A 54,689-nucleotide genomic window follows, 5' to 3' on the forward strand; every position below is an offset into this window, starting at 1 on the left:
GCCGCCGCATCGACTGGAAGGCCAGCGCCCGCCATACCCGCCTCTATGCCCGCGAGAACGAGGCCGAACGCGACAACCAGATCGTCTTCGCCTTCGATTGCGGCCAGGCCATGTGCGAGCCGGTGGACGGCCTGCCGCGCATCGACCGCGCGGTCACCGCCGCGCTCACCGCCAGCTATGTGGCGCTGAAGGGGGGCGACAAGGTGGCCCTGTTCGGCTTTGCCGACCGGCCCATCGTGCTCACCCCGTTCGTCACCGACACGCGCAGCTTCCACCGGTTGCAGACTGCCGCCGCCGGGCTGGACTATGTGCCACGCGAGCCGAACTTTACCCTGGCGCTGGCCACCCTCACCGCCAGACTGCGCCGCCGCAGCCTGATCGTGCTGTTTTCCGATTTCACCGATCCCACCAGCGCCGAACTGATGGTGGAAAGCGTGGAGCGACTGGTGCGCCACCACGTGGTGATCTTCGTGACCATGCAGGATGCCGAGCTGGAGGGCCTGGCCCGGGTGGAACCGGACAGCCTTCCGCACCTGGCCACGGCCGTCACCGCCGCAGCGCTGGCTCACCAGCGGGCCATCGTGCTGCAACGCCTGCGGCGTCTGGGGGTGGACGTGATCGAGGCCCCGCATGACCAGATCGGCTATAGCCTGATCGACCGCTACCTGGAAACCAAGCGGATGGAGGCCGTGGGCTGATGGCGCTCAACATCTTCACCCGCAAGGCGATGGAGGCCATCCCCGACATCGAGGCGGCGAGCTTGCGCTCCGACCGCTTCCGGCTGGAGCGCGAGGGGGACTGGCGGCGGCTGGAGGCGATCGTCACCGCGCTGGAAAAGGGCCGCGTGCGGCGCATTGCCGATGAGGACCTGATGGAGCTGCCGGTGCTCTATCGCAAGACCGCCAGCAGCCTGGCCGTGGCGCGCGAGACATCGCTCGATGCCGCCACCCTCGCCTATCTGGAAGCGCTGGTGCGGCGGGCCTGGTTCCAGGTCTATGGCCCGCGCGTGGGGCTGGCCGGCTGGGCGCGGCGGTTCTTCACCGGCGGCTGGAGCGCATCGGTCCGCGCGCTGTGGCTGGATATCTGCATTGCCCTGTTCGTGATGGTGGCGGGCACCGTGGTGGGCTGGCTGCTGGTGGCCCAGGATGACAACTGGTACTATGCCCTCGTCGGCGGGATGGACGGCGGGCGCGGCCCCAGCGCCACGCGCGAACAGTTGCTGGAAACGCTGGAGCCGACCGCCAGCGCGCAGGGCCTGGGGGCCTTTGCCGCCTACCTGTTCTCGAACAATGCCGGGGTCTGCATCCTGGCCTTTGCCCTGGGCTTTGCCTTCGGCGTGCCCACCCTGATGCTGCTGGTCCACAACATGGCACTGCTGGGGGCCATGCTCTACGTATTCGACCAGCAGGGGCTGGTCTGGCCCTTTGCCGCCTGGCTTTCGGTCCACGGCACGACCGAGCTGTTCGCCATCCTGCTGTCCGGCGCGGCGGGGCTGCACATCGGGCGCTCCATGGTGTTCCCCGGCACCCGCACGGTGATGGCCAGCGCGGCGGAAGCGGGTCGGCGCGCGGCGCAGGTAATGGCGGGCTGCGTGATCATGCTGGTGATCGCGGGCCTGCTGGAAGGCTTCGTGCGCCAGCTTGTCGGCACGGCAGAAACCCGCGCCACCATCGGCGGGATCATGCTGGGGCTGTGGCTGGCCTATTTCCTGCTGGTGCGTCCGCGCGCCGGGGCCGGTGCGGAAGGCGCGCCATGAACGCTGCCGCCCTGCCTGCCCGCCGCCGCCTGGCCCTGAGCCGCACGTCACGCCAGCGCGAGCTGGTGACGCCCGAGGGCCTGTCCCTGCCGCTGACGCTGGCCAGCCGCGGATCGCGCATCGGCGCGCTGCTGCTGGACATTGCGTTCCTGGTCCTGGCGCTGATCGTGATCGTGGTGGTGCTGGCGCTGATCGGCATCAACCTGGCCTTCGCGGTGGAGGAGCAGGGCACCGGCCCGGCGGTGGAGCTGATGGTGGTGTTCATCATCCTGCTGCTGTTCTTCGCCCGCTATGGCTATTTCCTGGCTTTCGAGCTGGGCCCGCGCGGGGCCACGCCGGGCAAGCGGCTGCTGGGCATCCGCGTGGCCGCCCGCGATGGCGAAAGGCTGACGGCGGAGGCGGTGATCGCGCGCAACCTACTGCGCGATTTCGAGGTGTTCATTCCGCTGGCTTACCTGATGGCCCTGCCATCGGGCGAAGTGGCGGGCAGCGGGGTCAGCGGCTGGGCCACCTTCGGCTGGCTGATGCTGTTCCTGCTGTTCCCGGTGTTCAACAGGGACCGGCTGCGCGCGGGCGACCTGATCGCCGGCACCTGGGTGGTGGAAGCGCCGCGCCTGAAGCTGGCCCAGGCCATGTCCACCGCGCCCGACCACAGCCAGGACTACCGCTTCGGCCCGGCCGAACTGTCGGTCTATGGCGAGCACGAGTTGCAGGTGCTGGAAAGCGTGCTGCGGCAGAACAACCCCGAAGCCATGCGCGAGGTGATGCAGGCGATCTGTCGCAAGATCGGCTGGCAGGGGGGCGCAGGCTACGAGCGGGAATTCCTGGAAGCCTTCTACCAGGCCCTGCGCGGCCACCTGGAAAGCGGGATGCGGTTCGGCAAGCGCAAGGCGGACAAGTTCTCGTGACCGGCCAGACCATCATCCTGCGGCCCGCCGTGCCCGCCGATGCCCCCGCGCTGGCCGCGCTGGCGCGCCAATCGTTCATCGACGCCTTCGCCCATTTCTACCGGCCGGAGGACCTCCAGCAGTTCCTCGACGAGTGGAAGACGCCGGAGGTCTACACGCGGGCTATCGCCGATCCGGACACCGCGATCCGGCTGGCCGAGGTGGACGGGGAACTGGCCGCCTATGCCCTCGTCAAGCGCGGCTATGTGATGGACGATCACCCCCACCCCCGCCCGCAGCGCCCCGTCTTCCTCAGCCAGCTTTACTGCGCCGGGCACCTGACCGGCCACGGCCTGGGGCGGCAGCTGATGGACTGGGTGCTGGAGCAGGCGCGGGACTGGCAGGCGGATTCGCTCAGCCTGTCGGTCTATAGCGAGAACCCCGGCGCGCAGCGGTTTTACCAGCGCTATGGCTTCGAGAAGGTGGCCGATACCGAGTTCTGGGTGGGCAGCCAGCGCGACGAGGAATACCTCTACGAACTGCGCCTGTAGAACGCAGTTAAGCCCGATTTAGCATTTCGCTGGCACATGCTGCCCTCTGGTAAACCAGAGGACCGCCCGCATGCCGCTCGCCCAGATCCAACGCCTTGCCGATCAAGGCCTGCCCAGCGGCCCGCTGGCCGACGAGCTGCTAAAAGATCCGGCGATCGAGCGCGTGCTGGCCGCCGTGCGCGGGCACCTGGGCGTAGAGATCGCCTTTGTCTCGCGCTATGTCGACGGCGGTCTACGCGAGCTGACCCATGTGCATACCGACCTGGACCTGCCGATGGGCGCCGGTTTCCGCGAGCCGGTGGAAGACAGCTATTGCTGGCACATTCTGGAAGGCCGCCTGCCCGAACTGATCCACGATCCGGCGGACTATCCGCTGACGGCGCAACTGGCGATCACCGACTTCCTGCCCGTGGGCTGCCACCTCAACGTGCCGCTGCGGCTGCACGATGGCAGCGTGTGGGGCAGCTTCTGCGCGCTGGGCCGCAAACCCGACCGCACGCTGGGCGAGCGCGACATGAAGGTGGTGCGCGCCTTTGCCGCGCTGGCCGCCGAGCGGATCGAGGAGAGCATGGTGCAGGACGTGGAACTGTCCGCCGCCCGCGCCCGCGTCAGCGAGATGCTGGACGGGCACGCCATCACCATCTTCCACCAGCCGATCCACTGCCTGACCAGCGGCGATCCGGTGGGCGTGGAATGCCTGGCCCGCTTCCCCAACACCCGCCAGCGCGGCCCGGACCAGTGGTTCGAGGATGCCGAGAAGGTGGGCCTGGGTGTGGAGCTGGAAATGGCCGCCGTGCGCAATGCGCTGGAGACGCTGGGGCACGTCCCAGAAGGCAAGTATGCCGCGGTCAACGTATCGCCCGCCACCATCCTGTCCGGCCTGGTCGAGCGCGAGCTTGAGGGCGTGAACACCGCCAAGCTGGTGCTGGAAGTGACCGAACACCAGAAGGTGGTGGACTTTGCCGTGCTGGCCGCGGCACTGGGCCGCCTGAAGGGCAAGGTGCGCGTGGCCATCGACGATGTCGGCACCGGCTATTCGGGCCTGCGCCATATCGTGGACCTGAAGCCCGATATCCTGAAGATGGACATGGCGCTGACCCGCGACATCCACAAGGATCCCGCCCGCCGCGCCCTCACCGGCGCACTGGTGCAACTGTCGCGCGATATCGGCTGCAAGCTGATCGCGGAAGGCATCGAGACGGTGGAGGAGCGCGCCGCCATGGCCGCGCTGGGGGTGGACTATGGCCAGGGCTACTTGTTCGCGCGGCCCTTGCCCGTGGTGGCTGCCCAGCAGCACCTGCTGGGCCTGCGCGACGAGGATGCCGAGCCCGACGTGGCTCCGCACGAACTGCGCCCCATGCCAAGCGAAGGCGACCAGCCGGCGCTGATCCGCAACGCCTGACGCGGGCTCCTGCTGTCAGGCTCCCAGACACTTACGCGACAGGCGTGCGCCCGCTCCCGTCCGGGTCCGCCATGCGGAAATGCGCGGCGCGCAGTTCGCCGGTGTCGATCTGGCGGCGCAGGCGGGTGCGGTCCTCGCGGCGATAGGATTCCTCCGCCCGGTCGATATCGGCTTCGGACAGGCCCAGCGCATCCAGCCCCAGCAGAGCCATGCGGATGGCCGATTCGTGGACCTCGCGGATCACGTAGCGCTGCGGCGCGCGGCCCAGCTTCATCACGCTGCGCCGGTCATAGCCGCGCACATAGATCGCCGCCTGCGGGAAGGCTTCCTGCACCGCCGCCATGTAGTCCGGCTCGATCTGGTCGCCATCGATGCAGAACATGATCAGTTGCGCGTCCGCCGCGCCCGCCTGGCGCAGCAGGTCCAGCCGCACGCCATCTCCGAAATAGACCTTGGTGCCGAACTCGCCCGAGATGTCGATCCGCTCCACGTCGCGGTCTACCAGCGTGACCGTAAGGCCCGCCATTCCCAGCGTCCGCGCCACGGTCTGCCCGAAGCGGCCATGGCCGATCACCAGCGCGCTGGCGGAAAGGTCGCGCGGGGCGGGCCGCTCGCCGACGCCGGCGGGCTTGTCATCCCCTTCGGGATCGCTGCGCAGGCCACGCGTCAGCTTCATCAGGAACGGGGTGGTGGCCATCGATACGGTGACCACGGCACCGAACACGCTGGCCGCCTCGTCGGTGATCAGCAGCGCGTTCTGCGCCGCGGTATAGAGCACGAAGGCGAATTCGCCGCCCTGGCTCAGCAGCAGGCCCAGCGCCACGGCCCCGCGCCAGGTCATCTTCATGGCCCGGCCCAGCAGGGTGATCAGCGCGGTCTTGGTGGCGATCAGCAGCACGGCAAAACCGGCCACTTCGAGCGGTCGCTGGGCAATGGCGGACAGGTCCAGCATCATGCCCACAGCCAGGAAGAACAGGCCCAGCAGGATCGAGCGGAACGGCTCCACCGCGGCCTCCAGCTCGTGCCGGTAAGGCGTATCGGCCAGCATCACGCCGGCGATGAAGGCCCCCAGCGCCAGCGACAGGCCCAGCATCTGCATGATCGCGGCGCTGGCCACCACGGTGAACAGGGCCGAGACGACGAACATCTCGCGCTCGCCCAGCCGGGCGATCAGGCGGAACAGCGGGCGGATCAGGAAGCGGCCCGCCGCGATCAGCCCGGCGATGGCGGCCAGCGTCATCAGCGCCATCATCCAGCCGGTGGGACCGCCGGCATCATCGGGGTTGCGGCTCATCGCGGAAACGATGGTGATCAGCGGGATGATCGACAGGTCCTGGAACAGCAGGATGGCAAAGGCGCGCTCACCAAAGGGGGTTTTCAGGCGGCCGGCCGATTGCAGCATCGGCAGCACCTGCGCGGTGGAACTGAGCGCCAGCGGCAGGCCGATGGCCAGCGCCGCCTCGGTGGTGAACCCGCTCAGCGCCAGGATCGTGGCGGAAATGGCCAGGCCGCAGGCCACCACCTGCGCCCCGCCCAGCACGAAGATTTCCTTGCGCATCGACCACAGCCGCGCCGGGTTCAGTTCCAGCCCGACGATGAACAGCAGCATCACGATGCCCAGTTCGGCAAAGGCCACTTTCTGCTCGGCCCCGCCCACCAGGCCCAGCACCTCGGGGCCGATGGTCACGCCCGCCAGCAGGTAGCCCAGCGTGGCACCCAGCCCCAGGCGCCGGAACAGCAACACGAAGCCCAGGGCAAAACCCAGCATCAGCAAGCCGTCGCGCAACATCAGCGCGCCGCCGTGTTCTTCCATGGTGGTGATCCTTTCCGCCAACCCATGCCCCAAAGACCGTGCTTTGTCATGCGGTCGCTGTCATTGCTCCTTCGCGCGCGGCGGCCTATATCGCGCACCATGTCCTCATCAGTCAGACCGTGGCGCGACATCATGCGCCGTCAGAGCCGCCAGATCATGGTGGGCAAGGTGCCCGTTGGCGGCGATGCGCCGATCACCGTGCAGACCATGACCAACACGCCGACCGAGGACGTGGCCGCCACCATCGACCAGATCCGCCGGTGCGAGGATGCGGGGGCGGATATCATCCGCGTATCCTGCCCCACCGAGGAGTCGACGCGGCACTTCGACCAGATCACGCGGGCATCGAACATCCCGATCGTGGCCGACATCCACTTCCACTACAAACGCGCGCTGGAAGCGGCAGACAAGGGCGCGGCCTGCCTGCGCATCAACCCCGGCAACATCGGTTCGGCCGACCGCGTGGCCGAAGTGGTCCGCGCCGCAAAGGCCAACGGCTGTGCCATCCGCATCGGGGTGAACGCCGGCAGCCTGGAAAAGGACCTGCTGGAAAAGTACGGCGAGCCGTGCCCCGAAGCGCTGGTGGAAAGCGCGCTGGACCACATCAAGCTGCTGCAGGACCACGATTTCCACGAATACAAGGTGGCGGTGAAGGCCAGTGACGTGTTCCTGGCCGTATCCGCCTACATGGGCCTGGCCGATGCGGTGGACTGCCCGCTGCACCTGGGCATCACCGAAGCCGGCGGCATGATCGGCGGAACGGTCAAGTCCAGCATCGGCATCGGCAACCTGCTGTGGGCGGGCATCGGCGATACCATCCGCGTCTCGCTTTCCGCCGAGCCGGAGCAGGAAGTGCGCGTGGGGTTCGAGATCCTGAAGGCGCTGGGCCTGCGCACCCGCGGCGTGCGGGTCGTCTCGTGCCCCAGCTGCGCGCGGCAGGGTTTTGACGTGATCCGCACCGTGCAGACGCTGGAAGAGCGCCTGCAGCACATCAAGACGCCGATCAGCCTCTCAGTCTTGGGCTGCGTGGTCAACGGCCCGGGCGAAGCGCGCGAAACCGACATCGGCCTGACCGGCGGCGGCGCGGGCAAGCACATGGTCTACCTGTCCGGCGTGACCGACCACCATGTGCAGGATGCCGACATGGTCGAACACATCGTGCGCCTGGTGGAAGCCAAGGCGGCCGAGATGGAGGCCGAGATGAGCGACGCTGGGAACGCCGAAGCGGCGGAATGACCCTCTCGATCCGCCCCGCCACCCGCGCCGACCTGCCGCTGATCGCCAGCCTGATCCGCGAACTGGCGGACTACGAGAAGCTGGCCCACGAGGTGCGGTTTGACGAGGCCGCGCTGGGCGAGCGGCTGTTTGGCGCGCGCCCCTATGCCGAGGTGCTGATCGGCGAAGTGGACGGCGTGGCGGAAGGGTTTGCCCTGTTCTTCCACAATTTCAGCACGTTCGAGGGCAAGCCCGGGGTCTACCTGGAAGACCTCTACGTGCGGCCGCAGGCACGCGGTGCCGGGCTTGGCAAGCTGATGCTGAAGGAACTCGCCCGGCTCGCGCTGGAGCGGGACTGCGCCCGGCTGGAATGGTGGGTGCTGGACTGGAACGCGCCGGCCATCGGCTTCTACCGGAAGCTGGGAGCCCGGCCGATGGACGAATGGACCACCATGCGCGTGGACGGTGCGGCGCTGGCGGAGCTGGCGGCGTGAGGCGGCTGGCGCTGGCGCTGGCACTGGCCTCACCGCTGGCGGGCCAGCCCGCCGCCGCGCAGGACGCGCAGCAGGCCGTGGCAGGCCCCTTCGACGAGACTGCAGATGCCGGAGCCGCCCTGCTAGCAGCGCTGGAAAGGGTCCGGGGCCAATACATCATCGACAGCGAATTTGACGGCGAGCAGCGTGTCCTCGCCATCTTCGGGGCCAACTGGTGCCACGACAGCCGCGATCTTGTGACCATGCTGCAGCGGCCGAGCATCGCCGCATTGCTGGCGCAGCAATACCAGGTGGTGCTGATCGATGCCGGCATGCCGCAGACCGGCAATGGCCGCAATATGGACCTCGCGTCGCGCCATGGCGTGGCCGATATCACCGGCACGCCGACCGTGCTGGTCCTCGACGGTCGCGGGCACCTGCTCAACAGCCCGGACAATGCACGCGCCTGGCGCAACGCCTCCAGCCGCAGCGAGCGCGAGGTCTATCGCTTCCTGCGCCAGTACGCCAAGCGCCAGCGCTGACGCCGCTTTACCCCGCGGTAACGCGCCCTGCCCTATGGTGGGCGCACAATGGACCTGAAACTGCCCCTTGCCGCGGTGCTGATCACCGGCGCGGCCGCCGGCCTGCTGCTGCCGGAGCTGGGCAGCATGGCCCCGCAGGATGAGCCGCGCCTGCTCGATGCGCGGCAGGCCAGCCCCGCCTCCGCAAACGGCACGGACAGCGCCTGGGCCCAGGACGTGGTCCTTGCCCGCGAGGCCGACGGCCATTTCTACGCCGATGTTACTGTGGACGGGCAGAGCCTGCGGATGCTGGTGGATACCGGCGCCAGCGTCGTCGCGCTCACCGGCTCCGATGCCGAGGCGCTGGGCCTGACCTGGGACGAGGCCGACGTGACCCCGGTGGCGCAGGGTGCCTCAGGCCCGGTGCTGGGGGTCAACGTGACCATTCCCGAACTGGCGCTGGGCGACCATGTGGCCGAAAACGTGCAGGCGCTGATCATCCCCGAAGGGCTGGTGGTCTCGCTGCTGGGCCAGTCGTTCCTGTCCACCCTGGGCCAGGTGCGGATGGACGGTGACCAGATGATCGTGGGCAATGGGGATGGCTGACATGGTGGAGAGCGCCCGATGAACATGAGCAACCTGCTGCCCTATCGCTGGCGCGTGAAGCACCAGGCGGGCCGCCATAACGAGGCGATTGCCGGCGTGCTCGACACGCCGCCGCTGGTGCCGCGGCGCGACGGGCTGGTGCTGTTCTCGATGATCGGCACGGCGGTGGTCCTGCCCTATCTGGTGGCGGTGAAAAGCCTGTGGCAGCATCTCGGGCGCGGACGGGTGGCGATCCTCGACGATGGCACGCTGACCGCGCAGGACCGGGCGATCCTGGCCGCGCACCTGGGCGATCCGCAGATCCTGCGGATCGACGAGGTGCCGCAGGGCCCATTCCCCAAAGGCGGCTGCTGGGAACGGCTGCTGACCATCCTTGACCACCGCGCCGGGGAATACTGGCTGCAGCTTGACAGCGACACTGTGACGCTGGGCCCGGTGCCCGAACTGGAGCGCGCCGTGGCCAGCAACCGCAGCTTCACCATGCTGGGCGGCGACGACGTACCGACAGAGGCGCTGGACCTCAGCGAGTTCGTCCGCCGCTATTACCCCGATGGCCCGATGGACGGCCACGTGCAGAGCCGGGTGGAAAGCCGCCTGGCCACCCTGGCCCCGGACGCAGGCTGGAAATACATCCGCGGCTGTGCGGGCTTTGCCGGGTTTGCTGCGGGCAATGCCGGGCGCGACCTGGCGGCAGCCTTCCTGCGCCGCATGGCCACCGCCATCGGCAATGATGACACCGCCATCTGGGGCACCGAGCAAGTTGCCAGCAACTTCCTGGTGGCCAACGAGCCGGGGGCCGTGTGCCTGCCGCACGCCCGCTACCTCAACTACTGGGGCGAGCCCTGGGGGGAAGATGCTGCCTTCGTCCACTTCGTGGGCGCGCACCGGTATGACAACGGGGCCTACCTGGCCGCCAGCCGGCAGGCGATTGCCCAACTCAAGAGATAATGGGCTTCAGAAATAGATGTCGACGTAGTCGGTCAGCCCGTCGCACCATTCGAATTCGCGTAAGCGCCAGTAGGGGCGGTTCTGCGTAATGGCGAAGCGCCACACCTTGTCCGCGCTGCACTGGCGGCCCGGATCGGGGGCGTCGGTGATCTTTATCGTCCCGTCGAACAGGAAATAGTCCGCGCCCACCTCGGTCACCGTGCCGTCCAGCGCCAGCCGGCCAGCGCCGGTGCGCGCCTGCTGGCTGCCGGTCAGCCGCCAGGCACCATCGGGCTGTACCGCAATCCGGGCCGCGCCGCGCCGGTCCCAGTCGATCCATTGCAGCGTCAGCCCCCTGTTGGCCCGCAGCCGCTGGGCCATCGCCGGATCATGGATCGTGGGCGCGGCGGGCAAGGGTGTTGCCGTGGGGGCCGGTGACGGGCTGGCCGGAGACGAGGGCGAAGATGGGCTTGGCAATGCGCTTACAGCCGGGGTTGGCGAGGCTGACGGCTCGGACGCGGGCTGTGCGTCATCCGGGACATTGCAGGCGGCCAGCGCCAGCGGGGCGAGCAGGAGCAGGGCAAGACGCATGGCCTGATAACCTTCGGCAATTGAGCGCGGTTCCATCGCGGACTGGACAGGTTCAGCCGGCCGGGCGCAATAGGGCATGATGGACCGCCGCCGTTTCCTTGCCTGTGCCCTTGCCGCCGCGCCGCTGGGGGCAACACCGCTGCGCGTGGCCGCGCAGCCCGCGCCCTCCCCTCGCCACCGGGCGCTGCTGGACCTGGCGCGCGAGCAAGTGGCGCGGGCCGATGCCCACCTGTGGCGGCGTGACATGGCGGCGATTGCCGATTTCGGCCTGCATTCGGCGGAGAGCCGGTTCCACATCGTCAACCTGGAAAGCGGCACCGTGCGCAGCCTGCTGGTGGCCCACGGCAGCGGCTCCGATCCGGAGCACGATGGCTGGCTGAACGCCTATTCCAACCTGGTCGATAGCTGGGCCACCAGCCGCGGGGCCTACCTCACCTGGGAGTGGTACGAGGGGATCTACGGCACCTCGATGCGGCTGACCGGGCTGGAGGCGGACAATTCCAACGTGTTCGACCGGGCGATCGTGATGCACGCCGCCACCTATGCCACCCCGGCCCACGTGGCACGCTGGGGCAAGGCGGGCCGGTCCAACGGGTGCTTTGCGCTCGATCCGGCGGAGCTTCCCGCTGCGCTCTACCAGCTTGGCGGCGGGCGCCTGATCTATGCCGATACCCTGGGCATCGGTGCCGATGGCACGCGCGGCGCGGTGCCGCCGCAACCGCCGGTGGATTTCGAGAGCGCGATTGCCCTGCGTCGGGCGCAGGCGGCGGAACGGGCGGCCGAGCACGGCGGGGAAGTTCCCGACAGCAGTTCCGATCCGGCAATTTTCAATTGACATTTTGAACCATATCGGTTATATGCTTGCCGCCTTCCCCGGAAGGCCGGACCTACCGCCACCAGTCGACGGGTAGCGGGTGGGTTCGCCAAACCCAGCAACCGGTGCGCCGTGGCCGGCGGGTGCGACAAGCCCCAAGCCCTTCAAGGCAAACCAGTAATGCAGCGGGTGGATGGGTCTGCCGCTATCGCACCTGCAACCTGCCAGCGTGACAGGCAGGCTCTCCGGGAGGCGAACCGAGCAGCCGTTGGTGCGGGGGATCACCCGCAGGACCGGCAGGGATGCCCCGTGCGAATCCCCCCTGCCGCCAGCCGCCGCCCGGTGGAACAGGGATGGAGCCGAACAGCCAGCGCGGGCGCAGCGCTGGCCCGGCCGCTCGCCTGACCAAGCTGCCCCTCGCCCCGCACGCCGTTACTGGCGGCGCACCGGTTGCCTGGGCCTTCCTTCGCGCGAAGCTGCGCCTTCCCCCGTCCAGCGATGTTGGATTACAGCGCTGCTAGAGCTGGCGCGTATCGGCCCGCGCCAGGCTGGCCAGCACCGGTGCATCGCGGTTGTAGATGTCGCCAAACTCCACCAGCTCGCCCGCATCGTTCACCCCCAGGGTGAAATAGGCGATGTAGACCGGGATCTGCCGTGGCAGCGGCACGCGGGTGTAATCGCCGCTGCGCGAAATCGCCATCGCCTCCTCCACCCCCGGCCCGCCGCCCAGGATCGACAGCGTCATGGCGAATTCCAGCGCCCGTTCCACCCGCACGCAGCCGTGGCTGAGCGCGCGGTTGGCCTGGTTGAACAGCCCCCGGCTGGGGGTGTCGTGCAGGAAGATCGCGTGACTGTTGGGCATGTCCAGCTTCATTAGGCCCAGCGAATTCCGCGGCCCCGGCTGCTGCACCACGCTGATCGCGCCCCCGCTGCGGGTGGCGGTATAGCCCATGGAGCGCGCCCAGGCGGGATTGGCCAGCACGCGGCGGCCCAGCCCTTCGCCCACCACGATCGATTGCGGCACGGTCCAGGTGGGGTTGAGGATCACCCCCTCCACCATCTCTGACAGTTGCGGGGTGGCGTTGCGCCCTGGCGTGCCCACGATGGCGCGATAGGAATTGGCCGTCTGCCCGTTGATCGACAGGCGCACCATGTATTCCGGCACGTTGACCAGCACGTTGATGCCGCCCAGCTCGCGCGGGAGCCAGCGCCAGCGGTCCATGTTGGCGCGGATCAGCGCGCGGCGCCGGGTATCGGCGGCAGGCGTGGCGGCCAGTTCGGCACGCAGCGTGGCATAGTCCGGGTGCGCCGGGTTGAGGCCGCGCAGAACCCCCGCCACGTCGCCGCTGGCCAGCGCCCGTTCCAGCAGTTCAGGGGTTGGCAGCAGGCCCGCGTCGGGGTCTTCCATCAGGTAGGCGCGCCGGTCGGCCAGCGGGGTGTGGCCATCGCGCAGGTCTGCCGCCAGCCAGCCGAACACGGTGCCCGCCACGGCATCGAGGCGCGGCCCTTCCCCGGCGGCCAGGGCGGCGCGCAGTTCGTCCGGGCGATAGTCCGCCGGGTCCAGCCCTTCGGCGGCGATCCCCGCGATCACCTCCAGCAACTGCTGCGCGTGCTCCACCGGCCACGACAGGTCCCCCGCCACGCGCGGCGGGATCACCCGGCGGGCGGTGCCGGCGGGCAGTTGCGCGGCCATCACCATCACCGCATCGCTTTCCAGCACCGGCTGGTAGGCGATCGACTGGGCCGTGGCCAGCGCCGGCGCGGCGATGATCGCGGCGCCAAGGGCCAGGGCCAAGTGTCGGAGGTAAGCCATAAATCCCTTCCTGCGCCCGCACGGCGATTCGTGCAATGACAGCGGTCAAACGAAGCACGGCGTGACCGCGCGGGCCTACCCGGCTAGGGGCAGCAGATGGACCGCCGCGCCACCCTCTATCCCATCCTGATGACCCTGCTGGGCGTGGGCTTCTTCTCGGTGATGGACGCGATGATGAAGGGCGCATCGCTGGCGATGGGGGCCTACAGCGCGCTGCTGTGGCGCTGCCTGATCGCGGTGGCCGGCACCCTGCCCGCCTGGCGGCTGGCGGGCGGCAAGTGGCCGGACCGGCCGACCATGCGCCTGCACATGCTGCGCGGCGCGGTGGGGGCGGGCATGGCGGTCACCTTCTTCTGGGGGCTGACCCGCCTGCCGATTGCCGAGGCCATTGCCATCAGCTTCATTGCCCCGCTGATCGCACTGTTCCTGGCCGCCGTGATGCTGGGCGAGACGATTGCCAGGGGCGCCATCGTCGCCTCGATCATGGGCCTGGCGGGCGTGGTGGTGATCGGGACGGCGCGGATGGGGGCCAGCCAGCCGGCCGACGGGGTGGGCTGGGGCATCGTGGCCGTGCTCGTCTCTGCCGTGCTCTATGCCTGGAACCTGATCCTGCAACGCCAGCAGAGCCTGGTGGCGGAGCCGCTGGAAGTGACCAGCTTCATGAGCCTGGGCATGACCCTGTGCCTGCTGCCCTTCGCCCCCTTCCTGGCCGTGCTGCCGCCCGATGGCTGGGCGCTGGCGACCGTGGCCGGGGCCGCCGCGCTGACCGTGCTGGCGGGCCTGTGCCTGGCCTGGGCCTACCGCCGCGCGGAAGCGCAGGTGCTGGTGCCGCTGGAATACAGCGCCTTCGTGTGGGCCGCGCTGATGGGCTGGCTGTTCTACCGCGAGGAACTGACCCTCCCCACGCTGGCGGGCACGGCCCTGGTAGTGCTGGCCTGCTGGATCGCCGTACCCCGCCGCCACGTGGAGCAGACGGCGCTGTAAGCCTCAGTCCGCCGGGGAAGCCGCCTCCGTCGCGCTGTCCGCCGGCACCTCGTCCCCCAGCCCGCTGCCGTGCCATACCAGCCCCAGCGCGCCGCCAAGGAAGGCGGCCAGCACCAGCGCCAGCAGCATGGCGCGCACGCCCAGCCGGGGCTTGCGGGGATTGCTGCCGCTCCATTCCATAGTCCGAAAAAGTCCCTGTCTGCGGCCCGCACGGCACCCTTTTGCCGAGTCTGCCCCTTGACCTGCGCTTCGCAAACGCGCAACCGGCCCGCAAGGGGGCAGGCGGTGATTAATTCCGCCCGTGACCCGTCTTGACCATCGGCTTCAGCGGCAAAGGACCCATCCATCCATGACCATCGTCGGCGCGAACTCGCTCGGAACCCGCAGCACCATGGCGGTAGGCGGCAAGACCTACGCCTATTACTCGCTGAAGAAAGCGGCAGAGCAGATCGGCGATGTCAGCCGCCTGCCCTTCAGCATGAAGGTGCTGCTGGAAAACCTGCTCCGGTTCGAGGATGAAGGCTTCACCGTGGACCGCAGCCACATCCAGGCGATTGCCGACTGGCAGAAGAACCCGGTGACGGGTGACGAGATCCAGTACCGCCCCGCCCGCGTGCTGCTGCAGGATTTCACCGGCGTGCCCTGCGTGGTGGACCTGGCCGCGATGCGCGATGCCATTGCCACGCTGGGCGGCGATACCAGCAAGATCAACCCGCTGGTCCCGGTTAACCTGGTCATCGACCACTCGGTGATGGTGGACGAGTTCGGCCATCCCAAGGCGGCCGAGCAGAACGTGGAGATCGAATACCAGCGCAACATGGAGCGCTATGACTTCCTCAAGTGGGGCTCCAAGTCGCTCAACAACTTCTACGCCGTGCCGCCGGGCACCGGCATCTGCCACCAGGTGAACCTGGAAAACATCGCCCAGGCCGTGTGGACCAGCACCGACCAGAACGGCGAACTGGTGGCCTATCCCGATACCTGCGTGGGCACCGACAGCCACACCACCATGATCAACGGCCTGGGCGTGCTGGGCTGGGGCGTGGGCGGCATCGAGGCGGAAGCCGCCATGCTGGGCCAGCCGGTCTCCATGCTGATCCCCGAAGTGGTCGGCTTCAAGCTGACCGGCACCCTGAAGGAAGGCGTGACCGCCACCGACCTGGTGCTGACCTGCACCAACATGCTGCGCAAGCATGGCGTGGTCGGCCGCTTCGTGGAATACTATGGCCCCGGCCTTGCCCACCTGTCGCTGGCCGACCGCGCTACCCTGGCCAACATGGCCCCGGAATACGGCGCCACCTGCGGCTTCTTCGGCATTGACGACAAGACGCTGGACTACCTGCGCCTGACCGGCCGCGAGGAAGACCAGATCGCGCTGGTGGAAGCCTATGCCAAGGAGCAGGGCTTCTGGATCGATCCGGCGATCGAGCCGGTGTTCTCCTCCACGCTGGAGCTGGACCTTGGCACCGTGGTTCCCTCCCTCGCCGGCCCCAAGCGCCCGCAGGACCGCGTCTCGCTGCCCGAGGTGGACGACGTGTTCATGGCCGACATGGCCAACACCTACAACAAGGCGCTGGCCCGCGTGCCGGTGCAGGGCAAGGACTTCGACATCGGCGATGGTGACGTGACCATTGCGGCCATCACCAGCTGCACCAACACATCGAACCCCGGCGTGCTGGTAGCCGCCGGTCTGGTGGCCAAGAAGGCCAACGAACTGGGCCTGAAGCCCAAGCCCTGGGTGAAGACCAGCCTCGCCCCCGGCAGCCAGGTAGTCACCGACTACCTGAACAAGGCCGGCCTGCAGGAGCACCTGGACGCCATCGGCTTCAACCTGGTGGGCTATGGCTGCACCACCTGCATCGGCAACTCCGGCCCGCTGGCCGAGCCGATCAGCAAGGCGATCAACGACAACGGCCTGGTCGCCGCGGCGGTCATCTCCGGCAACCGCAACTTCGAAGGCCGCGTATCGCCCGATGTGCGCGCCAACTTCCTCGCCAGCCCGCCGCTGGTGGTGGCCTATGCCCTGAAGGGCACCGTGGTGGAGGACTTCGTCACCACCCCGATCGGCCAGTCGACCGACGGGAAGGACGTGTTCCTGAAGGACATCTGGCCGTCGAACAGCGAAGTGGCCGAAACCATGGCCGGCTGCATGGACCGGGCGATGTTCCAGGCCCGCTATGCCGACGTCTACAAGGGCGATGCCCACTGGCAGGCGATCAACGTGACGGGTTCGGAAACCTACTCGTGGCGTGCCGGATCGACCTATGTGGCCAATCCGCCGTACTTCGAAGGCATGAGCATGACCCCGGCCCCGGTGGCCGACATCGTGGAAGCCAAGCCGCTGCTGATCCTGGGCGATTCGATCACCACCGACCACATCAGCCCGGCAGGGTCGATCAAGGCTGACAGCCCGGCCGGCAAGTGGCTGATGGACCACAAGGTGGCCAAGGCGGACTTCAACTCCTACGGCGCGCGCCGCGGCCATCACGAGGTGATGATGCGCGGCACCTTCGCCAATATCCGCATCCGCAACGAGATGGTGCCGGGCGTGGAAGGCGGCGTCTCGCGCTATGGCGACGAGGTCGGCAGCGTGTTCGACGTGGCCATGAAGCACAAGGCTGACGGCACCCCGATGGTGGTGATCGCCGGCAAGGAATACGGCACCGGCTCCAGCCGCGACTGGGCGGCCAAGGGCACCAACCTGCTGGGCGTGCGTGCGGTGATCGTGGAGAGCTTCGAACGCATCCACCGCTCCAACCTGGTGGGCATGGGCGTGCTGCCGCTGCAGTTCAAGGACGGGCAGAGCCGCACCTCGCTGGGCCTCACCGGCGATGACAGCTATACCATCAGGGGCGTGGCCAGCCTGAAGCCGCAGCAGGACGTGGAAGTGGAAGTGACCCGCAAGGACGGGACGAAGCTGACCTTCACCGCCACCTGCCGCATCGATACCGCCAACGAGCTGGAATACTACCTCAACGGCGGCATCCTGCACTACGTGCTGCGCAAGCTGGCTTCGTAAGCGGGCAACACGCATGATGACGGGGCGGGAGGCTGGCGCTTCCCGCCCCGTTGCGCTTTTTGGGAGAGAAGGCTGCCATGCCGGAATTGCTGATCGAGGCTTGCGGCTGGCTGGGCGCGCTGCTGATCCTGGGGTCCTACATCCTCGTCTCGCTGGGCCGGCTTTCGGGCCGGTCGGCCGCGTTCCAGTGGCTCAACGTGGCGGGCGCGGCAGGCTTTGTGGTCAATTCGGGCTGGCACGGGGCAATCCCCTCCACCGCGCTAAACGTGGTGTGGATGGGCGTGGGCCTCGCCACCCTGTGGCGAATCGGGCGCGGGGCATCACCCGCCGCATAGGCGCTTGACCTCGCCCGCCCGCCCCATCACCTAGGCGGCCATGGCCAGCACCCCGCCCCCCTTCATCATCGGCCGCCCCGGCGTCGACCCGATGGCCGATCCTGTGAAACTGGCCCGCGCCGGGCGCGTCGTGGCCGAAAGGCTGCGCGCCACGCCGGGCGTACTTGCGCCAGGTGGCAGCAAGGCGGACCTGTTCGTGCTGCCCGGCTTTCTCGATCCCGCCGAATGCGCCCGGCTGGTGCAGGTGGTGGACAGCCGCATCGGCCCTTCCGAACTGTTCAAGGGCACCGAGATCGACGGCTTCCGCACCAGCTCCACCCACTATTTCGACAATGGCGATCCTGAGATCGACGCGCTGCAGAAGCGCATCTGCGCCGCGCTGGGCCTGAGCCAGGCCCACGCCGAAGTGATGCAGGGCCAGCGCTACCTGCCCGGCCAGCAGTACAAACATCACTACGACTATTTCACCGCAAGCCAGGCCTACTGGCAGCAGGAACGGCGGCGCGGCGGGCAGCGGACCTGGACGGCAATGGTGATCCTGGGCGTGCCCGATGGCGGTGGCGAGACCGACTTTGCCAGCATTCCCGCCTGCATCGCGCCGCAGCCGGGCGCGCTGGTGACGTGGAACAACATGGACCCGGCGGGCCACCCCAACCCGCTGACGCTGCACGCCGGCATGCCGGTGCTGGCCGGGCGCAAGCACGTGATCACCCAGTGGTTCCGGCAGGAGGAATGGTCGCTCCACCTGCGCTGAGCGGAACGGCCCAGACAGAAAAGGCGGCCCGCGATGGACCGCCTTTCCTCACCAAATATCGGTTCTGACGCGGCTCAGGCCGCCTTCTTCGCATCCTTGCGGCGGCGGCGGCGCAGGGCCAGCGCGCCCAAGCCCAGGCCGAACAGGCCCAGCATCCCCGGCTCCGGCACGTCCACGCCCGAGGTGGTGCCCGAAGACCCGCTGGTCGACGAGCTGGAGCTGGACGAGGAGGAGCTGGACGAGGACGACGAGCTGGAGCTGCTCGACGAACCCGACGAGGAGCCGCTGGACGAGGAGGAGCCGGACGAGGAGGACGAAGACGAGCTGCTGCCGGTCGACGAGCTGCCGGTGGACGAGGTGACGTTGCCCGAGGAACAGCACCCGCCCGACGACGAGCTGGAGCTCGACGAGGAGGAGCTGGACGACGAGCTCGACGAACTGGACGACGAGCTGCTGGCGTTGTTGCCCGAGCTGGAGGTCACATTGCCCGAGCTGGTCGAGACATTGCCCGACGAACTGGACACGTTGCCGGTGCTCGACGTGACATTGCCCGAGGTGCTGGTGCTGGTGATGCCGCCGGTGCTGGTCGACACACCGCCCGTGGTGGTGCTGGTGGACGAGCCGCCGCTGCCGCCTGAGCTGGTCGAGGTGGACGAGCCGGTGGTGGAGTTGTCGATATCGATATCGATGTTGATGCCCGACGTAGTGCCGCTGGTGGTGCCACTGGTGCCCGAGGTGCTCGACGAGCCCGAGGTCGTGGTGGTGGTCGACAGGTCGATGTTGGCCGAACCGCCGCCGCCGCTGCCGCCGAAGAAGCCGCCGAAGAAGCCCCCGCCGAAACCGCCGCCGAAACCGCCCGAACCGCCGATCACGATCGGCTGGCCGCCGCCGCCACCGCTGATGCGCGAGCCCTGTTCCGGCAGCGGAAGGGCTGGCAGCGGCAGGGCCATCACTTCGGGTTCCGGCTCCACCTCGATCACGCGGCGGATGCGGCGCGTTTCGCGGCGCGGCTCGCGCTCGATGACGCGGCGTGCCACGCGGCGCTCCTTCACGTCGACCAGTTGCGGGCGGTTCTTGTAGTCCACGGTTGCCGCCTGCGGCTCGGCCACGTGCACCGCACCACCGGCCAGCAGCGCCGTACCAGCGGCGGCTGCCGACAACTTTGCGAGGGCCAATCTAATCGACATGCGCTGTCTCTCTTCCGCAATTCCCTGCAAACCCGTGGGGTCCAATGCCGACCGTGGGGTTCTTCCAAGCCTGCAAAAAGCGCGTCACATGCCGCAACGGCAATGGTGAACGGGCCTGCAGAGCCACGGAATCGGCGATATTATGCGGGCAATCCGGCACTTGGCGCCGCATTGTCCCACAATGGAACCGAACGGCGGCTTTTGCCTGACAAAGGTTAAGGCCCGATTGGCCTGCTACCGGTCACTTGCCGGAGTCGAACAGGCCCTTTTGCGCCGGAAAGGGCGATTCGCCCGGCAGGGTAGCGGGCGGATTCAGGCCCAGATGCGCCCAGCCGCGATCGTTCAGGCAGCGCCCGCGGGCGGTGCGGGCGATCAGGCCAAGCTGGATCAGGTAGGGCTCGATCACCTCTTCCACCGTGTCGCGCGGTTCGGACAGGCCGGCGGCCAGTGTTTCCACCCCCACCGGGCCGCCCTTGTAGATATCGGCGATCATGTGGAGGTAGCGCCGGTCCATCGCATCAAGGCCCAGCGCGTCGATCTCCAGCCGGGTCAGCGCGGCATCGGCCACGCGTGCATCCACTTCGCCCGCGCCCGCCACATGGGCAAAGTCGCGCACGCGGCGCAGCAGGCGGCCGGCCACGCGCGGCGTGCCCCGGCTGCGGCGGGCCACCTCGCGCGCGCCCGCGGGATTCATCTCAAGGCCCAGCAGCCGCGCGGCGCGGGTGACCACCTGCAGCAGCTCGTCCTCGGTATAGAATTGCAGCCGCACGGGGATGCCGAAGCGGTCACGCAGCGGCGTGGTCAGCAGCCCCTGCCGCGTGGTTGCGCCCACCAGCGTGAAGGGCGGCAGGTCGATGCGGACCGAGCGGGCCGACGGCCCCTCGCCGATGATCAGGTCCAGCGCACGGTCTTCCATCGCCGGGTAGAGCACTTCCTCGACCACGGGGTTGAGGCGGTGGATTTCGTCAATGAACAGCACGTCATGCGGTTCAAGGTTGGTCAGCAGCGCCGCCAGGTCGCCCGCCTTGGCGATGACGGGGCCGCTGGTGGCGCGGAAGCCCACGCCCAGTTCCCTGGCCACGATCTGCGCCAGCGTGGTCTTGCCCAGCCCCGGCGGGCCGAAGAACAGCACATGATCCATCGCCTCGCCCCGGCCCTTCGCCGCCTCGATAAACACCCGCAGGTTCTCGCGCGCCGAGGCCTGGCCGACGAATTCGGCGAGGCTTTTCGGGCGCAAGGCCGCGTCAGGGTCCTCGGGGAGGCGCTGGGGGGTGAGGTCAGGGTTGGTGGTCATCCGACCGAATACCCCACATCCTTCAACCGGGATGATGCAGCCGCCAATACTGGCGCATCAAACTTTTCGGGAAACTGCAATGCAATCGCTTCGAAAGACAAGTGGAGCATTTCCCGCTCTTGCAGCATCCTGAAGCCTTCAGAAGCCGGCCCCTGCACAAGATCAGCAACGCACTGTGTTACGCCCTGTCGTCCGATCTTCTGACGCGTTCTCGACAGGAGGATGGTCTTTCCCCGCTCCTGCTTGAGCACGTCTTCGAGAGCAAATATTGATTGCCAGACGGCGTATTCGATGGTCCCCGGCTGTTCTCCAGGGAGAATGCTGTAGAGCTTCAATCGTGCAGCCTGCGCTAGCTCGGGGACGTTCCTTTCGTCAGCATTCTTCGCAATCTGCCGAAGCTTCTTGGGGTCGCCGCAAGTAGAGACGAATTGCAGCATCTTCTGAACTTGGTCCATCACCCCGCCGCCCTCTTCAACGCCACCCGGATCACGTCGCCCTCGGCTGCACCCTCGCCCAGTTCCTCCACCGCGCGGGCCACGGCTTGCGCCGCCACGGCAGGCTTGAAGCCAAGGTTCTGCAGGGCGGAAACGGCATCGGCGTTCGCCCCGCCCCTCGGCACGGGCACCGCGCCCGGCAGTGAACTGCCACCCGGCAACGCCCCGGCCTTGTCCTTCAACTCGTTGACGATCCGCCCGGCCAGCTTCGGGCCCACGCCGTTGGCCCGCGCCACGGTGGCGGCATCGCCGCGGGCGCAGGCATCGCGCAGGTCATCGGTGGACAGGGCCGAGAGGATCGCCAGCCCCACCTTGGACCCCACGCCCTGCACCTGCGTCAGCAGGCGAAACCAGTCCCGCTCCCCCGCCGTGGCAAAGCCCAGCAGGCGCATGTCGTTCTCGCTCACCTGCAGGTCGGTGTAGAGGCGGCAGGCTTCCCCACGCTCGCCCAGGCTGGCCAGCGTGCGCGCGGAACAGTGGACGAGGTAGCCGACGCCGCCCACGTCGATCACCGCCCAATCCTCGCCCGTTTCGTCGAGCAGCCCCGTCAGCTTCGCGATCATGCTTTGTTCCTGCCTGATTGCGCCCGCGTTGGCTAGAGCAATATGGACACTTGCCCACTCTTGCGCCAAGCAGCGGGCCCATGAGCATGAACACCTTTGGCCGCGTTTTCCGCTTCACCACCTGGGGGGAGAGCCACGGCCCTGCCCTGGGCGCGGTGGTGGATGGCTGCCCGCCGCGGCTGGCGCTCAGCGAAACCGGCATCCAGCCGTGGCTGGACAAGCGCCGCCCCGGCACCAGCAAGTTCACCACCCAGCGCAACGAGCCGGACCAGGTGCGCATCCTTTCCGGTGTATTCGAGGGCCAGACCACCGGCACGCCGATCAGCCTGATGATCGAGAATACCGACCAGCGCAGCAAGGACTATGGCGAGATTGCCAAGGCCTATCGCCCCGGCCATGCCGACTACGCCTATGACGCGAAGTACGGCCATCGCGACTATCGCGGCGGCGGGCGCTCATCGGCGCGCGAAACGGCGGCGCGGGTGGCGGCAGGCGCAGTGGCGCGGCTGGTGATCCCGGAAGTGACCATAACCGGCTATGTCAGCCAGATCGGCGATGACCGGATCGACATGGCCAATTTCGATGCCGCCGAAATCGGCAACAACCCGTTCTTCTGCCCTGATGCCGCCGCAGCCGAACGCTGGGCCAAGCTGGTGGACGAGGTGCGGCTGGCCGGATCATCGGTGGGCGCGGTGGTGGAATGCGTGGCCAGTGGTGTTCCCGCCGGCTGGGGCGCGCCGCTCTATGCCAAGCTGGATGCCGACCTGGCCAGTGCCATGATGGGCATCAACGCGGTGAAGGGCGTTGAGATCGGCGAAGGCTTTGCCGCCGCCACCTTGCGCGGGGAAGACAATGCCGACGAGATGCGACCCGGTGCCGAAGGGCCGCAGTTCCTGGCCAACCATGCGGGCGGCATCGCCGGGGGCATCTCCACCGGCCAGCCGGTGGTGTGCCGGGTGGCCTTCAAGCCCACCAGTTCCATCCTGATCGAACGGCAGACGATCAACTCTGCCGGCGAGGCGGTGGACCTGCGCACCAAGGGCCGCCATGACCCCTGCGTGGGCATCCGCGGCGTGCCGGTGGTGGAAGCGATGATGGCGCTGGTGCTGGCCGATCACAAGCTGCTGCACCGCGCGCAGGTGGGCTAAATCAGCGGTAATGCACCAGGCCCAGGATCGCGCCTGACAGGCTCTCGAACCAGGCGCTGCCGACCACGGTTTCCTGCACCGCGCCCTGCACGAAAATCCACGCCGCGCCAGCGATTGACCAGCGGTTGATCGCGCCCGTCGCCCGCTTCTCCTGCCACAGCAGCGCCGCGGCCATGGTCCACAGCGTCAGGTACAGCCAGAAGGCGGGCACCGGATCGTCCAGCCCCAGCGCATTGGCCCAGAAGCGGTTCACACCCGGGGGGATCACCGGCAGCATGGCATACATCACCATGCGCTTGTGAACCTGCGGGGCACGTGCCCGGTGGCGGATCGCCACGGTGAACATCCAGGTGAAGCCCGCGAAGGCCAGCAGGCCCAGGTAAAGCCCATCCGTCCCGCCCGGCCTTCCCGCCGCCCAGCCCTTGTTGCTGGCGATAAGCTGCATCGACAAGCCCATCAGCATGATCGCGGCGGCATGGGCCACGCCCCACATGCCGAGGGAGCGGTGCAGCTTCACGTTCCCCGCGCTGACCAGCCCGGTCTGGACCAGCAACAGCAGCATCCACGAAATAAACACCAGCCCGTGCAGGTGGACGATCGGCGGCGCGGGCGGGAAGTCGCCCCGCAGCGCCGGGATGGCCGAATGGATGCCGAACCCGGCAAAGACGAAGAAGCACATCGCCAGCACCAGCCAGAAGAAGAACGTTGGCCGGAAGCGGCGCGGCGTATCGGTCATGGCTCGCCCCCTCCCCCAAGGGCTCCGCGGCAGATTAGCGGGCGCCTTGCGGCTGTCCACCACGCTTCGCCGCATAATCGCCCCAGTCGATCAAACCAATCGCAACTTGTCGCTTTATCGCAGCAAAAAGGCCTCTATCTGGGCAGCACCGAACATCCGGGGCAACCACACAAGGAGACGCATTTCATGGGTATCATCGGCAGCAAGCTGCAGCCGTTCTCGGCCACCTCGTTCAAGGATGGCAAGTTCGTCGACATCACCGAGGCCGACGCACTGGGCAAGTGGGCCGTGTGGTTCTTCTATCCGGCGGACTTCACCTTCGTCTGCCCGACCGAGCTGGAAGACCTGGCCGACAGCTATGCCGACCTGCAGGCAATGGGCGTGGAAGTGTTCGCCGTGTCGACCGACACCCACTTCAGCCACAAGGCCTGGCACGATACCTCGCCGGCCATCGGCAAGATCAAGTACCACATGGTGGGCGACCAGAACCACACCCTGTCCCTGGCGTTCAACAACCTGCGCGATGGCGTGGGCCTGGCCGACCGCGGCACCTTCGTGACCGATCCCGAAGGCGTGCTGCAGCTGGTGGAAGTGACCCCCGAAGGCGTGGGCCGCAACGCTGCCGAACTGGTGCGCAAGATCAAGGCCGCCAAGTACTGGCAGGAGCACCCCGGCCAGGTGTGCCCGGCCAAGTGGGAAGAGGGCAGCGAAACCCTTGCCCCGTCGATTGACCTCGTCGGCAAGATCTAAGCCCGACGCGACAGACTAACCGAGAAACCCGTCCCCCCAGACGGGTCGCACGAACGGTCCGGGGTTCTTCCATCCCCCACCCCCCCGGAAGGCCCCGGGCCGTTTTTGCCTTTTTCCGAAGGAATCCGCCATGCTCGATGCCACGATGACCCAGCAACTGAAGCAATACCTGGAGCTGCTGCGCGAGCCGATCGAGCTGGTGGCGAGCCTGGACGACTCCAAGCGCTCGGCCGAAACCCGCGAGCTGCTGGGCGAGATTGCCGCGCTGAGCGACAAGGTTTCCGCCAGCTTCGATGGCGCCGACGCCCGCAAGCCCAGCTTCGTGATCCGCCGCGCCAGCGATGCGGCCAAGTGGGTGCGCTTTGCCGGCCTGCCGATGGGGCACGAATTCACCAGCCTGGTGCTGGCCCTGCTGTGGGCCGGCGGCCACCCGCCCAAGGTGGAGCAGGCCGTGCTGGACCAGATCGCCGCGCTGGAAGGCGCCTACCAGTTCGAGATGTACTTCAGCCTGTCGTGCCACAACTGCCCGGACGTGGTGCAGGCGCTGACGCTGATGGCGCTCAACAACCCGCGCATCGAGGCAACGCTGATCGAGGGCGGCACCTTCCAGGCGGAGGTGGATGCCCGCAACGTGATGGCCGTGCCCGCCACCTTCCTCAATGGCGAGATGTTCGCCAGCGGCAAGATGAGCGTGGAGGAAGTCCTCGCCAAGCTGGATGGCAATGCCAGCGCCCGCGCGGCGGCCAAGCTGGCGGAGAAGGAACCGTTCGAAGTGCTGGTGGTGGGCGGCGGCCCGGCCGGCGCGGCGGCGGCAATCTATACCGCGCGCAAGGGTTTCAGCACCGGCATCGCGGCCGAGCGGCTGGGCGGCCAGGTGCTCGATACCATGGGTATCGAGAACTTCATCTCCGTACCCTATACCGAAGGCCCCAAGCTGGCGGCGCAACTGGAAGCCCACGTTGGCGAATACGACATCGACGTGATGAAGCTGGCCACCGCCACCCGGTTGATCCCGGCCACCGAGGCCGGCGGCTATCACACGGTGGAGTTCGACAACGGCGCCACCCTGAAAGGCCGCAGCGTGGTCATCTCCACCGGCGCGCGCTGGCGCAACCTGGGCGTGCCGGGCGAGTTCGAATACCGCAACCGGGGCGTGGCCTATTGCCCGCACTGCGATGGCCCGCTGTTCAAGGGCAAGCGCGTGGCGGTGATCGGCGGCGGCAACTCCGGCGTGGAAGCGGCGATCGACCTGGCGGGCATCGTGGGCCACGTGACGCTGATCGAGTTCGACCACCAGTTGCGGGCGGACGAGGTGCTGCAGAGGAAGCTGCGCTCGATGCCCAATGTCACGATCATCGTCTCGGCCCAGACCACCGAGGTAACCGGAGATGGCGAGCGGGTTTCGGGGCTGGTCTACAAGGACCGCACCAACGACAGCGTCCACACGGTGGAGCTGGAGGGCGTGTTCGTGCAGATCGGGCTGGTACCCAACACCGAGTGGCTGAAGGACAGCGGCATCGCCCTGTCGAAGCACGGCGAGGTGGAGATCGACCACAAGGCCGCCACGTCGCTCCCCGGCGTGTTCGCGGCGGGGGACTGTACCACGGTGCCCTACAAGCAGATCATCGTGGCGATGGGCGAAGGCAGCAAAGCGGCCCTCAGCGCTTTCGACTACCTGATCCGCACCCCCGCGCCCGTGGTGGCGGAGGCGGCGCAGGCTGCCTGAGCCTGTCCGTTTCCCGGAGCGACTGCGGCCCCGCATCCAGCCCGGAAGCGGGGCCGTTGTGCGTTTGCGGACAGTCATCGGAATAAGCGCGAAATCCGATCAATGATTGCCATTTAATCGGTTGGACCCATCACTCCGCAAGGCGCATTCTCTCCTCAGACAGCGCGATTCCTCCCTTCAGGTCGCGCGCAAAGCAGAGAGGAGATTTTCCCATGGATGCCAAGACCGGTTCGATTTCGGGCGGCTGCCCCGTTCCCCACGATGGGGCGTCACGCGCCCTGCTGGGCCGCACCAACCGCGACTGGTGGCCGGAGATGCTGGCGGTGGACATCCTCCAGCCAAATGGCCCCGCCAACCCGCTGGGTGCGGACTTCGACTATGCCGAGGCGTTCAACGCGCTCGATTACAACGCCCTGAAGGCTGACCTCCACGCGCTGATGACCGACAGCCAGCCCTGGTGGCCGGCAGACTATGGCCACTATGGCCCGTTCTTCATCCGCATGGCCTGGCACGCCGCCGGCACCTATCGCACCGGTGACGGGCGCGGCGGCGCGAACAGCGGCCAGCAGCGCTTTGCCCCGCTCGATTCCTGGCCGGATAACGGCAACCTCGACAAGGCCCGCCGCCTGCTCTGGCCGATCAAGCAGAAGTACGGGGCCAACATCTCGTGGGCCGACCTGTTCATCCTGGCGGGCAACGTGGCCATCGAGAGCATGGGCGGCCCGGTGTTCGGCTTCGGCGGTGGCCGCGCCGACGTGTTCGAGCCGGAGAAGGACATCTACTGGGGCACCGAGGACCAGTGGGTCAACGAAGGCGTGCAGACGCGCCTCGATCCCACCAAGGAAATGAACGACATCGACGGGCCGCTGGCGGCGATCCAGATGGGGCTGATCTACGTCAACCCCGAAGGCCCCGGCGGCAACCCGCACGACGATGCCGGCATGGCGCGCGACCTGCGCGAGACCTTCCGCCGCATGGCGATGGATGACGAGGAGATCGTGGCGCTGACCGCCGGCGGCCACACCTTCGGCAAAGCCCACGGCAACGGCGATGCCAGCCTGCTGGGCGCGGCCCCCGCGGGCGGCGACCTGGCGGCGCAAGGGTTCGGCTGGGTCTCCAGCCACGAAAGTGGCGGCATCGGCGAGCACACGGTGACCAGCGGCATCGAGGGTTCGTGGACCAACGTGCCCAACAAGTGGACGCACAACTACTTCCGCCTGCTGCTCGACTATGACTACGAGCTGGTGAAGAGCCCCGCCGGCGCACACCAGTGGCAGCCGATCAACCAGAAGCCGGAAGACATGGCCCCCGCCGCGTGGGACGCCAGCATCAAGGTGCCCACCATGATGACCACGGCCGACATGGCGATGAAGCGCGATCCCGGCTTCCGCGCCATCAGCGAACGGTTCCGCAATGACCATGCCGCGTTCGAGGACGCCTTCGCCCGCGCCTGGTTCAAGCTGACCCACCGCGACATGGGGCCCAAGATCCGCTACCTCGGCCCGGAAGTCCCGGCTGAAGACCTGATCTGGCAGGACCCGGTGCCTGCCGGGACCATGCCGTCGGACGCGCTGGTTACGCAAGTGAAGGCGAAGATCCGCGCCAGCGGCCTCACCGTCAGCCAGTTGGTCAAGGTGGCCTGGGCGTCGGCCAGCACCTATCGCAAGAGCGACCACCGCGGCGGTGCCAACGGCGCGCGCATTGCCCTGGCTCCGCAGAAGGACTGGGACGTGAACGAGCCCGCCCTGCTGGCCAAGGTGATCGGCACGCTCGATGCCCTGCGCGGCGAGATGTCGCTGGCCGATGCCATCGTGCTGGGCGGCGTGGTGGGGCTGGAAATGGCCGGGGCCGGCGATGTCCCCTTCACCGGCGGGCGCGGCGATGCCACGCAGGAGCAGACCGACGTGGAAAGCTTCGACTGGCTGGAACCGGAGGCCGATGCCTTCCGCAACTACATGCCGAAGAAGCTGCGCATCAAGACCGAGGAAGCCATGCTCGACCGGGCAGCCCTGCTGGGGCTGAGCGTGCCCGAGATGACCGTGCTGGTGGGCGGCCTGCGGGTGCTGGGTGCCAACCACGGCGAGCGGGGCCATGGCCACTTCACCCACCGGTCGGGCCAGCTCACCAACGACTACTTCGTCAACCTGCTGGCCATGACCAACGTGTGGAAGGCCGTGGATGGCAGCGATGACGAGGAATACGTCGCCACCGACCGCAAGAGCGGCGGCGAGGTATGGCGCGCCACCCGGGCCGACCTGGTCTTCGGCTCCAATGCGGAACTGCGCGCCGTGGCCGAGGTCTATGCCCAGAAGGGCGGCGAGGAAAAGTTCAAGGCCGACTTCGTGAAGGCCTGGACCAAGGTGATGAACGCCGACCGGTTCGACCTGACCTACGCGAAATACCACGCGTGAGTCCGGCCAGCCAGTAAGGCGCAGCGGGCCCCTACCTGCCCTGCAGCGCCCCAGGGAGCCCCCGGCAGCGATGCCGGGGGCTTACCCTTTGGATCAGGCCCTGCGGCGGCGCAGGATCAGGTAGAGCGCGCCTTCCCCGCCGTGGCGGCGCTGCGCGGCACGCACGGCGGCGATGTCCGATCCGTGCGGGCCGGCGGCCAGCCAGTCGAGCACCTTGGCGCGGATTGCCCCGCGCTGCTCGCCCCGGTCGGCAGCGGCCACCGGGCGCGGCTTCCCGGTGATCAGCAGCACCACCCGGGCGCCCATGGCCTTGGCCTGGGTGAGTCCGTGATCCAGCCGGATATGTGCCTGCTCCAGGTTGCAGCCGTGCAGGTCCAGCGTGAAATCGGGGCTGGTTGATTGCCGCGCCAGGCGGCGTTCCCAGTGGCTGTCCAGCCCGGGCCCGGATGGCGGTGGGGCCGGAGCAGGGGGTGGCGGAGGCGGCGGAGGCACGCGGCCCTTGATCTTCTTGGGTAACGGCGGCGGGGCGGCCCCCTCGCTGGAAACCGCAGCCAGCGGGTCAGCGGCCCTTTTGGCCACGCGGGTCGGATCCAGCGGCTTCACCGTTGCCGCCACGCGTGACCACAGCGCGGCCTCTTCGGCACTGAGGCCCCGCGGCGGCTTGCTCACCGCACGCCCAGCCGGTCCAGCGTGCCGCGTGGCAGCAGCAGGGTGGCCTGGCCGCGCGCGCTCATGCCGCCCGCCACGGTCCGCGCCCGCTCGCCTGCGCCCCAGAAGGTATCGAACCGGTTGGGCCCGCGGATCGCCCCGCCGGTATCCTGCGCCACCCACAGGCCGCGCGCCTCGGGCCGGTCGGTGGAGAGGAACACCGGCGCGCCATAGGGCACGAATTTCGGGTCCACCGCCACGCTGCTTTCGGCGCGCACCGGCACGCCGATGGAGCCGATCGGGCCGATCTGCGCCTCGGGCCCGTCCAGCACGCGGAAGAACACCCAGCTGGCATTCTCGCGCATCAGCGCCGCGCCTTCGGCGGGATGCTCGCGGATGTATTGCAGGATACCCTGCATCGATCCCGAATACTGCCCCGGCCCGCTGCCAATCAGCCCGCGCTCGCGCATCAGGCCGCCGATGCCGGTATAGGAATGGCCGTTCTGCCCGGCATAGCCGATGCGGATCACCTCGCCCTCCGGCGTCAGCAGCCGGCCCGATCCCTGCACCTGCAGGAAGAAGAATTCCGCCGCGTCCGCCGCCCAGCCAATCTCCAGCCCGCGCCCCGCCAGCGCCCCGTCGGCGATCTGGGCGTGGGTATAATAATCGACGCAGCGGCCCTGCTCGTCGAACCGGCCCAGCGGGGCGCGTCCGGTGCGCTCGCGCTCAGGGATATCGTCGCGCCAGCAGCGCACCAGGTCGGGCGGCAGGGCATAGACCGGCACGGCGAAGCCCGGGCGGCGGGTGCGCGATCCGGCAATCTCGGGTTCGAAATAGCCGGTGGCATAGGCCGCCCCGTCACCCACGCGCACCGCCTCGAAATAGGTCTGGAAGAAAGCGGACGCCCGGTCGCGCGGCCAGCCCGGCGCATTGGCACAGGCAAAATTCCAGTCTGCCGGGCGGGTGAGGCCGCTTTCGTCCGGGCGGCTGGTGAGGACCGAGCAGCTCGTCTGGAAGGCGTCCAGCGCGGCGGCACTGTCACGCGGCAGCAGGCCCATGCTTTCCACCGTTGGCCCGCGCGCCACGCCCAGCAGCGCGGCGGTGGTGGCGGTGGCGGGTGACGGCGTGGGCGTGGGTCGCGGGCCGGGAATGCTGACGCAGGCGGCAAGCAGGCCCAGGCCAGCCGCCAAGGCCAGCGTCCGTGGCTGCCGAAATGCCTTGCCGATCATGTCGTTACGCTCCCCTGCCGAATAGCGGGGAGAGAACTATCAGCCTTCGTCGGTCTCGTCGACCAGCCAGGCGGGATCGTTGCTGGTAACCCGGCGGCTGAAAGTCCACACGTCGCGGCTTTCCACCGCATCGTCCAGCGAGCCGGCGACCATGTTGCCATCGGCGTCGCGGGTGAGCGCGGCGATATCGGACACGAAGCTGACCGCAATGCGCGCGGTCTGGCCGTTCAGTTCGGCAGCGTGGATCGACACGTCCTCGATCCGGATCAGGCGGTTTTCCAGCACGTGGCCGGCAGCCTCACGCTCGGCAATCGCGGCGTCGAAGCCCTGGTACACGTCATCGTCGCACAGCTCGCGCAGCGTCTCGCGGTCGCCACGCCAGAAGGCTTCCAGCACCATGCCATAGGCGCCACGCGCGCCTTCCATGAAGCCGATCAGGTCAAACCGCCGGTCAGCCCCGGCGATATCGCGCAGGCCGCGCTCGATCGCGGGCGAGAAACCGCTGATCGCTCGCTCGTTGCGCGGCGCTTCCTGCAGGCCGGCTGCGGCGGGCTGGGCTACCGGCTGCTTGTCATCCCCGCGCTCGTAACCGCCGGGGACGATCTCCTCCTCATGCTCGGCGCGGCGGCCCAGCACGGAATAGAGCCGCATGCCTAGGAAGGCGGCGACCATGGCGAGGATGACGATTTCATAAATCACAGGCAATTCCCGATTCGCCTGGCCGGACAGGAAGCTGGCCGGTTTCGGCTTCAGACATGAATGTGGCCCAGATAGGCCCGAATTACAAATGGACAACGGTCCATGGGGCAAACTGGGTCCGCGACCGTCCCGAAAGTGCAACATATCGCGCTAACAGGGGCTGAACGCCACCCTCGCGTCGGGCCCCGTTGCTACGCCCGCGCCCCGGTGCTAGGCGCACCGGCCTGATTACCCAGCCAACCGGCGCAAGGCGGACCCGGTCCGCCCACGCCCCCAGTGACACGAAGAGAGCGATCCATGGCCGAAGAAGGCACCACCCCCGAAGCGACTCCTGCCCAGGCCGTGAACGGCGCCGACAACCTGCCGGTTGCCGGCCTGCTGAGCCAGTACGTGAAGGACCTCTCGGTCGAAAACCCCCACGCACCTGACAGCTTCGGCTGGAATTCGCAGCCGCAGATGGACGTGCAGTTCAACATCGGGGCGAAGAAGATCAGCGACGAGGTGAGCGAGGTCGAGCTGAAGGTGACCTGCACCGCCAAGGCCGAACAGGGCGTGGCCTATATCGTGGACCTGGCCTTCTGCGGCCTGGTGGGTATGCGCAACATGCCGGAAGACCAGATGCACGCCTTCACCTATGCCGAAGCGCCGCGCATCCTGTTCCCCTTCGCCCGCCGCATCGTGGCCGATGCCGTGCGCGATGCCGGCTTTGCCCCGCTGCTGCTTGATCCGATCGACTTCAACGGCCTCTACGTGCAGCAGCTGGCCGCCAAGCGGTCGGCCGACGGCACGACCGACCCGATCCAGGTCAACCCCGGCAACTGATCCTGCCGGGGCCAGAGGGCAAACCGGCATGGGTCTCGTGCGGCCATGAGTCTGGTCAAACACGTCGGCACCATCGGCGGGCTGACCATGGTCAGCCGCGTGGCCGGCATGGCGCGCGAGATGATCTTTGCCCGCGTGCTGGGCGCCAACGAGGTGACGGATGCCTGGTTCCAGGCCTTCATCATCCCCAACGTGTTCCGCCGCCTGTTTGCCGAAGGGGCCTTTTCCGCCGCCTTCGTGCCGATGTTCTCGAAGAAGCTGCACGGCGAAGGCGGGCTGGAAGCGGCCCGCAGCTTCAGCGATGACGTGCTCTCGGTGTTCCTGCCGGTGCTGCTGGCGCTGACAGCGTTGTTCGAGCTCGCCATGCCGGGGGTGATCTGGCTGCTGGCCGACAAGCCGGTGAATCCGGCGGAGTTCGACTATTCGGTCGCCTTCGCGCGGATCATGTTCCCCTATATCCTCCTGATCAGCGTGGTCACGCTGCTGACCGGGATGCTCAACTCCGTCTCGCGGTTTGCGCCGGGGGCGAGCTTTCCGATTATCCTCAACCTGGTGCTGATCGCCGCCCTGCTGGGGGCCGAGGCGCTGTTCACCAGCCAGGCGGCCGTGGAGGAGGTTGGCCTGGCCATTGCCCTGGCCGTGCCCGTGGCCGGGCTGGCCCAGCTGGCCTGGCTCTATTTCTGGGCGCGCCGCGCCGGGTTCCGCCCGCACATCCGCCGCCCCCGCCTGACGCCGGAGGTCAAGCGGCTGGGCATCATTGCCCTGCCTGCCGCCATCGGCGGCGGGGCCTACCAGATCAACACGCTGCTGCAGGTCTATTTCCTCAACCAGCTCGAAGGCAGCGCGGTGAGCTGGATGAACTATGCCGACCGGCTGAACCAGCTGCCGCTGGGGATCATCGGCATAGCGCTCTCCACGGCGATCCTGCCCACGCTGTCGCGCTTCATCGGCGGGGACAACCACGAAGGCGCGGTGCGCGTGCAGAGCGACGCGATCGAGCTGGGAATGCTGCTGACCCTGCCAGCCACCGTGGCGCTGGCGGTGTGCGGGATTCCCTTCGTCACCATGATCTTCCAGGGCGGCCGGTTCGATCTGGCCGATGCCGCCGCCACCGGACAGGTGCTGGCGGCGCTGGTGCTGGGCCTGCCGGCCTATGTGCTGGTGAAAGTGCTGGTGCCCAATTTCTACGCCCGCTCGGACACGCGCACCCCGGTCTATGCCGCGCTGGTGGCGCTGCTGCTGTTCGTGGGTTTCAACGTGGTCATGCTGGATACCATGGGCGCGGTGGGCGTGGCCCTGGCCAGCGCGCTGGGAGCCTGGCTCAACGCCGCCTACCTCTATGTCGTAATGGTGCACCGCGGCTACTACCGCGGAAGCTGGGCCCTGCTGGGCAGGCTTGCCCGCCAGTTGCTGGCGGCCCTGGCCATGGGCTTGGCCTTGTGGCAGGCCAATGGCCTGCTGGCCGGGTACTACTCCGCCGGCCTGTTCGAACGCCTGTTTGCCCTGCTGGTGCTGGTTATCGCATCGGTGGTGGTCTATTTCGGCGTCGCCTACCTGATTGGCGCGGTCGACCGGCAGCGCCTTGCCACCCTGACAACCAAGAAAGCCTGACAACCATGCGCGTCGTTTCCGGAATCCAGCCCACGGGCTCGCTTCACCTGGGCAATTACCTGGGCGCGATCCGCAACTGGGTGCGGATGCAGGATGGCATGGAGCCGGGTTCCCAGTGCCTGTTCTTCCTGGCTGACCTGCACGCCATCTCGATGCCGCACAACCCGGCGGAACTGCGCGCTGCCACGCTGGAGATGACCGCAGCGCTGGTGGCCTGCGGGATCGATCCCGCCCGCTCGATCCTGTTCAACCAGGCGCAGGTACCGCAGCATTCCGAACTGCAGTGGCTGCTGAACGGCACGGCCCGGATGGGCTGGCTGAACCGCATGACCCAGTGGAAGGACAAGGCCGGCAAGAACCGCGAGGGGCAGTCGGTCGCCCTGTTCACCTATCCCGTGCTGCAGGCGGCCGACGTGCTGCTGTACCAGGCCACCCACGTCCCGGTGGGCGAGGACCAGAAGCAGCACCTGGAGCTGGCGCGCGACATCGCGCAGAAGTTCAATGTGGACTATTGCGGTCTGGGCAGCGGGCTGGAGGATACCCCCGTGTTCACCCTGCCCGAGCCGATCGTGCCGCCTGAAGCGGCCCGCATCATGTCTTTGCGTGACGGCACGGCCAAGATGAGCAAGTCCGACCCCAGTGACATGAGCCGCATCAACCTGGCCGACGATGCCGATGCGATGGCGGCCAAGATCAAGAAGGCCAAGACCGATCCCGGACTGCTGCCGTCCGAATTGGCCGGACTGGCGGGGCGGCCGGAGGCGCTGAACCTGGTCTCGATCTTCGCCGCGCTGGAAGGCTCCACCCCCGATGCCGTGCTGGCCCGCTTTGCCGGCCAGGGCTTCGGCGCGTTCAAGCCGGCCATGGCGGAACTGGTGGTGGAGACGCTGGGCCCGATCCGCCAGCGCTTCGTGGAACTGAAGGAAGACCGCGAATCGCTCGATGCCATCCTGGCGCGCGGCGCAGCCCAGGCCCGCGCCATCGGTGGACCTACGCTGACCGCGGCCTACAACGCGCTGGGGCTGGTGCGCGGCGGCTGATCCGGCTGCCGTTTTCCGGGGCACTTCCCTGACAAAGAACGGTTTTCTTCCGGTCGCCATTCAAACACGGTTCAGCCCGCGCTTGCTATTGCGGCCAACATACGAAAACCTGCGCGCACGCTGGGTGCTGCCAGGCGGGGCCAGACCCCACTCGTGATTGGGAAGAAAAGACGATGTCGCATGTATCCAAGATGAGCAGGGGCGCGAAGATCCTCGCCGGCGTGGTGGCGCTGGCCGGTCTTGCTGCCTGCGCCACGCCGTTCCGCGCCGATGTGTCGCGGTTCGAAAGCCAACTCCCCGCACCCCAGGGGCAGACCTTTGCCGTGGTGGCCGACGATCCGGAACTGGCCGGTGGCCTCGAATTCGCCCAGTATGCCGACCGGGTGGAGGAACGCCTGTCCGCGCTCGGTTATCGCGAGGCCAGCTCGCCCGAGAACGCCACCCTCCTCGTCCGCTTCGATTATGGCGTGGACAACGGGCGCGAGCGGGTGCGCAGCACGGGCTATCGCGATCCGTTCTACGATCCGTGGTTCAGCTACCAGCCTGTGCTCTATCGTGACCGGCGCGGCAACGCCCGCATCGCCTATGTGCCCGGCAGCCGCTGGGGCTATGGCTTCTACGATCCGTTCTTCGACCGGGGCGGGGTGGAAAGCTACACCGTCTACACCAGTGGCGTATCGATGAAGATCGATGATCGCGCCACCGGCCAGCGCCTGTTCGAAGGCCAGGCCGAGGCGGTCAGCCGCTCGAACCGCCTGCAGTACCTGGTGCCCAACCTGGTTGAGGCGCTGTTCACCGATTTCCCGGGCAACTCGGGCGAGACGGTGCGCATCTCGATCGCCGAGGAAGACCAGCCGGTGCGGCGCAACCAGCGCTGATCCGCTTGCCGCAAGCATGATCGGGCGGGCCAGCCGAAGGGTTGGCCCGCCTTTTCTTTTGCGCACGGCTGGGGCACTCTGTGGCCACAACCAGGGAGAGACATATGCGGCATAAGGTATTGGGCGCGGCGCTGGCGCTGGTTCTGGCAGGGTGCGCGGCGACCGGGGATGGCGTCCGGACCGCCTGGCCGGGCGTTCCCGCCGACCGGGTCGAACGCATCCGTGCGCTGGGCCCCGTGATCGACGCCGCCAGCTTCGCGATCTATGCCGACATGGTCGATGCCCCGCCCTATGACGACGTCACCGTTACCGCCAACGTAGCCTTCGGGCCGGACCCCTTGCAGAAGCTGGATGTCTACACCCTCAACGCCGCGCCGGCGGGCGAGCGGCGCCCCGTGCTGCTGTTCGTCCACGGCGGCGGCTTCGTTGGCGGCAGCAAGGCGGGCAACGGCTATTACCCGCAGAACGTCACCGCCTGGGCAGCGCGCAACGGCTATGTGGGCGTGAACATGGATTACCGGCTGGCCCCTGCCGCCAAGTGGCCCGCCGGGCGCGATGACATTGCCGCCGCCATCGCCTGGGTGCGCGCCAACATCGCGCAGCATGGCGGCGATCCGGACACCGTGGTGCTGTGGGGCCATTCGGCGGGTGCCAGCCACGTGGCGGACTATGTCTCGCACACCGGCCTCCAGAGGGCGGAGGCGGCTTCGGTCAAGGGCGCGATCCTGCTCTCGCCTGCCTACCCGCCGCCGCCGGGCAACGTTACCCATCCCTATTATGGCGACGACCGGAGCCTGCAGGAGCAGAGCCTGGCGATCGACCGGCTGGGGGCCACCCGCGTGCCGCTGCTGCTGGCCTATGCCCAGCACGATCCCCAGCCCTATGTGGATTTTGCCCGCGCGGTGGAAAGCGAACTGTGCACCGCCTGGAGCCGCCGCAATTGCCCGCGCATGGTCTACCTGCCCGATCATAACCACCTGAGCGAGGGGGCCAGTGTGGGATCGGTGGACGAAAGCCTGAGCGGCCCGGTGCTGCAATGGCTGCGGGGGCTGTAAGCTTCAGCCCGCGGCCGCAGCACGGCGGGCGCGCCAGCCCTCCGCCAGCACGATTCCGCTGACGAACAGCGCGGCCTCGGCAGCGGTGGCAGCCGTGGCGGCCGGTCCGCTGGCCAGCGCGCCCACGGCCAGCCCGGATTCCGGAAAGCGGCCCTGAAGCTGGGCCAGGCTGCCACCGAGCATCCGGCCGCCGGCCAGCGCGATCAGCAGGCCGGCCAGGCCGCCTGCCAGGCTGGCCGCCAAGGCAGCGGCAACAGGTCGCAGGCGCGCGGCCAGCAGCACGGCCAACGCCACCGCCGCGCCCAGCACCAGCCCTTCGAGCAAGCCGGTAACCGGGCCGATCCTCGCCCCGGTAAGCACTGCGATCCCGTCTGTCCCCAGCAGGCGGCCCACCGCGCCTGCCACCATGCCGCCGCCAGTTCCCCCGGCAACCAGGGCAGCGGCTGACCGGGGCACCAGCATCCGCGCCAGCGCCATGCCCAGGCCCACGCCAGCACCGCCCATCACCCCCAGCGTCAGGCCGAGGCCGGCCAGCACCGGCAGCACGTTCGCCGTGCCCGAACCGGCCAGCAGGCCGTAAGCCAGCCCGCCCAGCGCGCCTGCCGCACCCCCGCCCGCAGCAGCGGCAGCGGCCAGTCCGCCTTGACGCTCCGGCTTCTGGGTGACGGCGAGCGGCGCGGCGGCGCCTGCGAAGGAAACCTCGGCCACGAAGCGATAGCCATGCTTGGGCACGGTCTCGATGAACTGCGCGGCCCCCGCTCGCTCGCCCAGGGCACGGCGCAGGGTGCGGATGCACTGGGTCAGCGCCTCGTCGGTCACCGGAATGCCACGCCAGACCTCGTCCATGAAGCGCTGCTTCGTCACCAGTTCGCCCGGATGGGCCAGCAGCAGGCCAAGGGCATCGAAATAGCGGCTGCCCAGGTCCACCGGCTGGCCCGCCCGCGTCAGGCGACGGTTCGCCGGATCGAAGGCAAAATCGCCGAAATGCAGCATGGGGGGGTTAGCCATGCCGGCAGCTATGCCACGCTGCGCGCGGTTGGGAAGCTTTTCGCCGATTGCTCAGGAATTGCTCATGCCGCTCACCACGCAAAGCGGCACACGCCGGGCCTTGCTGAACGGAGACCCGACCATGACCGACCGACCGAACAAGATGCTGACCGGCTGGCGCATCGCCGGCTGGGGCGCGCTGGCCGCGCTGCTGGCCCTGCCCGCCATCGCCATGCGGATGACACCCGAAGTGTATTGGACCGGATCGGACTTCCTGTTTGCCGGTGTCCTGCTGGGCGTGCTGGGTGCAGGCACCGAACTGGCGATCGTCGTGGGCCGGTCCGCTCCGCACAAGGTGGGCATCGCCATCGCGGTGCTGGCCCTGTTCCTGACCGTGTGGATCAACGGCGCGGTGGGGATGCTGGGCAGCGAGGACGAGCCGACCAACCTGGCCTTCATCGGCATGGCCCTGGCGGGCGTCACCGTGGGGCTGGCGTTGCGATTCCGCCCCGCCGCCATGCGCTGGGTGATGGGCGGCATCTCTGTCGGCCAGTTCGCCGTGGGCCTGGTGGCCATGCTGTGGACCATGCCGGGCCATGCGGTGGAATGGGGGGTGCTGGCCTTCTTCGCGCTTATCTGGGGTGCCTCGGCCTGGTGCTTCCGGCTGGCCGCAGCGCGCGGGCGGCTAGAGCCCCGCGTGACCGCCGGTTGAGCCAAAGCCGCCGGCCCCGCGCATCGTTTCGTCCAGTTCCTCCACCTCGTCCCACCGGGCGAGGGTGACGGGGGAGACAACCAACTGGGCGATCCGGTCACCGCGCTGGATCGGGAAGTTGTCCGGCGAATGGTTGATCAGGATCACCTTCACCTCGCCGCGATAGTCGCTGTCGACCGTGCCCGGCGTGTTGGGCACGGTAATGCCGTGCTTCAGCGCCAGGCCGGAACGGGGGCGCACCTGGATCTCGTAGCCGGGCGGAATGGCCACGGCAAAGCCGGTGGCCACCGCATGGCGGGCACCGGGCCGCAGGATCAGCTCCTCGGCGGACACCACGTCCATCCCCGCCGCGCCGGGCGTGGCATAGGCGGGCAGCGGCAGGCCGTGGCCGTGCGGCAGGCGCTTGAGGCGCACCGGCACGTGGGACAGCAGCGGATCAGCCATGCACCTTCTCCAGTTGCTCGGCGATTTCCTGCACCAGGCGCGCGGCCACCTGGTCCTTGGTCAGGTCTTCCCAGTCATCCGCCTTGCGTTCGCGGATCACGTGCACCTTGTTGCGATCGCCGCCCATCACGTCACCCGAAACATCGTTGGCCACGATCCAGTCGACGCCCTTGCTCTTGCGCTTCTTGCGGGCATTTTCGACCACGTTCTCGGTCTCGGCGGCAAAGCCGATGAGGAGATCGGGCCGCTTGGAATTGGCCGCCACCATGGCCAGGATATCGGGATTCTCGGTGAGCATGAGGGCCGGCGGGGCAGACCCGCGCTTCTTGATCTTTTCCTGCTGGTAATCGCGCGGGCGCCAGTCGGCCACGGCGGCCACCATCACCGCGCAATCGGCGGGCAGCGCTTCCTTGACCGCCCTGGCCATTTCCTCGGCGCTTTCCACGTCGATCCGGTCAACCCCCGGCGGGGTGGGCAGGTTAACGGGGCCGGAAACGAGCGTGACCCGCGCGCCCGCAGCCGCAGCTGCGGCAGCGATGGCGAAGCCCTGCTTGCCGCTGGAACGGTTGGCCAGGTAGCGCACCGGATCGATCGCCTCGTGCGTAGGGCCGGCGGTGATCAGCAGGTGCTTGCCATGCAGCGGACGATGGTCGGTGGCGGCGAATTCGGGCTGGCCCGACAGCGGATCGGCGGCAACGGCCTTGGCCATGGCGGGGGGAGGTGTGGGGGCAAGCGAGGGGGCCAGCGGAGCAACCGGCGCGGCGGCTTCCTCGCCCTCGAACGGCTGCGGCGCCGCCTGGCGGGCGTTGACCTCGTGGTTGATCGCCTCGCGGTCGGTGGGCGGGGCGGCCACGGCCTTGCCCTTGGTCGCCAGGACCGGGCCGCCCAGCGCGGGATCGGGCTCGGGCAGATCTGGTCCGCCGTCGGACAGTTCTGCCGCCTCGGGCAGGTCGTCCATGTCGATGCCCGCCTCGTCCATGTCGATGCGGTGCGGGGTGGTGCGCTGGATCAGTGAGCCGAGCAGGCTGGAAAGCGCGCCGCCTTCCGCCGCCACGCTTTCTCCGTCCTCGCCCTCGGGCACTTCGTCCTCGGCCATGCGGCGCAAGTAGGCAGCCACCTGGTCGTGCCCCGCATCGCCGGGATCGAGGCCGAGCATGTCGGCAATTTCCAGCCAGACCATCTCAGGTTCGGGCAGGCGGCCGGGGCCGAATTCGCCGCAGGCCATCTCGCCCTCGTCGGGCAGCATCACCCGCATGCCGCTGTCGGCCAGCCACTGGACGTTGCGCTGGGTCGCCTCGTGCAACCACATGCGCACGTTCATGGCCGGCACGCAGAGCACCGGCTTGTCGGTCGCCAGCAGCAGCGTGGTGGCAAGATCGTCGGCGATGCCTGCGGCCATCCTGGCCATCAGGTCCGCAGTCGCCGGGCACACCACCACCAGGTCGGCCTGGCGGGATAACTGGATATGGCCGATCTCGGCTTCGTTCTTCAGGTCCCACAGGCTGGTGTGGACCTGGTTGCCGGAGAGTGCAGCCAGCGCCATCGGGGTGACGAACTGCGCGCCCCCGTTGGTCAGCACGCAGGTGACATCGGCCCCGCCCTTGCGGATCAGGCGCACCAGTTCGCACGCCTTGTAGGCCGCGATGCCGCCCCCCACCACCAGCAGGACACGCGGGTTCGTCATCGGTTCTGCGCGGCCCTCTCGCTGGATCAGTTGCTGCAACATGGCCCTTCCCGGCACTTTACCGGAGCCTGCCATGACGCATCTTGGTTAAGATAGGCTTTTAGGCCCTTTGACTGCAACCCTCGCCAGTTCCCACAACGCACGGGGCAACAGGGCGAAGCCGATGGCATAGGCCGGCAGCACCAGCAGCACCCAGTAGTTGTTGTTGGTGCGGGCAAACAACGCCAGCATCAGGAAATAGCCTAGGAACCACAGGCTGGCGAACAGACCCAGCCTTCCCCCCAGCGCCGCCCAGCCCACCAGCGGCAGCATGGCCAGCGGCGCGGCAATCCACGGCTTGATCATCACCAGCGCGGTCAGCTTGGCCATGGCGTAGAACGGCAGGCGCGGACCGTTGAGCGCATCCCAGCCGGGGGAATCGAGATCGCCCGGCTGCACGTTGGCCGCCACCGCCTGGGCATGCAGCATCATGCCCACGGCAAACAGCGCCACCACGCCCAGCGCCGCCGCTACGCCCTTCCAGTTGCGATCGAAGGCGACAAACACCGCCCACAGCAGGATGAAGGGCAGCACCAGTTCGCGCACGGCCAGCGCCAGTGCCCCCAGCAGCAGCACCGGCCACATCTTGCCGTCTTGTCGCACCAGCGCCAGGGCGATGGCCAGCAGCAAGCCGGCAAACACCTCGTGAAACAGCATGGCGCTTTCGCGGAACAGGGTGATGCCGAAGATCGCCATCGCCACCACGGCCAGCCCCCGCTCCGCTATGGACACGCCAGCCTTGTCCAGCCGCCACAGCCACAGCGCCAGGCACACCACGAACAGCCCGCCGCTGACGATCTTGCCGCCCTGCTTGCCAAGCATGGCGGTGAGCGTGGCCAGCGTGGGCGGGCGCACGGTGACGAAGGGCTTGGTGGGATAGCGGTGCTGGCGCTGTTCATCCAGCGAGGCGACGTAGAAGCTCTCCCCTTCCGCCACCCGGCGGGTGACACGGCGATAGAGCTCCACGTCGCCGATCGAGTCCTTGGGCCGGGCCGCCACCCGCGCTTTCTCGGCCACGTCGAGCTGGCTGGTGGCGTGGACCATCCAGCCCAGCGACATCACGATCACCAGCAGGGCGGCAATCGCCCCCCAGCGCGGCAAGCGCAGGAACGGGCGGCCAAGGGCGGTCCACCAGCCCACGGGATCCTTGAGAAGGGTCGGGTTCATGAACGAGCTGACTGGACCGGCGGCGGTAACGTTTCAATGGCGCGCGCGGGCGATTTGCACAGCTGCGCTATTGCAGCCAGCCCAGCGTGCCAGCGCCCCATGCGGCCAGGCCACCCGCCAGCGCGGCTGCCAGGTAGCCGGCCCACCTGCTGCGGCGGCTGGAGCGGCGCTGCCACACCAGTTCCACGTCCGGCAGCGGCGGCGGCTCGGGCGCGCCGCCCTTGGGCGGATACATCTCTTCCAGCCGGCGGATCAGCGCGGGCACGCGCAGCAACGTTTCGGTATCCTGCTTGATCCGGTCGGCAATCGCCGCCTCCGGCCCCAGTTCGTCGCGGATCCAGCTATGCACGAAGGGGGCGGACACGTCCCACATGTTGATCTGCGGATCGAGCTGGGTGGCGATCCCCTCGACCATCACCATGGTCTTCTGCAGCAGCAGCAGGTGCGGCTGGGTCTGCATGTCGAAATCGCGGGTGATGGCGAACAGGCCGTCGAGCATCTGGCCGACGCTCAGCTCGCTCACCGGCTTGCCGCGCATCGGCTCGCCCACGGCGCGCAGCGCGGTCGCGAACTCGTCGACCGAGTGATAGCTGGGCACGTACTGCGCCTCGAAATGGATCTCGGCCACGCGGCGATAGTTGCCCGTGGTCAGGCCATAGAGGATTTCCGCCAGCCACTGGCGGGCGCGCCGGTCGATCCGGCCCATGATGCCGAAATCGATCGCCACGATGGTGCCGTCATCCGCCACGAACAGGTTGCCCTGGTGCATGTCGGCATGGAAGAACCCGGCGCTGATCGCCTGGTTGAGGAACGCCAGCACCAGCCGCCGCGCCAGGTCGGGCAGGTCATGCCCGGCAGCCCTCAGCGCCTCTACATTGCTGATCTTGATGCCGTCGACCCACTCGATGGTCATCACGCGGCCGTTGGTGCGGTCCCAGTCGATGGCGGGGATGCGGTACTGCGGAATGGCCCGCATGAACTCGGCCAGCTCGGAAGCGGAGGCGGCTTCGCGGCGCAGGTCCAGTTCGCGGTTGGTCCAGCGCTTGAAATTGGCAATGGTCAGCCGTGGGCGCAGCCGCTGGGCTTCGCCACCCATGGCTTCCAGGTGCGCGGCGGCCCATTCGTAGGTTACGATATCGCGGGCGAACTTCTCGCGGATGCCGGGGCGCAGCACCTTGATCGCCACCTTGCGGCCATCGGTGGTTACGCCCTGGTGGACCTGCGCGATGCTTGCCGCGCCCACCGGATCGGGGTCGACATGGGTGAACAGGGCTTCCAGCGGGGCTTCGAAGCTGGCTTCGATCTGCGCGCGGATCGCCTCGAACGGCACCGGCGGCAGGTTGTCCTGCAGGGTCAGCAGGTTGCGCGCGGCTTCCTCGCCCACCAGGTCGGGGCGGGTGGCCAGCGTCTGCCCCAGCTTGATTGCCGCGGGCCCGATTTGCTGGAAGGCAGTGGCATAGTCCGGCACGCGCGGCTGGCGGGTGCCGAAGCGGGCCAGCCGCACCAGCCGCCGCACCGGCGCAGGGGTGTTGGGATCGCCCTCGATCCCACGCAGCGCGCCGTGTTTGGCCAGCGTCCGGCCCCAGCCGAGCAGCCGCAGGATATGCGTGGAAGGACGGGTCAACTCAGACCTTCCACCCCGAATGGATGTTGACCGCGCCGCCCAGGATCTTCTCGACCCGCGTGTTCACGAAACCCGCCGCGCGGATCATCGCCTCGAATTCCAGCGGCTTGGGAAAGCGGCGGATCGACTCGGCGAGGTAGCGATAGCTGTCCTCGTCGTCCGCGATCAGCTTGCCGATCTTGGGCATCAGCTTGTGCGAATAGAGGTCGTAGACCTCCCTGAAACCCGGCCAGTCGGTGCTGGAAAACTCCAGGCAGAAGAACCGCCCGCCGAACTTCAGTACCCGGTGCGCTTCCTTCAGCGCGGCGGGGATGTTGGTCACGTTGCGGATGCCGAAAGCGATGGTGTAGGCATCGAACACCCGGTCCTCGAAGGTCAGGGCCTCGGCGTTCTGGCGGCTCCACACCAGGCCATCGATGCCGCGCTGCATCGCGCGTTCGATACCCACATCCAGCATGTCCTGGTTGATGTCCGACACGGTGACGCTGGCCCCGCGTTCTTCCATGCGGAAGGCGATGTCGCCCGTGCCGCCAGCCATGTCAAGGATCGCCTCGCCCGGCTGCGGTTTCACCCGCCGCACGAAGCGGTCCTTCCACAGGCGATGCATGCCGGCGGACATGGCATCGTTCATCACATCGTACTTGGCCGCCACGCTGGAGAAGACCGCGCCCACGCGCTGCGTCTTCTCGGCGGGCGAAACCTCTTCGTAGCCGAAGGAAACCGTGTCGTTGCTCATGCGCTGCGCCTTAGCGACTGCCTTGAGGCCGCGCCAGCGAAAGCCGCCTCAGGCTGCCGGCGGGGCGAACATGTGGCCCGCCAGATGGGCCAGGTAGTCCTGCTTGCCGACGTTCACCCCGTTTGCCCGCAGGATGGCATAGGCCATGCTGGCGTGGAAATAGACGTTGGGCAGCACGAACCCGTTCAGGTAGGTCGCGCCATCGAAGCGGATGCCGCCGCCGTTGGGGAACCTGATCTCGATCTCGCGCCCGATCCCGGCGTCCACTGCCGCCGGGTCCAGTCCTTGCAGAAAGGCGATGGTCTTGTCGCAGCGCTCCTTCAGTTCGGCAAAGCTGGCCTCGGTATCGGGCATCGAGGGGGCCTCGGCCCCGGCCAGCCGCGCGCCGCAACCCTTGGCGCTGTCGGAAACGAGCTGGATCTGCTTGGGCAGCGGGTACATGTCGGGCGCCAGCCGCGCTTCCAGCAGCGTGGCCTCGTCGCCCTGCTCGGCCGCCTTGTCCAGCCAGGCCTTGATGTTGGTGAGCATGGCGATGAGCACGGGCACGCTGGACTGGTAGGCTGACATGGCTTGGATCCCTCTCGTCTTGGTGGCGGATAGCTAGGGGCCTGCAGCGGCATGGACAAGACCGGTCTTGGGTCTTACCTCCCGCCCCGTCATGCCCGAACTGCCCGAAGTCGAAACCACCGTGCGCGGCCTTGCCCGCTTCCTCGATGGCGAGCGGCTGGAAGCGGTGCGACAGAACCGGCCGGACATGCGCTTTCCCTTCCCCGCGGGCCTGGTCCAGAGCCTCACCGGCGCGCGGGTGACGGGGCTTGGCCGCCGCGCGAAATATGGCCTGATCCACACCGATCGCGAGACCACGCTGGTGTTCCACCTGGGCATGAGCGGATCGTGGCGGATCAACCCCGCCGCACCGGACAAGCACGACCACCTGGTGCTGGAAACCCCCGACCACCGCTTTCATCTGAACGACCCGCGCCGGTTCGGCTTTGTCGACCTGGTCGATACCCGCCTGCTGGACGCATGGCCCGCCTTCGCCGTGATGGGGCCGGAGCCGTTGGGCGATGGGCTGACAGCCGCTCACCTGAAGGCCGCCTTCACCGGTCGCAAGCAGGCGGTGAAGCTGCTGCTGCTTGACCAGCGGATCGTGGCTGGCCTGGGCAATATCTACGTGTGCGAGGCGCTGCACATGGCCGGCATCGATCCGCGCAAGGCGGCCGGCCGCGTCTCGCTGGCGGCGCTCACCCGGCTGGTGCCCGCGATCCGCGCGGTGCTGGAACAGTCGATCCGCGATGGTGGCTCCACCTTGCGCGATTATGTCCAGCCCGATGGCGAACTGGGCTATTTCGCCACCCGCTTCGCCGTCTACGGGCGCGAGGGGCAGGCCTGCCAGAAGGACGATGGCGGGGTGATCCGGCGGATCGTGCAGGGCGGGCGCAGCACCTGGTTCTGCCCCCGGTGCCAGAAGTAGCCGCCCGGGGGTGGTTCGGCGTTGACGATTCGCCCCGTCGCCGCTAAGGGCCGCGCTTTCCGGCGGGCAACCGCCTTCTGCGATTTGTGAAACAAAGACCGGCCGCGCCAGCGGCGCGACAGTTTAAGGACGACCATGGCCAATACGCCGCAAGCCAAGAAGCGCATCCGCCGCAACGAGAAGCGCGCCGAGATCAACGGTGCCCGCATGAGCCGCATCCGCACCTTCGTGAAGAAGGTGGAACTGGCCTGCGCCGATGGCGACAAGACCGCCGCTGCCGAAGCCCTGAAGGCTGCCCAGCCGGAACTGGCGCGCGGCGTGGCCCGCGGCGTGCTGCACAAGAACACCGCCTCGCGCAAGCTCAGCCGCCTGACCAAGCGAGTCGCCGGCCTCTGAGCTTCGCCGGGCTGATTCGGGGCCGCTGATTCGGCCCCGGATGGCAGCCCCGGCAGAACACAATCGGAACAAACCGCATCAAGGTCGCCGGCAAAACCGGCGGCCTTTTTCGCATCCGCGGTGCAGGCCGGTTGTGCAATGCGGAAAGTGTCGGATTTTCCACGATTCGCGGCTTTGTCACATAAGTTTGTCATAGGAATCATGGGGTTGAACGCACGCCTGCGGGGTTGCGGGGTGTCAACACCCATTATTTATTTAAATTTTGTGGCAGCCCTCTTCCCCCGCTCGCAGCGATCTGCATAACTGCTTTTGCCAGCCGGGCCGACCGGTCACAGGCAGGCAGTACTGACATTCGCACGAACAGGCTCTGCAGGCGCTTCAACAGGAAGCTTCTGCGGTGGGGAAACTGTTTTGCAGCGGCGGATGGCAGCTTTTTTGATGGCGTTAAGGCTCATGCAGGGGGGGCCGAGCGGCAATTCGGACGGGGATAGTCGAGGCAATGATCAGAGTGGGACCGCAATCGGGGCGTGGCCAGGACAAACGCGAAGGGGCAGCCGACAAAATGGAAGACCAGGAAGCCCTCGCCCTGCAGGCGGATTGGGCCGATATCAGCCAGGGCCTGCGCAAGGACCTCGGCAACCAGCTCTACACCCAGTGGATCCGCCCGATCCAGCTGGGCAGCTTCAACGCGCAGACCGGCACGCTGGAGCTGTTCCTGCCCACCGAATTCGCCGCCAACTGGGTCAACGACCGGTTCCATGACCGGCTGAGCCTGGCCTGGAAGATCGCCCGCAGCGAAGTGCGCCAGCTGTCCATCAAGGTGCAGCCGGGCCGCCGCAAGCTGGCCGACATCGACCTGCGCGGCGAGGACGGCTTCGGCCACCGCGCCGCCAACGATGCCACGCTGGCGATGGAATCGATCGGCGAGGACGGCTTCACCTCGTCCGTTGGCCTGGACCCCACGCAGACCTTTGCCGCCTTCGTCACCGGCACCACCAACGTGCTGGCCAAGAACGCCGCCGAGCGCATGGCGCGGACCGAGAAGCCGCAGTTCTCGCCGCTCTACCTGAAGGCCGCCACCGGCCAGGGCAAGACGCACCTGCTTCACGCCATCGGCCACTCCTACCTGCAGGCCCACCCCCGCGCGCGCATCTTCTACTGCAGCGCCGAGCGCTTCATGGTCGAATTCGTCCAGGCGCTGAAGAGCGGCGAGATGATGGAGTTCAAGTCGCGCCTGCGGGGTTTCGACCTGCTGCTGGTGGACGATATCCAGTTCATCATCGGCAAGGCCAGCGCGCAGGAAGAACTGCTCTACACGATTGATGCCCTGCTGGCCGAAGGCAAGCGGCTGGTCTTCGCCGCCGACCGCGCGCCGCAGGCGCTGGACGGGGTGGAACCGCGCCTCCTCTCGCGCCTGTCGATGGGCCTGGTGGCCGACATCCAGCCCGCCGATATCGAGCTGCGCCGCCAGATCCTCGAATCGAAGCTGACTCGCTTTGCCCCGCTGGATGTGCCGGCCGACGTGATCGAGTTCCTGGCCCGCACGATCAACCGCAACGTGCGCGAGCTGGTGGGCGGCCTCAACAAGCTGGTCGCCTATGCCCAGCTGACCGGGCAGGACGTGTCGCTCCAGTTGGCCGAAGAGCAACTGACCGACATCCTTTCCGCCAACCGCCGCCGGATCACCATCGACGAGATCCAGCGTACCGTGTGCCAGTTCTACCGCATCGACCGTGCGGAGATGAGCAGCAAGCGCCGCGCCCGCGCCGTGGTCCGCCCGCGGCAGGTGGCGATGTATCTCGCCAAGGTGCTGACACCCCGCTCCTATCCGGAGATCGGCCGCAAGTTCGGCGGGCGCGACCACTCCACCGTGATCCATGCGGTGCGGCTGATCGAAGACCTGAGGAAGCGCGATGCGGACATGGACGGCGACGTGCGCAGCCTGCTGCGGCAACTGGAGAGCTGAGGTTTTCGCCCACCCCCAACCCCTCCCGCTTGCGGGAGGGGAGCGAGACTTGGCAGCTTGCTGCCTGGTCGCAGCGGGGTGGGCTTCCACACACAGCCAATATCCCATCCCCAGCCATGTCCACATGGCTGTCGACAGCCTGCGCACAGCCTGCCAACAGGCTGTCCATGACCTTGTCCCCGGATCGTCTGGACCGCTTCGCCCGCCACATCGTGCTGCCGGAGATCGGCGGCGCGGGGCAGGTGAAGCTGGCGGGCAGCCATGTGCTGCTGGCGGGCCTTGGCGGCATCGGTGCGCCGGCCCTGCAGTTCCTCGCCGCCGCCGGGGTGGGCAAGCTGACGCTGGTGGATAACGACAGCGTCGACACCACCAACCTGCAACGCCAGACGATCTATACCGAGCGCGACGTGGGCCACGGCAAGGCGGTGGCCGCGCGGCAGTGGGTGGCCAACTTCGACCGCGCGCTGGACGTGACCATCTCCGATGCCCGCATCACGGCGGACAGCGCCCCCGGCATGATCGAGGGGGTGGACCTGGTGCTGGACGGCACCGACAACTTCGCCACCCGCCTGGCCATGGCCGATGCCTGCGTGGCCGAGCGGGTGCCGCTGCTGTCGGCTGCCGTGGGCCGCTTCCAGGGGCAGGTCGGCGCCTTTGCCGGGCACCTCGTGTCTTCGCCCTGCTACCGCTGCTACGTCGGCGACGCCTTCGATGCCGAGGACTGCGATACCTGCGCGGCAGACGGGATGCTGGGTGCCATGTCCGGCTGGACCGCCAGCTTTGCCGCCATGCAGGCCATCCGCGTCCTCATCGCCCCGCAGATGGGTGAACCGCAGTGGGGCCAGCTCCACATCCTCGACGGCCTGAAGCCGGGGATGCGCACGCTGAAGATCGCCAAGGACCCGGCGTGCAAGGCCTGTGGTCACGCGGCCTGAACCGTTGCGGCAGAAACCGCTTCGCACCCTGACCGGTTTGTGACACCTTCCCCATCGGGGAGGGTCATGGATGACCGATACGATCGAGCGGCCCTTCGGCCTGTGGACCGCCACCGCGCTGGTGGTGGGCGGGATGATCGGCGGGGGCATCTTTGCCCTGCCCGCCAGCCTCGCCCCCTATGGCTGGACCGGCCTCATCGCCTGGCTGGCGGCGGGCGCGGGGGCATTGCTGATTGCCTGGCTGATTGTTGCCCTCACCGCCCGGCGGCCGACCGAACCCAGCATCGTCACCAACTGCGGCGATATCCTGGGCCTGCTGCCAGGGCGACTGCTGGCATGGATCTACTGGCTGACCATCGTCACCACCCTGCCGGTGCTGGGAATGACGGCAACGGCCTATCTCCTGCACCTGTTTCCTGCCGCGCCGCAGGGGGTATGGGTAGAGGTGATCGGCGGCACGCTGATCCTGCTGGCGCTGACGGCCCTGAACCTGCGCGGCGTGCGCGAAGCCGGGGTGTTCCAGGTAGTGACCACCGTGCTGAAACTGCTGCCGCTGGTGCTGGTGGTGGCAATCACCGCATGGCTGGCGGCTGCCGAGCCCACGGCCTTCACCCGCAGCGAGGCTGCCCCCGTCAGTCCCGCGCTGCTGACCCCGGCGCTGGGGCTGGTGTTCTTCGCCATGCTGAACCTGGAGAACGCCGGCATGCTGGCCGAGCGGGTGCGCGATCCGGCGCGCAACGTGGCCCGCGCCACGGTGTTGGGCATCGTGGGCGTGCTGCTGGTCTATGCCACGGTCAGCACGGGGATCGTCGCCACCACGCCGCAGGCCGAGCTGGCCGCCAGTTCCGCGCCGGTTGCCCTGTTCGTCAGCCGCAACCTGGGGCCCTGGGCGGGTGACGCGGTAGCCTTGTTCGCCGCGATCAGCGCCATCGGCTGCCTCAACGTGCTGGTGCTGATGCTGGGCGAGGTACCGCTGGGCATGGTGCGTGACGGGCAGTTGCCCGACTGGGTGGCTCCGCTGAACCCGCGCGGCGTGGCTGCCCGCCCGCTGCTGGCGGGCCTGGCGCTGGGGCTGGCGCTGATGTGGGGCAGCGTCACCGGCATGGGTAGCCGGGTGCTGGAATTCATGCTGCTGCTGACCACGGCCTCCGCCATCTGGTTCTACATCGGCATTGCCGCCGCCGCGATTCTGGTCAGGCTGCTGCGCCCTGTAGCCGTGCTGGCGATCGGCTTCTGCTTGTGGGTGCTCTATGGCACCGGGATCGAGGCGGGGGGGCTGGGCCTGGCGCTGATGCTGGCGGGCATACCGCTGCACTACGCCATCGGCGGGCGCACCCGGCAGCGGAACACCGCGCCCGCCGGTTGACCCGGCCTTTTGTCAGAGTAGTGTTGCAGCAAACAGACCCGAGGGGATTTGCCGCCATGTTCTCGCTTCACCGTTTCGCCGCCATGCTGTTGCCGTTGGCCACTGTGTCCCTGCCTGGCGTAGCCTTGGCGCAGGAGGCAATGACGGCGATTGCCGAACCGGCCCAGCCGACCGCGATTTCCCTGGGTACCGGCCGGTTGCCCGATGCGCAGAACGGCGAAAGCTGGCACATGCAATACGGCAGCCATTTCGCTCGCAACGTGGTGGAAGCGACGCTGACGCCGTTCCTGCCAGAAGACGGACGCGGCAGCGGCGCGGCCGTGATCGTGGCTCCCGGCGGGGGTTTCATCACCCTGTCGATGGAAAACGAAGGCTGGGACGTGGCCCGTGCGCTGGCGGCCCGCGGCGTGGCGGCTTTCGTACTGAAATACCGGCTGCGCCAGTCGCCGGGCGAACTGGCCGCTTTCGATGCCTCGATGCGCACCGTGCTCACCACCACCCGCATCGGCAATCTCAGCGTGGCCGAGGCAGCCGCCAACAGCCCGGCGCAACTGGCCGATTCGCGCGCCGCCTTTGCCCTGGTGCGCGCCCGTGCTGGCGAATGGGGCGTGGACCCGGACCGCATCGGCATGATCGGCTTTTCCGCCGGAGCCATGCTGACCATGGCGACATACGTGGGCGTTGATGATGCGCGGCCTGCGTTCCTGGGCAATATCTATGGCCCCATGGCGGCCATGCCGGTGCCCGCCGATGCCCCGCCGATGTTCGTTGCCCTGGCGGCGGACGATCCTCTGTTTGCCGGGGGCGGCTTCGGAATCGTCGAAAGCTGGCGCAATGCCGGGCGGCCGGTGGAATTCCACCTCTATGAGCAGGGCGGCCACGGCTTCGGCATGTACCAGAAGACCACCACCAGCACGGGCTGGTTCCCCGCCTTTGCCGACTGGCTGTGGATGCACGGCTTCCTGACCAGGCGCGATTGAGGGGGGATTAGGCACGGGGCGCTGCTTGCGCTAAGGCCTCTCACGCTTAGGGGAAACGCGCATGGCAAAGAAGAGCAAGGACCGCTGGGGCATCGAGGAAGACGAGCCCGAAGCCGCAACCGAAGCGCCGATCTGCTGGCTGTGCGGGCGCGTAACGGGTGAAACCGTGGTCTGGCACCACCCCATTCCCAAGAGCCGTGGCGGCCGCGAGACGGTGCCGATGCACCCGGTGTGCCAGAACTTCCTGATCGCCAATTTCACCACCAGCGAATTGCAGCGCCACGGGATGGATGCCGGCAGCCTGCTGGCCGATCCCGCCGTGGCCAAGTTCGTCAGCTGGGTGGCAAACAAGGACCCGGACTTCACCGCCCCGCTGGCCAGGAAACAGCGCTAGCCAGCCTGTTGGCCCGGAACACCCATGGACATCGGTTTTGACCTGATCGCCGCCCTGATGGTGGCCGCCTTTGTGGCGGGCATGATTGATGCCATTGCCGGTGGCGGCGGGCTGATCACCATTCCCGCCCTGCTGGCAGCCGGCGTGCCCCCGGTGGCCGCGATTGCCACAAACAAGCTGCAAAGCACCATCGGCACCGGCGGGGCAGTGATCGCCTTTGCGCGCCGCGGGCATATCGACTGGCGCAAGTTTGCCGTGCCGATAGCGGCCTCGTTCGCGGGCTCTGCCGTGGGCGCCTTCATCCTGACGCGGATCGATTCCACCTTCCTGTCGGCCCTGCTGCCGGCTCTGCTCATCGCCATGGCCTTGTATTACTGCTTCGCGCCCCGGATGTCCGACGCTGACCGGCACAGCCGCGCCGGGCCGTTAGCGCTGGCGGGCGTAGCCATGGTGATCGGCTGCTATGACGGGTTCTTCGGCCCTGGCACCGGATCATTCTTCACCACGGCGCTGGTGGCCGTGTTCGGCCTTGGCCTGATCCGCGCGGTCGCCCATGCCAAGGTGCTGAACCTGGCCAGCAATGTCGCCGGCCTGGCAGTGCTGGTGGCGGGTGGCCATGTGCTGTGGATCATCGGGCTGGCAATGGCCGTGGGCAGCGCCGCCGGCGGCCAGGCAGGTGCCCACTTCGCCATGCGCTTCGGAGCGGGGATTGCCCGCCCCCTGCTGATCGTTTCGTCACTGGCGCTGACGGCAAGGCTGCTGGCTGATCCCGCCAATCCGCTGACCGCAATGGTCCTTGGCTGGGTGGGTTGACCGGGCCTGCGGGCCAATCAGCCAGCCAGCATCTCCTCCACCCAGGCGGGCACGATCTCGCTGGCCTTGCCCAGCCGGGTTTCGCTGAACACGCGGCTGCCCAGGCTCTCCTCCAGGTTCAGTTCCAGCGTGCGCGCCCCGGCCCTGCCCGCTTCCTGCACGAAGCCCGCTGCCGGATAGACCGCGCCGCTGGTGCCGATGGAGACGAACAGGTCGCACCCCGCGATCGCGCGGTAGATCCGCTCCATCCGGTAGGGCATTTCGCCAAACCACACGATGTCAGGGCGCAGGCTGGCCATGCCGCAGGATGGGCACGGCGGATTGTTTCGCAAGGTGCCTGTCCAGCGGTGGCGGGCATCGCAATTTGTGCACCAGGCCGAGAGCGCCTCGCCATGCATGTGCAGCACGCGGGCCGCGCCGCCGCGTTCGTGCAGGTCATCGATGTTCTGGGTGACGATCAGCAGGTCACCCCGTTTCCACCCCATGTCCAGCCGCCCCAGCGCCAGGTGCGCGGCATTGGGGTTGGCCGCGCGGACTTGGGCGCGCCGTTCGTCATAGAAGCGCTGCACCAGGTCCGGATCGCGCCGAAAGCCCTGCGGGGTGGCCACCTGCTCAACCGGGTGATCTTCCCACAGGCCATCATCGGCACGGAAGGTGCGCAGCCCGCTCTCGGCGCTGATCCCCGCGCCGGTCAGGATCACGATGTTGCGTATATCGGTCATGTCGACCATGAAGCACCGCAAAGGGAATAGATCAAATGGCACGCATCGGGATCATCGGCAGCGCGGGGCGCATGGGGCAGGCGCTGGCCGATGCCATCGAGGCTGCCGGGCACGAAGTCAGCGGCGGCGTGGACCGGGGCGAGAACGTGGCGGGCCTGGCTGACCAGTCGGATGCGCTGGTCGATTTCTCCGCGCCCCCGGCGCTTAACGACAACCTGCACGCCGCCATCGGCGCAGGGATTCCCATCCTGGTCGGCACCACGGGCCTTGATGCCAACCACCACGAGGCGATCGACAATGCCGCGCGCGTGGTGCCGGTGCTGCAGACCGGCAACACTTCGCTGGGCGTGACCCTGCTGGCGCACCTGGTGCAGGAAGCCGCCAGCCGCCTGGGGCCGGACTGGGATATCGAGATCGTCGAAATGCACCACCGGATGAAGGTGGATGCCCCCAGCGGCACGGCGATCCTGCTGGGTGAGGCGGCGGCCAGGGGGCGCGGCATATCGCTGGCCGATCACACCGAATCAGGCCGCCACGGCCACACCGGCCGCCGGGCCGAAGGCGCCATTGGCTTTGCCGCCCTGCGCGGCGGCACCGTGGCGGGCGAACACCTGGTCCATTTCGCGGGAGATCACGAACGCATCACCCTCACCCACCTGGCTGAAAACCGCATGATCTTCGCCCGCGGCGCGGTGAAGGGAGTGGAGTGGCTGATCGGGCGCGAGCCGGGTCGCTATACGATGGGGCAGGTACTGGGGCTTTGACCCGAATGACCAAGGCCGAAATCTTCGAATTCTTCCGCCGCCTGGCCGAGGACAATCCCGATCCGCAGACCGAGCTGGAATATGGCAACGCCTACCAGTTGCTGGTGGCCGTTACCCTTTCGGCCCAGGCGACCGATGTGGGGGTGAACAAGGCCACCCGCGCGCTGTTCGCCAGGGTGCAGACCCCGCAGCAGATGCTCGACCTGGGCGAGGATGGCTTGAAGGAGCACATCAAGACCATCGGCCTGTTCAACTCCAAGGCGAAGAACGTGATGGCGATGGCGCGCCTGCTGGTCGACAACTTCGGCGGGGAAGTGCCCAGCACGCGCGAGGAGCTCGTCACCCTACCCGGCGTGGGCCGCAAGACGGCGAACGTGGTGCTCAACTGCTGGTTCGGGCAGGAAACCTTCGCAGTCGATACGCACATCTTCCGCGTAGGCAACCGCACCGGGCTGGCCAAGGGCAAGACGCCGGACCAGGTGGAGACCAAGCTGGAGAAGGCCGTCCCCCAGCCCTTCCGCCTGGGCGCGCACCACTGGCTGATCCTGCACGGCCGCTATGTGTGCAAGGCGCGCACGCCCGAATGCTGGCGCTGCCCGGTGGTGGACCTGTGCCGGTTCAAGCAGAAGGTGCTGGAACCGCCGAAGGGGCGGTGATCAGGTTCCCGCCAGCTCGGGCGGCGCAACATCCCCGCTCTTGGCGCTGATCACGGTCGCGGCCACCAGGTCCCCCAC

General features: G+C 68.0%; 58 protein-coding genes (2 of these 58 only partly in view). 36 read left to right on the top strand and 22 right to left on the bottom strand.

Annotated features, from left to right (window positions below; translation table 11 throughout):
• The 5 genes from GRI99_RS17160 to GRI99_RS17180 form a co-directional block, all read left to right on the top strand.
• A protein-coding gene (locus tag GRI99_RS17160; protein WP_160773291.1) for a DUF58 domain-containing protein crosses the window boundary here: on the top strand, window positions 1-698 show its 3' portion. 643 nt of this gene lie to the left of the window's left edge; 698 of the gene's 1,341 nt are visible here — the last part of the coding sequence; its start codon lies beyond the left edge, outside the window; the stop codon is at window positions 696-698.
• The gene (locus tag GRI99_RS17165) at window positions 698-1,756 is read left to right on the top strand and encodes a stage II sporulation protein M (protein WP_237438435.1); all 1,059 of its coding nucleotides are present in this window, start codon (window positions 698-700) and stop codon (window positions 1,754-1,756) included. Before GRI99_RS17160 ends, GRI99_RS17165 begins: the two co-directional genes overlap by 1 nt.
• Window positions 1,753-2,664, top strand: coding sequence for an RDD family protein (locus tag GRI99_RS17170; RefSeq protein WP_160773292.1), 912 nt, complete (start codon window positions 1,753-1,755; stop codon window positions 2,662-2,664). The genes GRI99_RS17165 and GRI99_RS17170 overlap by 4 nt, the downstream gene beginning before the upstream one ends.
• Window positions 2,661-3,194: a GNAT family N-acetyltransferase gene (locus tag GRI99_RS17175; protein ID WP_337192952.1), complete on the top strand. Its 534-nt coding sequence runs from the start codon at window positions 2,661-2,663 to the stop codon at window positions 3,192-3,194. Before GRI99_RS17170 ends, GRI99_RS17175 begins: the two co-directional genes overlap by 4 nt.
• A 70-nt stretch (window positions 3,195-3,264) precedes the next feature.
• The gene (locus tag GRI99_RS17180; RefSeq protein WP_160773293.1) at window positions 3,265-4,596 is read left to right on the top strand and encodes a sensor domain-containing phosphodiesterase; all 1,332 of its coding nucleotides are present in this window, start codon (window positions 3,265-3,267) and stop codon (window positions 4,594-4,596) included.
• A 31-nt stretch (window positions 4,597-4,627) separates the two neighbouring features.
• Here the strand turns inward: GRI99_RS17180 and GRI99_RS17185 are convergent, their stop codons facing one another.
• Window positions 4,628-6,409, bottom strand: coding sequence for a cation:proton antiporter domain-containing protein (locus GRI99_RS17185; protein ID WP_160773294.1), 1,782 nt, complete (start codon window positions 6,407-6,409; stop codon window positions 4,628-4,630).
• A gap of 99 nt (window positions 6,410-6,508) precedes the next feature.
• On the opposite strand from GRI99_RS17185, the gene ispG reads away from it, so the two are divergent.
• Genes ispG through GRI99_RS17210 form a run of 5 tightly spaced genes read left to right on the top strand, consistent with a single transcriptional unit; the run spans window position 6,509 to window position 10,172 of the window.
• Complete coding sequence (gene ispG / locus GRI99_RS17190) at window positions 6,509-7,645, top strand: flavodoxin-dependent (E)-4-hydroxy-3-methylbut-2-enyl-diphosphate synthase (RefSeq protein WP_160773295.1); 1,137 nt, start codon at window positions 6,509-6,511, stop codon at window positions 7,643-7,645.
• Window positions 7,642-8,118, top strand: coding sequence for a GNAT family N-acetyltransferase (locus GRI99_RS17195; RefSeq protein WP_160773296.1), 477 nt, complete (start codon window positions 7,642-7,644; stop codon window positions 8,116-8,118). The genes ispG and GRI99_RS17195 overlap by 4 nt, the downstream gene beginning before the upstream one ends.
• Entirely contained in the window at window positions 8,115-8,639 is a 525-nt protein-coding gene (locus tag GRI99_RS17200) for a thioredoxin family protein (RefSeq protein ID WP_337192953.1), read from the top strand. Before GRI99_RS17195 ends, GRI99_RS17200 begins: the two co-directional genes overlap by 4 nt.
• 48 nt (window positions 8,640-8,687) lie before the next feature.
• Window positions 8,688-9,224, top strand: a complete 537-nt coding sequence (locus GRI99_RS17205) for a retropepsin-like aspartic protease family protein (RefSeq protein ID WP_160773297.1) — start codon at window positions 8,688-8,690, stop codon at window positions 9,222-9,224.
• Between the two features lie 18 nt (window positions 9,225-9,242).
• Window positions 9,243-10,172, top strand: a complete 930-nt coding sequence (locus GRI99_RS17210) for a hypothetical protein (RefSeq protein ID WP_160773298.1) — start codon at window positions 9,243-9,245, stop codon at window positions 10,170-10,172.
• A 6-nt stretch (window positions 10,173-10,178) separates the two neighbouring features.
• Here the strand turns inward: GRI99_RS17210 and GRI99_RS17215 are convergent, their stop codons facing one another.
• Entirely contained in the window at window positions 10,179-10,532 is a 354-nt protein-coding gene (locus tag GRI99_RS17215; protein WP_237438436.1) for a hypothetical protein, read from the bottom strand.
• On the opposite strand from GRI99_RS17215, the gene GRI99_RS18565 reads away from it, so the two are divergent.
• Window positions 10,510-10,749 (top strand): hypothetical protein, encoded by a 240-nt coding sequence (locus tag GRI99_RS18565; protein ID WP_202393172.1) that lies wholly within the window; start codon window positions 10,510-10,512, stop codon window positions 10,747-10,749. The genes GRI99_RS17215 and GRI99_RS18565 overlap by 23 nt on opposite strands.
• Window positions 10,750-10,821: 72 nt before the next feature.
• Entirely contained in the window at window positions 10,822-11,577 is a 756-nt protein-coding gene (locus tag GRI99_RS17220) for a murein L,D-transpeptidase catalytic domain-containing protein (RefSeq protein ID WP_237438437.1), read from the top strand.
• A gap of 496 nt (window positions 11,578-12,073) precedes the next feature.
• Here the strand turns inward: GRI99_RS17220 and GRI99_RS17225 are convergent, their stop codons facing one another.
• A complete protein-coding gene (locus GRI99_RS17225) occupies window positions 12,074-13,369 on the bottom strand; it encodes a L,D-transpeptidase family protein (protein ID WP_160773300.1) in 1,296 nt (431 codons plus the stop codon).
• Window positions 13,370-13,465: 96 nt separating this feature from the next.
• Between GRI99_RS17225 and GRI99_RS17230 the strand changes: the two genes are divergently transcribed.
• Window positions 13,466-14,353: a DMT family transporter gene (locus GRI99_RS17230; RefSeq protein ID WP_160773301.1), complete on the top strand. Its 888-nt coding sequence runs from the start codon at window positions 13,466-13,468 to the stop codon at window positions 14,351-14,353.
• Window positions 14,354-14,356: 3 nt separating this feature from the next.
• Here GRI99_RS17230 and GRI99_RS17235 read toward each other — a convergent pair whose 3' ends face one another.
• The gene (locus GRI99_RS17235; RefSeq protein WP_160773302.1) at window positions 14,357-14,533 is read right to left on the bottom strand and encodes a hypothetical protein; all 177 of its coding nucleotides are present in this window, start codon (window positions 14,531-14,533) and stop codon (window positions 14,357-14,359) included.
• A gap of 169 nt (window positions 14,534-14,702) precedes the next feature.
• Between GRI99_RS17235 and acnA the strand changes: the two genes are divergently transcribed.
• From acnA to GRI99_RS17250, 3 genes are all read left to right on the top strand, one after another.
• The gene (gene acnA / locus GRI99_RS17240) at window positions 14,703-17,372 is read left to right on the top strand and encodes an aconitate hydratase AcnA (protein WP_160773303.1); all 2,670 of its coding nucleotides are present in this window, start codon (window positions 14,703-14,705) and stop codon (window positions 17,370-17,372) included.
• 77 nt (window positions 17,373-17,449) lie between these two features.
• Entirely contained in the window at window positions 17,450-17,707 is a 258-nt protein-coding gene (locus GRI99_RS17245) for a CBU_0592 family membrane protein (RefSeq protein WP_160773304.1), read from the top strand.
• Between the two features lie 40 nt (window positions 17,708-17,747).
• Window positions 17,748-18,461, top strand: a complete 714-nt coding sequence (locus GRI99_RS17250; RefSeq protein WP_160773305.1) for a prolyl hydroxylase family protein — start codon at window positions 17,748-17,750, stop codon at window positions 18,459-18,461.
• Between the two features lie 74 nt (window positions 18,462-18,535).
• Here the strand turns inward: GRI99_RS17250 and GRI99_RS17255 are convergent, their stop codons facing one another.
• From GRI99_RS17255 to ruvA, 4 genes are all read right to left on the bottom strand, one after another.
• Window positions 18,536-19,648, bottom strand: a complete 1,113-nt coding sequence (locus GRI99_RS17255) for a PEP-CTERM sorting domain-containing protein (protein ID WP_160773306.1) — start codon at window positions 19,646-19,648, stop codon at window positions 18,536-18,538.
• Window positions 19,649-19,889: 241 nt separating this feature from the next.
• The gene (ruvB, locus tag GRI99_RS17260; RefSeq protein WP_160773307.1) at window positions 19,890-20,942 is read right to left on the bottom strand and encodes a Holliday junction branch migration DNA helicase RuvB; all 1,053 of its coding nucleotides are present in this window, start codon (window positions 20,940-20,942) and stop codon (window positions 19,890-19,892) included.
• Window positions 20,939-21,397, bottom strand: coding sequence for a hypothetical protein (locus GRI99_RS17265; RefSeq protein WP_160773308.1), 459 nt, complete (start codon window positions 21,395-21,397; stop codon window positions 20,939-20,941). Before GRI99_RS17265 ends, ruvB begins: the two co-directional genes overlap by 4 nt.
• On the bottom strand, window positions 21,397-21,999 hold the full coding sequence (ruvA, locus tag GRI99_RS17270; RefSeq protein ID WP_160773309.1) for a Holliday junction branch migration protein RuvA: 603 nt from the start codon (window positions 21,997-21,999) through the stop codon (window positions 21,397-21,399). Before ruvA ends, GRI99_RS17265 begins: the two co-directional genes overlap by 1 nt.
• Window positions 22,000-22,079: 80 nt before the next feature.
• Between ruvA and aroC the strand changes: the two genes are divergently transcribed.
• Window positions 22,080-23,147, top strand: a complete 1,068-nt coding sequence (aroC, locus tag GRI99_RS17275) for a chorismate synthase (protein WP_160773310.1) — start codon at window positions 22,080-22,082, stop codon at window positions 23,145-23,147.
• Window position 23,148: 1 nt separating this feature from the next.
• Here the strand turns inward: aroC and GRI99_RS17280 are convergent, their stop codons facing one another.
• Window positions 23,149-23,883 carry a hypothetical protein gene (locus GRI99_RS17280; protein WP_160773311.1) on the bottom strand — a complete coding sequence of 245 codons (735 nt, stop codon included), beginning with the start codon at window positions 23,881-23,883 and terminating at the stop codon, window positions 23,149-23,151.
• A gap of 186 nt (window positions 23,884-24,069) precedes the next feature.
• On the opposite strand from GRI99_RS17280, the gene ahpC reads away from it, so the two are divergent.
• The 3 genes from ahpC (at window position 24,070) to katG (ending at window position 28,770) form a co-directional block, all read left to right on the top strand.
• Window positions 24,070-24,633 carry an alkyl hydroperoxide reductase subunit C gene (gene ahpC, locus GRI99_RS17285; RefSeq protein ID WP_160773312.1) on the top strand — a complete coding sequence of 188 codons (564 nt, stop codon included), beginning with the start codon at window positions 24,070-24,072 and terminating at the stop codon, window positions 24,631-24,633.
• Between the two features lie 130 nt (window positions 24,634-24,763).
• Window positions 24,764-26,359 (top strand): alkyl hydroperoxide reductase subunit F, encoded by a 1,596-nt coding sequence (gene ahpF, locus GRI99_RS17290; RefSeq protein ID WP_160773313.1) that lies wholly within the window; start codon window positions 24,764-24,766, stop codon window positions 26,357-26,359.
• Between the two features lie 212 nt (window positions 26,360-26,571).
• On the top strand, window positions 26,572-28,770 hold the full coding sequence (katG, locus tag GRI99_RS17295) for a catalase/peroxidase HPI (protein ID WP_160773314.1): 2,199 nt from the start codon (window positions 26,572-26,574) through the stop codon (window positions 28,768-28,770).
• A 93-nt stretch (window positions 28,771-28,863) separates the two neighbouring features.
• On the opposite strand, the gene GRI99_RS17300 is transcribed toward katG, so the two are convergent.
• Genes GRI99_RS17300 through GRI99_RS17310 form a run of 3 tightly spaced genes read right to left on the bottom strand, consistent with a single transcriptional unit; the run spans window position 28,864 to window position 31,346 of the window.
• Entirely contained in the window at window positions 28,864-29,439 is a 576-nt protein-coding gene (locus tag GRI99_RS17300) for a Smr/MutS family protein (protein WP_160773315.1), read from the bottom strand.
• Window positions 29,436-30,647: a murein transglycosylase A gene (mltA, locus tag GRI99_RS17305; protein ID WP_160773316.1), complete on the bottom strand. Its 1,212-nt coding sequence runs from the start codon at window positions 30,645-30,647 to the stop codon at window positions 29,436-29,438. Before mltA ends, GRI99_RS17300 begins: the two co-directional genes overlap by 4 nt.
• Window positions 30,648-30,686: 39 nt before the next feature.
• A complete protein-coding gene (locus GRI99_RS17310) occupies window positions 30,687-31,346 on the bottom strand; it encodes a Tim44/TimA family putative adaptor protein (RefSeq protein WP_160773317.1) in 660 nt (219 codons plus the stop codon).
• A 297-nt stretch (window positions 31,347-31,643) separates the two neighbouring features.
• Here GRI99_RS17310 and secB point away from each other — a divergent pair, with 297 nt between their 5' ends.
• The 5 genes from secB (at window position 31,644) to GRI99_RS17335 (ending at window position 36,752) form a co-directional block, all read left to right on the top strand.
• Window positions 31,644-32,168: a protein-export chaperone SecB gene (gene secB, locus GRI99_RS17315; RefSeq protein WP_160773318.1), complete on the top strand. Its 525-nt coding sequence runs from the start codon at window positions 31,644-31,646 to the stop codon at window positions 32,166-32,168.
• Window positions 32,169-32,213: 45 nt separating this feature from the next.
• Window positions 32,214-33,779 carry a murein biosynthesis integral membrane protein MurJ gene (gene murJ / locus GRI99_RS17320; RefSeq protein ID WP_160773319.1) on the top strand — a complete coding sequence of 522 codons (1,566 nt, stop codon included), beginning with the start codon at window positions 32,214-32,216 and terminating at the stop codon, window positions 33,777-33,779.
• A gap of 5 nt (window positions 33,780-33,784) precedes the next feature.
• Window positions 33,785-34,819 carry a tryptophan--tRNA ligase gene (gene trpS, locus GRI99_RS17325; protein ID WP_160773320.1) on the top strand — a complete coding sequence of 345 codons (1,035 nt, stop codon included), beginning with the start codon at window positions 33,785-33,787 and terminating at the stop codon, window positions 34,817-34,819.
• 173 nt (window positions 34,820-34,992) lie between these two features.
• The gene (locus tag GRI99_RS17330; RefSeq protein WP_160773321.1) at window positions 34,993-35,697 is read left to right on the top strand and encodes a DUF4136 domain-containing protein; all 705 of its coding nucleotides are present in this window, start codon (window positions 34,993-34,995) and stop codon (window positions 35,695-35,697) included.
• A 104-nt stretch (window positions 35,698-35,801) separates the two neighbouring features.
• Window positions 35,802-36,752, top strand: a complete 951-nt coding sequence (locus tag GRI99_RS17335; protein WP_160773322.1) for an alpha/beta hydrolase fold domain-containing protein — start codon at window positions 35,802-35,804, stop codon at window positions 36,750-36,752.
• Between the two features lie 3 nt (window positions 36,753-36,755).
• Here GRI99_RS17335 and GRI99_RS17340 read toward each other — a convergent pair whose 3' ends face one another.
• A complete protein-coding gene (locus GRI99_RS17340; RefSeq protein ID WP_160773323.1) occupies window positions 36,756-37,760 on the bottom strand; it encodes a winged helix-turn-helix domain-containing protein in 1,005 nt (334 codons plus the stop codon).
• Between the two features lie 121 nt (window positions 37,761-37,881).
• Here GRI99_RS17340 and GRI99_RS17345 point away from each other — a divergent pair, with 121 nt between their 5' ends.
• Window positions 37,882-38,451, top strand: a complete 570-nt coding sequence (locus GRI99_RS17345; RefSeq protein ID WP_160773324.1) for a DUF2244 domain-containing protein — start codon at window positions 37,882-37,884, stop codon at window positions 38,449-38,451.
• Here GRI99_RS17345 and dut read toward each other — a convergent pair.
• From dut to GRI99_RS17375, 6 genes are all read right to left on the bottom strand, one after another.
• Complete coding sequence (dut, locus tag GRI99_RS17350; RefSeq protein WP_160773325.1) at window positions 38,425-38,895, bottom strand: dUTP diphosphatase; 471 nt, start codon at window positions 38,893-38,895, stop codon at window positions 38,425-38,427. The genes GRI99_RS17345 and dut overlap by 27 nt on opposite strands.
• Window positions 38,888-40,579 (bottom strand): bifunctional phosphopantothenoylcysteine decarboxylase/phosphopantothenate synthase, encoded by a 1,692-nt coding sequence (locus GRI99_RS17355; protein WP_160773326.1) that lies wholly within the window; start codon window positions 40,577-40,579, stop codon window positions 38,888-38,890. Before GRI99_RS17355 ends, dut begins: the two co-directional genes overlap by 8 nt.
• A gap of 87 nt (window positions 40,580-40,666) precedes the next feature.
• Window positions 40,667-41,785, bottom strand: coding sequence for a hypothetical protein (locus GRI99_RS17360; RefSeq protein WP_160773327.1), 1,119 nt, complete (start codon window positions 41,783-41,785; stop codon window positions 40,667-40,669).
• Between the two features lie 67 nt (window positions 41,786-41,852).
• Window positions 41,853-43,409, bottom strand: coding sequence for a 2-polyprenylphenol 6-hydroxylase (gene ubiB, locus GRI99_RS17365; RefSeq protein ID WP_160773328.1), 1,557 nt, complete (start codon window positions 43,407-43,409; stop codon window positions 41,853-41,855).
• A 1-nt stretch (window position 43,410) separates the two neighbouring features.
• Window positions 43,411-44,145 carry a class I SAM-dependent methyltransferase gene (locus GRI99_RS17370; protein WP_160773329.1) on the bottom strand — a complete coding sequence of 245 codons (735 nt, stop codon included), beginning with the start codon at window positions 44,143-44,145 and terminating at the stop codon, window positions 43,411-43,413.
• Between the two features lie 48 nt (window positions 44,146-44,193).
• Window positions 44,194-44,712, bottom strand: coding sequence for a DUF1993 domain-containing protein (locus tag GRI99_RS17375; protein ID WP_160773330.1), 519 nt, complete (start codon window positions 44,710-44,712; stop codon window positions 44,194-44,196).
• Window positions 44,713-44,803: 91 nt separating this feature from the next.
• Between GRI99_RS17375 and mutM the strand changes: the two genes are divergently transcribed.
• Window positions 44,804-45,619, top strand: a complete 816-nt coding sequence (gene mutM, locus GRI99_RS17380) for a bifunctional DNA-formamidopyrimidine glycosylase/DNA-(apurinic or apyrimidinic site) lyase (protein ID WP_160773331.1) — start codon at window positions 44,804-44,806, stop codon at window positions 45,617-45,619.
• 135 nt (window positions 45,620-45,754) lie between these two features.
• On the top strand, window positions 45,755-46,015 hold the full coding sequence (gene rpsT / locus GRI99_RS17385; protein WP_160773332.1) for a 30S ribosomal protein S20: 261 nt from the start codon (window positions 45,755-45,757) through the stop codon (window positions 46,013-46,015).
• Between the two features lie 329 nt (window positions 46,016-46,344).
• Here rpsT and GRI99_RS18920 read toward each other — a convergent pair whose 3' ends face one another.
• A complete protein-coding gene (locus GRI99_RS18920) occupies window positions 46,345-46,470 on the bottom strand; it encodes a hypothetical protein (protein ID WP_272917427.1) in 126 nt (41 codons plus the stop codon).
• A 107-nt stretch (window positions 46,471-46,577) separates the two neighbouring features.
• Here GRI99_RS18920 and dnaA point away from each other — a divergent pair, with 107 nt between their 5' ends.
• From dnaA to GRI99_RS17415, 6 genes are all read left to right on the top strand, one after another.
• Window positions 46,578-47,981: a chromosomal replication initiator protein DnaA gene (gene dnaA / locus GRI99_RS17390; protein ID WP_160773333.1), complete on the top strand. Its 1,404-nt coding sequence runs from the start codon at window positions 46,578-46,580 to the stop codon at window positions 47,979-47,981.
• Between the two features lie 167 nt (window positions 47,982-48,148).
• Complete coding sequence (locus tag GRI99_RS17395) at window positions 48,149-48,916, top strand: HesA/MoeB/ThiF family protein (protein WP_160773334.1); 768 nt, start codon at window positions 48,149-48,151, stop codon at window positions 48,914-48,916.
• 70 nt (window positions 48,917-48,986) lie between these two features.
• Entirely contained in the window at window positions 48,987-50,282 is a 1,296-nt protein-coding gene (locus GRI99_RS17400; protein WP_160773335.1) for an APC family permease, read from the top strand.
• A gap of 56 nt (window positions 50,283-50,338) precedes the next feature.
• Window positions 50,339-51,262, top strand: coding sequence for an alpha/beta hydrolase (locus GRI99_RS17405; protein WP_160773336.1), 924 nt, complete (start codon window positions 50,339-50,341; stop codon window positions 51,260-51,262).
• Between the two features lie 61 nt (window positions 51,263-51,323).
• On the top strand, window positions 51,324-51,656 hold the full coding sequence (locus GRI99_RS17410) for a hypothetical protein (protein WP_160773337.1): 333 nt from the start codon (window positions 51,324-51,326) through the stop codon (window positions 51,654-51,656).
• 24 nt (window positions 51,657-51,680) lie between these two features.
• Window positions 51,681-52,469, top strand: a complete 789-nt coding sequence (locus GRI99_RS17415) for a TSUP family transporter (protein ID WP_160773338.1) — start codon at window positions 51,681-51,683, stop codon at window positions 52,467-52,469.
• Between the two features lie 17 nt (window positions 52,470-52,486).
• Here GRI99_RS17415 and GRI99_RS17420 read toward each other — a convergent pair whose 3' ends face one another.
• Complete coding sequence (locus GRI99_RS17420) at window positions 52,487-53,191, bottom strand: NAD-dependent deacylase (RefSeq protein ID WP_160773339.1); 705 nt, start codon at window positions 53,189-53,191, stop codon at window positions 52,487-52,489.
• Window positions 53,192-53,226: 35 nt separating this feature from the next.
• On the opposite strand from GRI99_RS17420, the gene dapB reads away from it, so the two are divergent.
• A complete protein-coding gene (dapB, locus tag GRI99_RS17425; RefSeq protein ID WP_160773340.1) occupies window positions 53,227-53,955 on the top strand; it encodes a 4-hydroxy-tetrahydrodipicolinate reductase in 729 nt (242 codons plus the stop codon).
• 5 nt (window positions 53,956-53,960) lie between these two features.
• Window positions 53,961-54,611, top strand: coding sequence for an endonuclease III (gene nth, locus GRI99_RS17430; protein WP_160773341.1), 651 nt, complete (start codon window positions 53,961-53,963; stop codon window positions 54,609-54,611).
• On the opposite strand, the gene GRI99_RS17435 is transcribed toward nth, so the two are convergent.
• Window positions 54,612-54,689: the 3' end of a dicarboxylate/amino acid:cation symporter gene (locus GRI99_RS17435; RefSeq protein ID WP_160773342.1), read on the bottom strand. It continues 1,251 nt past the right edge of the window; only the last 78 of its 1,329 coding nucleotides appear in the window; its start codon lies off the right edge, out of view — the gene reads right to left on this strand; the stop codon is at window positions 54,612-54,614.

Origin of the sequence: Alteraurantiacibacter buctensis (assembly GCF_009827655.1) — a bacterium.
Classification (GTDB): Bacteria; Pseudomonadota; Alphaproteobacteria; order Sphingomonadales; family Sphingomonadaceae; genus Alteraurantiacibacter; species Alteraurantiacibacter buctensis.

Coding starts and splice junctions, on each gene's coding strand:
- acnA (WP_160773303.1), top strand. CDS start 14,703: ATGACCATCGTCGGCGCGAACTCGCTCGGAACCCGCAGCACCATGGCG.
- GRI99_RS17265 (WP_160773308.1), bottom strand. CDS start 21,397: ATGGACCAAGTTCAGAAGATGCTGCAATTCGTCTCTACTTGCGGCGAC.
- nth (WP_160773341.1), top strand. CDS start 53,961: ATGACCAAGGCCGAAATCTTCGAATTCTTCCGCCGCCTGGCCGAGGAC.
- GRI99_RS17360 (WP_160773327.1), bottom strand. CDS start 41,785: ATGAACCCGACCCTTCTCAAGGATCCCGTGGGCTGGTGGACCGCCCTT.
- GRI99_RS17210 (WP_160773298.1), top strand. CDS start 9,243: ATGAACATGAGCAACCTGCTGCCCTATCGCTGGCGCGTGAAGCACCAG.
- GRI99_RS17255 (WP_160773306.1), bottom strand. CDS start 19,648: ATGTCGATTAGATTGGCCCTCGCAAAGTTGTCGGCAGCCGCCGCTGGT.
- dapB (WP_160773340.1), top strand. CDS start 53,227: ATGGCACGCATCGGGATCATCGGCAGCGCGGGGCGCATGGGGCAGGCG.
- GRI99_RS17250 (WP_160773305.1), top strand. CDS start 17,748: ATGGCCAGCACCCCGCCCCCCTTCATCATCGGCCGCCCCGGCGTCGAC.
- GRI99_RS17330 (WP_160773321.1), top strand. CDS start 34,993: ATGTCGCATGTATCCAAGATGAGCAGGGGCGCGAAGATCCTCGCCGGC.
- murJ (WP_160773319.1), top strand. CDS start 32,214: ATGAGTCTGGTCAAACACGTCGGCACCATCGGCGGGCTGACCATGGTC.
- GRI99_RS17395 (WP_160773334.1), top strand. CDS start 48,149: ATGACCTTGTCCCCGGATCGTCTGGACCGCTTCGCCCGCCACATCGTG.
- GRI99_RS17195 (WP_160773296.1), top strand. CDS start 7,642: ATGACCCTCTCGATCCGCCCCGCCACCCGCGCCGACCTGCCGCTGATC.
- GRI99_RS17235 (WP_160773302.1), bottom strand. CDS start 14,533: ATGGAATGGAGCGGCAGCAATCCCCGCAAGCCCCGGCTGGGCGTGCGC.
- ruvB (WP_160773307.1), bottom strand. CDS start 20,942: ATGACCACCAACCCTGACCTCACCCCCCAGCGCCTCCCCGAGGACCCT.
- GRI99_RS17205 (WP_160773297.1), top strand. CDS start 8,688: ATGGACCTGAAACTGCCCCTTGCCGCGGTGCTGATCACCGGCGCGGCC.
- GRI99_RS17245 (WP_160773304.1), top strand. CDS start 17,450: ATGCCGGAATTGCTGATCGAGGCTTGCGGCTGGCTGGGCGCGCTGCTG.
- GRI99_RS17370 (WP_160773329.1), bottom strand. CDS start 44,145: ATGAGCAACGACACGGTTTCCTTCGGCTACGAAGAGGTTTCGCCCGCC.
- GRI99_RS17415 (WP_160773338.1), top strand. CDS start 51,681: ATGGACATCGGTTTTGACCTGATCGCCGCCCTGATGGTGGCCGCCTTT.
- GRI99_RS17405 (WP_160773336.1), top strand. CDS start 50,339: ATGTTCTCGCTTCACCGTTTCGCCGCCATGCTGTTGCCGTTGGCCACT.
- GRI99_RS17335 (WP_160773322.1), top strand. CDS start 35,802: ATGCGGCATAAGGTATTGGGCGCGGCGCTGGCGCTGGTTCTGGCAGGG.
- mutM (WP_160773331.1), top strand. CDS start 44,804: ATGCCCGAACTGCCCGAAGTCGAAACCACCGTGCGCGGCCTTGCCCGC.
- GRI99_RS17180 (WP_160773293.1), top strand. CDS start 3,265: ATGCCGCTCGCCCAGATCCAACGCCTTGCCGATCAAGGCCTGCCCAGC.
- GRI99_RS17420 (WP_160773339.1), bottom strand. CDS start 53,191: ATGACCGATATACGCAACATCGTGATCCTGACCGGCGCGGGGATCAGC.
- secB (WP_160773318.1), top strand. CDS start 31,644: ATGGCCGAAGAAGGCACCACCCCCGAAGCGACTCCTGCCCAGGCCGTG.
- aroC (WP_160773310.1), top strand. CDS start 22,080: ATGAGCATGAACACCTTTGGCCGCGTTTTCCGCTTCACCACCTGGGGG.
- dnaA (WP_160773333.1), top strand. CDS start 46,578: ATGGAAGACCAGGAAGCCCTCGCCCTGCAGGCGGATTGGGCCGATATC.
- GRI99_RS17185 (WP_160773294.1), bottom strand. CDS start 6,409: ATGGAAGAACACGGCGGCGCGCTGATGTTGCGCGACGGCTTGCTGATG.
- GRI99_RS17400 (WP_160773335.1), top strand. CDS start 48,987: ATGACCGATACGATCGAGCGGCCCTTCGGCCTGTGGACCGCCACCGCG.
- GRI99_RS17355 (WP_160773326.1), bottom strand. CDS start 40,579: ATGACGAACCCGCGTGTCCTGCTGGTGGTGGGGGGCGGCATCGCGGCC.
- ahpF (WP_160773313.1), top strand. CDS start 24,764: ATGCTCGATGCCACGATGACCCAGCAACTGAAGCAATACCTGGAGCTG.
- GRI99_RS18920 (WP_272917427.1), bottom strand. CDS start 46,470: ATGAGCCTTAACGCCATCAAAAAAGCTGCCATCCGCCGCTGCAAAACA.
- dut (WP_160773325.1), bottom strand. CDS start 38,895: ATGGCTGATCCGCTGCTGTCCCACGTGCCGGTGCGCCTCAAGCGCCTG.
- GRI99_RS17230 (WP_160773301.1), top strand. CDS start 13,466: ATGGACCGCCGCGCCACCCTCTATCCCATCCTGATGACCCTGCTGGGC.
- trpS (WP_160773320.1), top strand. CDS start 33,785: ATGCGCGTCGTTTCCGGAATCCAGCCCACGGGCTCGCTTCACCTGGGC.
- GRI99_RS17215 (WP_237438436.1), bottom strand. CDS start 10,532: ATGGCCCAGCGGCTGCGGGCCAACAGGGGGCTGACGCTGCAATGGATC.
- GRI99_RS17170 (WP_160773292.1), top strand. CDS start 1,753: ATGAACGCTGCCGCCCTGCCTGCCCGCCGCCGCCTGGCCCTGAGCCGC.
- mltA (WP_160773316.1), bottom strand. CDS start 30,647: ATGATCGGCAAGGCATTTCGGCAGCCACGGACGCTGGCCTTGGCGGCT.
- ahpC (WP_160773312.1), top strand. CDS start 24,070: ATGGGTATCATCGGCAGCAAGCTGCAGCCGTTCTCGGCCACCTCGTTC.
- GRI99_RS17340 (WP_160773323.1), bottom strand. CDS start 37,760: ATGGCTAACCCCCCCATGCTGCATTTCGGCGATTTTGCCTTCGATCCG.
- ruvA (WP_160773309.1), bottom strand. CDS start 21,999: ATGATCGCGAAGCTGACGGGGCTGCTCGACGAAACGGGCGAGGATTGG.
- GRI99_RS17375 (WP_160773330.1), bottom strand. CDS start 44,712: ATGTCAGCCTACCAGTCCAGCGTGCCCGTGCTCATCGCCATGCTCACC.
- GRI99_RS17280 (WP_160773311.1), bottom strand. CDS start 23,883: ATGACCGATACGCCGCGCCGCTTCCGGCCAACGTTCTTCTTCTGGCTG.
- GRI99_RS17225 (WP_160773300.1), bottom strand. CDS start 13,369: ATGGCTTACCTCCGACACTTGGCCCTGGCCCTTGGCGCCGCGATCATC.
- GRI99_RS17220 (WP_237438437.1), top strand. CDS start 10,822: ATGGACCGCCGCCGTTTCCTTGCCTGTGCCCTTGCCGCCGCGCCGCTG.
- ispG (WP_160773295.1), top strand. CDS start 6,509: ATGTCCTCATCAGTCAGACCGTGGCGCGACATCATGCGCCGTCAGAGC.
- GRI99_RS17345 (WP_160773324.1), top strand. CDS start 37,882: ATGACCGACCGACCGAACAAGATGCTGACCGGCTGGCGCATCGCCGGC.
- GRI99_RS17165 (WP_237438435.1), top strand. CDS start 698: ATGGCGCTCAACATCTTCACCCGCAAGGCGATGGAGGCCATCCCCGAC.
- rpsT (WP_160773332.1), top strand. CDS start 45,755: ATGGCCAATACGCCGCAAGCCAAGAAGCGCATCCGCCGCAACGAGAAG.
- katG (WP_160773314.1), top strand. CDS start 26,572: ATGGATGCCAAGACCGGTTCGATTTCGGGCGGCTGCCCCGTTCCCCAC.
- GRI99_RS17410 (WP_160773337.1), top strand. CDS start 51,324: ATGGCAAAGAAGAGCAAGGACCGCTGGGGCATCGAGGAAGACGAGCCC.